39 protein-coding genes and 1 pseudogene are annotated in these 41,601 nt (G+C 65.7%); 24 read left to right on the top strand and 16 right to left on the bottom strand.

Features of this window, described 5'->3' with window-relative positions:
- Window positions 1-125 (top strand): annotated as a pseudogene (locus G3O00_RS15385) (glycine/betaine ABC transporter substrate-binding protein); the annotation flags it as partial.
- 1,615 nt (window positions 126-1,740) lie between these two features.
- Here the strand turns inward: G3O00_RS15385 and G3O00_RS15390 are convergent.
- Window positions 1,741-2,865 carry a porin gene (locus G3O00_RS15390; protein WP_011356704.1) on the bottom strand — a complete coding sequence of 375 codons (1,125 nt, stop codon included), beginning with the start codon at window positions 2,863-2,865 and terminating at the stop codon, window positions 1,741-1,743.
- A 431-nt stretch (window positions 2,866-3,296) separates the two neighbouring features.
- Between G3O00_RS15390 and G3O00_RS15395 the strand changes: the two genes are divergently transcribed.
- The 6 genes from G3O00_RS15395 to G3O00_RS15420 all read left to right on the top strand — a co-directional run bounded on the left by G3O00_RS15395 (window position 3,297) and on the right by G3O00_RS15420 (window position 7,539).
- Entirely contained in the window at window positions 3,297-3,524 is a 228-nt protein-coding gene (locus G3O00_RS15395) for a hypothetical protein (RefSeq protein ID WP_241025158.1), read from the top strand.
- A gap of 19 nt (window positions 3,525-3,543) precedes the next feature.
- Entirely contained in the window at window positions 3,544-4,161 is a 618-nt protein-coding gene (locus G3O00_RS15400; protein WP_206143481.1) for a DUF3304 domain-containing protein, read from the top strand.
- A gap of 231 nt (window positions 4,162-4,392) precedes the next feature.
- Entirely contained in the window at window positions 4,393-5,421 is a 1,029-nt protein-coding gene (locus G3O00_RS15405) for a type VI immunity family protein (protein ID WP_206143482.1), read from the top strand.
- On the top strand, window positions 5,396-6,175 hold the full coding sequence (locus G3O00_RS15410) for a hypothetical protein (RefSeq protein WP_206143483.1): 780 nt from the start codon (window positions 5,396-5,398) through the stop codon (window positions 6,173-6,175). The genes G3O00_RS15405 and G3O00_RS15410 overlap by 26 nt, the downstream gene beginning before the upstream one ends.
- Window positions 6,176-6,565: 390 nt before the next feature.
- A complete protein-coding gene (locus tag G3O00_RS15415; RefSeq protein WP_174929754.1) occupies window positions 6,566-7,180 on the top strand; it encodes a LysE family translocator in 615 nt (204 codons plus the stop codon).
- 110 nt (window positions 7,181-7,290) lie between these two features.
- Complete coding sequence (locus tag G3O00_RS15420; protein WP_011356712.1) at window positions 7,291-7,539, top strand: hypothetical protein; 249 nt, start codon at window positions 7,291-7,293, stop codon at window positions 7,537-7,539.
- Between the two features lie 60 nt (window positions 7,540-7,599).
- On the opposite strand, the gene G3O00_RS15425 is transcribed toward G3O00_RS15420, so the two are convergent.
- The 7 genes from G3O00_RS15425 to pobA form a co-directional block, all read right to left on the bottom strand.
- Window positions 7,600-8,958, bottom strand: coding sequence for an MFS transporter (locus G3O00_RS15425; RefSeq protein ID WP_206143484.1), 1,359 nt, complete (start codon window positions 8,956-8,958; stop codon window positions 7,600-7,602).
- A 275-nt stretch (window positions 8,959-9,233) separates the two neighbouring features.
- Window positions 9,234-9,623 (bottom strand): 4-carboxymuconolactone decarboxylase, encoded by a 390-nt coding sequence (gene pcaC, locus G3O00_RS15430; RefSeq protein ID WP_011356714.1) that lies wholly within the window; start codon window positions 9,621-9,623, stop codon window positions 9,234-9,236.
- A gap of 10 nt (window positions 9,624-9,633) precedes the next feature.
- Window positions 9,634-10,419: a 3-oxoadipate enol-lactonase gene (pcaD, locus tag G3O00_RS15435; RefSeq protein WP_174942175.1), complete on the bottom strand. Its 786-nt coding sequence runs from the start codon at window positions 10,417-10,419 to the stop codon at window positions 9,634-9,636.
- A complete protein-coding gene (locus G3O00_RS15440) occupies window positions 10,419-11,792 on the bottom strand; it encodes a 3-carboxy-cis,cis-muconate cycloisomerase (protein WP_206143485.1) in 1,374 nt (457 codons plus the stop codon). The genes pcaD and G3O00_RS15440 overlap by 1 nt, the downstream gene beginning before the upstream one ends.
- An 88-nt stretch (window positions 11,793-11,880) precedes the next feature.
- The gene (locus G3O00_RS15445) at window positions 11,881-12,537 is read right to left on the bottom strand and encodes a CoA transferase subunit B (RefSeq protein ID WP_006482308.1); all 657 of its coding nucleotides are present in this window, start codon (window positions 12,535-12,537) and stop codon (window positions 11,881-11,883) included.
- Between the two features lie 19 nt (window positions 12,538-12,556).
- Complete coding sequence (locus G3O00_RS15450) at window positions 12,557-13,270, bottom strand: 3-oxoacid CoA-transferase subunit A (RefSeq protein WP_011356717.1); 714 nt, start codon at window positions 13,268-13,270, stop codon at window positions 12,557-12,559.
- A 143-nt stretch (window positions 13,271-13,413) separates the two neighbouring features.
- Window positions 13,414-14,646, bottom strand: coding sequence for a 4-hydroxybenzoate 3-monooxygenase (pobA, locus tag G3O00_RS15455; protein WP_206143486.1), 1,233 nt, complete (start codon window positions 14,644-14,646; stop codon window positions 13,414-13,416).
- Window positions 14,647-14,762: 116 nt separating this feature from the next.
- Here pobA and G3O00_RS15460 point away from each other — a divergent pair, with 116 nt between their 5' ends.
- The 3 genes from G3O00_RS15460 to G3O00_RS15470 all read left to right on the top strand — a co-directional run bounded on the left by G3O00_RS15460 (window position 14,763) and on the right by G3O00_RS15470 (window position 17,242).
- The gene (locus tag G3O00_RS15460; RefSeq protein WP_039344491.1) at window positions 14,763-15,689 is read left to right on the top strand and encodes a LysR family transcriptional regulator; all 927 of its coding nucleotides are present in this window, start codon (window positions 14,763-14,765) and stop codon (window positions 15,687-15,689) included.
- Between the two features lie 117 nt (window positions 15,690-15,806).
- On the top strand, window positions 15,807-16,439 hold the full coding sequence (gene folE, locus G3O00_RS15465; protein WP_174929749.1) for a GTP cyclohydrolase I FolE: 633 nt from the start codon (window positions 15,807-15,809) through the stop codon (window positions 16,437-16,439).
- Entirely contained in the window at window positions 16,439-17,242 is an 804-nt protein-coding gene (locus G3O00_RS15470) for an SDR family oxidoreductase (protein WP_206143487.1), read from the top strand. The genes folE and G3O00_RS15470 overlap by 1 nt, the downstream gene beginning before the upstream one ends.
- A gap of 45 nt (window positions 17,243-17,287) precedes the next feature.
- Here the strand turns inward: G3O00_RS15470 and epsC are convergent, their stop codons facing one another.
- Together epsC and G3O00_RS15480 are read right to left on the bottom strand one after the other, a co-directional pair.
- Window positions 17,288-18,208: a serine O-acetyltransferase EpsC gene (gene epsC, locus G3O00_RS15475; RefSeq protein ID WP_174929747.1), complete on the bottom strand. Its 921-nt coding sequence runs from the start codon at window positions 18,206-18,208 to the stop codon at window positions 17,288-17,290.
- 137 nt (window positions 18,209-18,345) lie between these two features.
- Window positions 18,346-18,579 carry a hypothetical protein gene (locus G3O00_RS15480; protein WP_011356723.1) on the bottom strand — a complete coding sequence of 78 codons (234 nt, stop codon included), beginning with the start codon at window positions 18,577-18,579 and terminating at the stop codon, window positions 18,346-18,348.
- A 278-nt stretch (window positions 18,580-18,857) separates the two neighbouring features.
- On the opposite strand from G3O00_RS15480, the gene G3O00_RS15485 reads away from it, so the two are divergent.
- From G3O00_RS15485 to fnr, 3 genes are all read left to right on the top strand, one after another.
- Entirely contained in the window at window positions 18,858-19,268 is a 411-nt protein-coding gene (locus tag G3O00_RS15485) for a DUF3005 domain-containing protein (protein WP_011356724.1), read from the top strand.
- Between the two features lie 569 nt (window positions 19,269-19,837).
- Window positions 19,838-20,305, top strand: a complete 468-nt coding sequence (locus tag G3O00_RS15490; protein ID WP_011356725.1) for a universal stress protein — start codon at window positions 19,838-19,840, stop codon at window positions 20,303-20,305.
- Between the two features lie 103 nt (window positions 20,306-20,408).
- Window positions 20,409-21,155: a fumarate/nitrate reduction transcriptional regulator Fnr gene (gene fnr / locus G3O00_RS15495; RefSeq protein WP_011356726.1), complete on the top strand. Its 747-nt coding sequence runs from the start codon at window positions 20,409-20,411 to the stop codon at window positions 21,153-21,155.
- A 53-nt stretch (window positions 21,156-21,208) separates the two neighbouring features.
- Here the strand turns inward: fnr and G3O00_RS15500 are convergent, their stop codons facing one another.
- Window positions 21,209-22,102: a LysR family transcriptional regulator ArgP gene (locus G3O00_RS15500; protein ID WP_206143488.1), complete on the bottom strand. Its 894-nt coding sequence runs from the start codon at window positions 22,100-22,102 to the stop codon at window positions 21,209-21,211.
- A gap of 110 nt (window positions 22,103-22,212) precedes the next feature.
- Between G3O00_RS15500 and G3O00_RS15505 the strand changes: the two genes are divergently transcribed.
- The 5 genes from G3O00_RS15505 (at window position 22,213) to G3O00_RS15525 (ending at window position 28,084) form a co-directional block, all read left to right on the top strand.
- A complete protein-coding gene (locus G3O00_RS15505) occupies window positions 22,213-22,833 on the top strand; it encodes a LysE/ArgO family amino acid transporter (protein WP_060357193.1) in 621 nt (206 codons plus the stop codon).
- Between the two features lie 367 nt (window positions 22,834-23,200).
- Window positions 23,201-24,148 carry an aldo/keto reductase gene (locus tag G3O00_RS15510; protein WP_206143489.1) on the top strand — a complete coding sequence of 316 codons (948 nt, stop codon included), beginning with the start codon at window positions 23,201-23,203 and terminating at the stop codon, window positions 24,146-24,148.
- 219 nt (window positions 24,149-24,367) lie between these two features.
- Complete coding sequence (locus tag G3O00_RS15515) at window positions 24,368-25,156, top strand: hypothetical protein (RefSeq protein ID WP_206143490.1); 789 nt, start codon at window positions 24,368-24,370, stop codon at window positions 25,154-25,156.
- A gap of 235 nt (window positions 25,157-25,391) precedes the next feature.
- Window positions 25,392-26,366 carry a helix-turn-helix domain-containing protein gene (locus G3O00_RS15520; protein WP_206143491.1) on the top strand — a complete coding sequence of 325 codons (975 nt, stop codon included), beginning with the start codon at window positions 25,392-25,394 and terminating at the stop codon, window positions 26,364-26,366.
- 152 nt (window positions 26,367-26,518) lie between these two features.
- A complete protein-coding gene (locus G3O00_RS15525) occupies window positions 26,519-28,084 on the top strand; it encodes a GMC family oxidoreductase N-terminal domain-containing protein (protein WP_206143492.1) in 1,566 nt (521 codons plus the stop codon).
- 101 nt (window positions 28,085-28,185) lie between these two features.
- Here G3O00_RS15525 and G3O00_RS15530 read toward each other — a convergent pair whose 3' ends face one another.
- Window positions 28,186-29,166 (bottom strand): helix-turn-helix domain-containing protein, encoded by a 981-nt coding sequence (locus G3O00_RS15530; RefSeq protein WP_206143493.1) that lies wholly within the window; start codon window positions 29,164-29,166, stop codon window positions 28,186-28,188.
- Window positions 29,167-29,344: 178 nt separating this feature from the next.
- Here G3O00_RS15530 and G3O00_RS15535 point away from each other — a divergent pair, with 178 nt between their 5' ends.
- The 5 genes from G3O00_RS15535 to G3O00_RS15555 all read left to right on the top strand — a co-directional run bounded on the left by G3O00_RS15535 (window position 29,345) and on the right by G3O00_RS15555 (window position 34,295).
- A complete protein-coding gene (locus tag G3O00_RS15535) occupies window positions 29,345-29,878 on the top strand; it encodes a 2,4'-dihydroxyacetophenone dioxygenase family protein (RefSeq protein ID WP_011356734.1) in 534 nt (177 codons plus the stop codon).
- A gap of 18 nt (window positions 29,879-29,896) precedes the next feature.
- Window positions 29,897-31,201, top strand: coding sequence for an MFS transporter (locus G3O00_RS15540; RefSeq protein WP_206143494.1), 1,305 nt, complete (start codon window positions 29,897-29,899; stop codon window positions 31,199-31,201).
- A gap of 1 nt (window position 31,202) precedes the next feature.
- On the top strand, window positions 31,203-32,324 hold the full coding sequence (locus G3O00_RS15545; RefSeq protein WP_206143495.1) for a 2,3-butanediol dehydrogenase: 1,122 nt from the start codon (window positions 31,203-31,205) through the stop codon (window positions 32,322-32,324).
- Entirely contained in the window at window positions 32,302-33,024 is a 723-nt protein-coding gene (locus G3O00_RS15550; protein ID WP_206143496.1) for an SDR family oxidoreductase, read from the top strand. The genes G3O00_RS15545 and G3O00_RS15550 overlap by 23 nt, the downstream gene beginning before the upstream one ends.
- A gap of 179 nt (window positions 33,025-33,203) precedes the next feature.
- Window positions 33,204-34,295 carry a porin gene (locus G3O00_RS15555; protein WP_206143497.1) on the top strand — a complete coding sequence of 364 codons (1,092 nt, stop codon included), beginning with the start codon at window positions 33,204-33,206 and terminating at the stop codon, window positions 34,293-34,295.
- A 139-nt stretch (window positions 34,296-34,434) separates the two neighbouring features.
- Here G3O00_RS15555 and G3O00_RS15560 read toward each other — a convergent pair whose 3' ends face one another.
- The gene (locus tag G3O00_RS15560; RefSeq protein ID WP_241025159.1) at window positions 34,435-35,409 is read right to left on the bottom strand and encodes a helix-turn-helix domain-containing protein; all 975 of its coding nucleotides are present in this window, start codon (window positions 35,407-35,409) and stop codon (window positions 34,435-34,437) included.
- Between the two features lie 421 nt (window positions 35,410-35,830).
- Between G3O00_RS15560 and G3O00_RS15565 the strand changes: the two genes are divergently transcribed.
- Window positions 35,831-36,718, top strand: coding sequence for a transporter (locus G3O00_RS15565; protein ID WP_174929733.1), 888 nt, complete (start codon window positions 35,831-35,833; stop codon window positions 36,716-36,718).
- A 67-nt stretch (window positions 36,719-36,785) separates the two neighbouring features.
- Here G3O00_RS15565 and G3O00_RS15570 read toward each other — a convergent pair whose 3' ends face one another.
- The 3 genes from G3O00_RS15570 to G3O00_RS15580 form a co-directional block, all read right to left on the bottom strand.
- Window positions 36,786-38,399 carry a GMC family oxidoreductase N-terminal domain-containing protein gene (locus G3O00_RS15570; protein WP_206143499.1) on the bottom strand — a complete coding sequence of 538 codons (1,614 nt, stop codon included), beginning with the start codon at window positions 38,397-38,399 and terminating at the stop codon, window positions 36,786-36,788.
- Window positions 38,400-38,484: 85 nt separating this feature from the next.
- On the bottom strand, window positions 38,485-39,939 hold the full coding sequence (locus G3O00_RS15575; protein WP_206143500.1) for an aldehyde dehydrogenase family protein: 1,455 nt from the start codon (window positions 39,937-39,939) through the stop codon (window positions 38,485-38,487).
- A 116-nt stretch (window positions 39,940-40,055) separates the two neighbouring features.
- Window positions 40,056-41,601: AAA family ATPase (locus G3O00_RS15580; protein WP_241025160.1), on the bottom strand; the 1,546-nt coding region annotated here is incomplete at its 5' end.

Here is a 41,601-nt window from a genome sequence, read left to right on the forward strand (position 1 = left end):
ACCAGGCCGCGACGGAATGGCTGAAACGGAACACGTCGATGCTGGACACATGGCTGGCCGGCGTCACGACGTTCGACGGCAAGCCGGCGCTACCGGCGGTGAAAGGGTATCTCGCTGCGCACTAGCATCGCTACGACGAGGCGTACTACGACAACAACGCTTACTGAGCGATTCGTTGGCGCGTGGCGAACGCGCATGCGATGAAATGACATGCGCGTTCCGCCCGTCACGTCGCTCGGCGCAATTTCGCTGCAGTCGGCCCGATCGTCGACGGCACAACCTGTACGCCGCAAATTGGCAGTTCGGTCCCGGAAGCAGTTACGCCGCCAATGAGTGCCTTGCAGAGGGTGATGAGCGTCGTGCAGGGAACCGTCCGGTCGACGCGTCTGAACTTCACGGTAGCGGCTGACGGTGCGATATCTGTACTGTTTCCAAACGGGATATGCACATCCTGAAGCTTTAAGGCTGGTATCGCGCTCAATTATCTCTACGGCGAGTGCGGTTAGTAATCGCACATTGCGGACACCATGTTCCCGCACCTATGTTGATTGGCCGAGACTCCCAGACGTGATCTCGATGGCATTGCCAAGTCAATTTGGTCCGCCTCCCCAGATACTCCGTCGACAAACATAGTCCGCCACGAGCGGCCGCAAGCGCTCGCATGTCATCAATTGTTTGACGCAATTTGAGGCCCGCACATTGCCGACACCAGTGCCCGAGCCAAATTCGGCTCGCTATCGCCATCCATTCATGGCCCGCCGCACAACGAAACGGGTATTTTTCGGCTGAACCCACATAAGCCTCTGCCAAACAAGCTCCACCCTTTTCTCGGGCGGCCGCCTGCAGACGTGCCAATCCATTGGGGTCAACCTGCCCGGAGGAGGTCAATTTTGCGCAACGACCACACCAGGTTCCCCGGAGGATGTCGTTTGCCCTGGCCTCCCAACGATGCCCCTTTGCACATTCGAATCGATATAGACGGCTTTCGATCGTGTAGTTGGCTGAAAGACATTTTCCGTCTCTCTCTTGTGCCTTGGCGTGAAGCCGGGCCAAACCATCCGGGCAACAGCTTCGCCGCGTCGCGTCACGATGTGCGCAGCGCGGACACCAGCGCCCCTCGCTGATCTTCCTTCCCTCCACGCTCCACTCGTGCCCCGCTGCGCAACGAATTTGGTAACGCGCAAATAATCCAATGAATGGACCACTCAGAAGCGTCCCTCCTCGCTCTGCCAATTTCGCCAACCATCTATCACGGATATCCTCCTGCTGACAGGATATGCATACCGGTGCACCGCTATTTCGATAGAGCAAGGTCAACGCCACGCGCTCAAAAACGTGCCCACGAGCGCAAGCGAACTGATGACGTGAATTGACACCCCTCCACTCGCTCGCCAAACATTGCCAACCATATTGGGCAACGCACTGTCGCAACCTCTCAAGCATGCTCCCTCACTTCGCCGTCACAATCCCGCCGCATTAGCGCCTGAATCAACCGCGACACACGTCGCCCAAAACGCTGCGAGAAATTCAAGCCCCACCATCTTTTACATGAGTCACTGCGAACAGCAGAGTTCGCATCCACACGGGCGCACACTACCGACAGCGCTTACAAAAGCCGATCATCAAATTCGACAATTCGCCATCGTTTCGCAATACTTATAATCTTGCAGCCTTGAATTCACGCATCAAAAAAAAGCGCCCGAAGGCGCTTTTTCGGAACCGACTAGCCAGCCGTCACGCTTAGAAGCGGTGACGCAGACCAACCGTTGCGGCGGTTTGGCTGACCTTCGAGCTCGGGTACGCGTTGATATCGCCGTTGTAGATCGATGCGCCCAGACCGGCACCCTTCGTGCCACGCTGGTACACCGCCTGAGCGTAGACGTCCGTACGCTTCGACAGGAAGTAATCAGCTTGCACGCCGAACTGATTCCAGTGCGTGCTGTTGCCGTTCTGCTTCGCGTTCGTGTAGGTATAGGCAGCGCCCAAGCCGAGAGCCGGCGTCAGGTTGTACTTCGCGTTGATTTCGTAGTTGTCCGCGCGCAGCGTACCCAGGCCGTTCGTCTGGTTGTCGAGACGCGATTGCGTCCATGCCGCGCCGACTTGAGCCGGACCGAATGCATAGGCTGCTGCAATACCATACGTACGCGTGCGGCCCTGAATGCCGAATGCGTTGCCGTTCGTATCGACGCTCGGGTTCACCGCGCCCGACGTGGACAGGCCGGCGTTGTTCGCTTGCGAGTACGCTGCACCCAGCTTCAGGCCTTGGTACTGGTACGACAGGCCGGCGCTGTATGCACGGTTGTTGGCAAAGTTCGTGCTGTTCGAGAACGAGTACGTGCCACCGAACTGCAGGCCGGCGTAGTTCACGCTCGTGTACTTGATCGTATTGTTAAGCGCGACGTCGCCGTTCGTGCTCAGGCGGTCATTGTTCAGCGGGTGCGCGAAGTACGTGCCGCCCCACGAGCCGGTTGCCGTCAGCGGCGCCAGGTAGTCTTGCGTCGCGTCGTATTGCTTGCCCAGCGTGACCGTGCCGTACTGGCTCGACAGGCCGACGAAAGCCTGGCGGTTGAACATGCCGCCGTTGCCGTTCGCGAACTTGCCGTTACCGATGTTGAAGCCGCTTTCCAACGTGAAGATTGCCTTCAGGCCGCCACCGAGATCTTCCGAGCCACGCAGGCCGAAACGGCTCTGGTCAATGCCCGAACCCATCGAAAAGCGCGACTTGCCTTGGCCGGATGCGGTCTGGACGTTGCTTTGGTAGGTGATGCCTGCGTCCAGCACGCCGTACAGCGTGACGCTGCTTTGCGCGTGAGCGACGGTAGCGAACGATGCCGCAGCGGCTGCGACGATCAGAGTCTTGTTCATTCGTGGAGCTCCCTTCTAAAAAGAGGCAGGTCTCGCGACCTTGTTCATAAACGGTCTGCAACCGCCCGGAGGACCTTGTTCTGTTGGTCACGCCCGGATAGATGCCCGTTTGGGAATCGCGAGTGTAAGAGCGGTGAAAGCAGCCAACCCCACAACGAAATAGAAATTGTGTATTTCTCTTTTCGCAACAGAAAGCCGGAAAAGATACGCAAGTGACTGTTAGTAAATGATTTTATTGCGTTCCGCCGCGAATACTCACACGGTATCTTTGCCGCGATTTTCTTTTGAACACGTCTTGACAGTAGCCAAAAAACTACGCCACACAATCTCAACAATTCTCGAACACATCAGGTCGCTGGTTCGCGCCCAGCTTGATCGGCTTCGTCCCGACGTACTCCCTGGGCAACGGTTGATCCATAGTCTCGATAGACGTGATCCTGCTGTGCGCACACAAATTCCGCGACGAGGTCAACGACAGCTTCTTGAACATGGGCGCGAGCAGCGTGGTGAGCGACACGACTGGCAAATTTGCTGCATTTGCCGCGCCCCCCGACCTGCCGGGTCCGAAGGACCAAATGGTTGATCTGTCGCAGAAGAAGATCTGTGTCGAATGCATGCTGAAGGCGGCCCGGGGTGGAGCAGCCCTGGCGCCCCGTTAAACCGTAGACCCTATTCACGATGACAGAAAGACTTTCCCGTTACGCGCGACGTACGATCCAAACCATCGCCCTCGTGGCCGTGTTTGGCCTCGGCGCATGCGACAAGCATCCCGGCCCCGCGGCGCAACAACTCGACTTGTCGAACCTGTCGAAGCATTACGACACGCTGGCTGTTGGCGCCTCGACCCTGAACTATTCCCCTTGGTATATCCATCAGTGGGGGATCGAGGGGCCTGACGGATCTGGGGTGGCTGGCGGTGGCCCTAATGTATGGCCGGCGGGACCGGACGGAAAACCCTCTGGCGGTGGCAAAGAAACGTGTTGCAGCAACGTCCCTCGCGTCTGGCAGCCGGATCTGAGGCTAACGGTCCGTTGGCTGGTTTACAGGAAACAGGATCAGACGACGAGTTGGTACAAGGCCGAAAACATTCGGATACCAAAGTATGGGCAGGTGATGGGAGGATTGTGGGCCGTCTTCCTGCCTGATGACCGGGTTCGCATCATGGTGGCCGACGGCCAGAAAGGCGACGCTAACGATCCTGGCATACGCCCCCAAGACAACGATCCGTACATCGCGCACGGTGTGGTGGATCAGGAATGGAATCGGTTATACCGTGACGGAGGAAGCACACAATGAGCCTCAAATGGGCCAACCTGATCCGTACTCCAATGAGGACCCGAGCCTGGACCCGGAGAAATGCGGGTGTGGGAAGGGTACGAAGGTCCAACAAGAAGAGGCCGTGAAAGAGGTTCCGGCGATGGGGATGTATGGCATGCCTCTTTTGGAATTTCCCAATGGGTTGCCATCTTTTGGCTTGGGCGGGGCTGGGGGTATGGTTCCCGAATTCGTCATTCCGTGAGGAGCGTGATGCAAGACGCAATGAATCTTTGCTTCGAAAGGGCCGATGTCGCTTTGATCAGTCCGTGCCTGTTGTTCGAGTGGGCGATGGAGTTCGACGAAGGTCCTGAAATCTTCGATTTCTACAGGCGCGCGCGGGAAGCATTGGGCGATCACCTGACGCACTACAACACCGGTGATGGACGCTGGAAACCCATCAACAATCGATCGGAAGGCCTCGTAAAGACTTGGTGCGAAAACCCCGTCCCTTTTCCGAAGAAATTCTATTGCTTGATGGAAAATGGCGCTGATGCGGGGGCGACGGCCAGCAGCCTGCGAATCGACTTCGCCCATCGTCCGCATGTCGAACCGTCGGCTGACGAACTCAAGCAATGGCGTGCGACCGAGCGGCGGTCGCTCCCGATGCACACGATCCTCAATCTGACGTTGCCGCTCGACCATCCGCTGGTGACCGGCAATCGTGTCGCAGACTGGCTGTGCGAATTCGATATCGTGGCGAACAGACGCTTCATTTCGGGATCCTGTGGATTTGGACTCAACTTTCCCATCAATTTTCCATCCCCCGATCTGGATACGGAAACCCGCAATCGGGTAGCCGCGTTGATGCAGCGATATCCTGGGTTCGATGTCGCGAGCGTCATGGTCGGTGTTGGCAACAAGTTGCGGCAGCGCGACCCTGAGTTCACGGAGCGGCATCAGGCAGCCATTGCGCGTCCCTATCTGAAACGGGCGAACTGGTTGACCTTCCTGAGCGAGAATCAGGTCGACTGGATCGGCGGCATTTCCGGGATCGAGGAACACATTGCCGGAACAGCGGTGCGTATGCGCCGGCTCAAACATGGTGTGTGCCTGCAGGCCACGCCGGAGCCGCGACTCGGAGACGCCTCTCGCGACGATTACGTTGCTGCATACAGTCCTGTGGCAAAACTGGTGCGGCCGGTCAGGCTCGATTCGGTGGATGGCGGCCTGCTGCCGTGGGAGTTTCGACAGCACGGGGTGCAGGATTGGCTCGATGTCTTCGATCGATCGAATCATTGACGAGGTATGCGTGATGCGAGTCGATATTACGGGACGCGGCATGGGCGTCGCTTATCTCGAAAAAAATTCAGAAGGGACCTCGCTTGAGACTTCCGATCTGGTCATGTCTGATCCGTTGCCGTTATTTACCGGGTACATCGATCTTGGCTTTTATGTGAGCGACGCTCGCGAGAATCGCCGGGCATCGGCGACGGTCATGTCGTCGACATGGGATCCAGCGAGCGAAACGCAACGTTGGCGCATTGCCACGGATCATCTACCGGCATGGCAGTGGCGGGTCGCGACCAATCTACTGGCGGCGATGGGTATTCGCTCCAGCATCGTGCACATTGAAGAACCTGACGCGAATGCGGTCGAGCGGGAGCTTGTCGTGGATCAAGGGGAATGGCCTCGCCCCCCGGTTGATGCGCCATTTGTGTTCGTGCAGAAGCTCGACGGGCGTGATTCGATTTGCGAGTGTGAAGTACAAATCGAGTTCGATCAGCCCCTCACCAAAGACGTCGCAACCCCGATATGTGCCGCGATCGAGACATGGGCGAACGTTGTCGCCCGGAGCGGCTTCGCTCCGCCGGGCGTCGATCCCGCGAACGTGGGAACGTTCGCGAGCGGCACCTATCAGTATGATTCGCATACGATTGCTTCGAGTTTCGACTACGTATTCAGAGTCGATCCGGCGTGTTTCGACGCACTCGTCGGCCATTTGTCGAGAATTCATCGTGACGGCCGAAAAATCCGTCGACTGACGGTGACCTGATGCCATGTCGGATAGCCGTTCACGCTCCCCCGCTCCTGCCTCTGCCGATGAGCGTTCGAAGTGAAGTGGCGGTTGGGTACCCTCAGTGCGGCAACAACACGATGTTGTAGATTTAATATTGCGTCGAAATCAAATATTGAAAAATATTTACCATGATATTTTCACATAGCGAGTCATATTTCATCAAAAGCGCGTGTGACGCCATCGTTTATTCAAAGACAACATTTTGAGACCACGGACATCTTTTCTGAGAGACAACAACACAAGCCCGCAACCTCTCCCCCTCCCTCCCCGTACCGGTATTCGTCAAACCAACTGTACCGGTACTGTACAGAAAACCGTCGCTAAACTGATCTCCATCCCAGCCTAGAACTGAACGGAGAATCCGCGATGGAATTCCTCACCCTGAGCGCGTTGCCCGCCGGCATGCTGTTCGCGCTCGTCACGACGATCACGCCCGGCCCGAACAACACGATGCTGCTCGCATCCGGCGTCAACTTCGGTTTCCGCCGCACCATGCCGCACCTGTTCGGCATCAGCATCGGCGTCGCGATCCTGATGCTCTGCGTCGGCTTCGGCCTCGGCGAAGCGTTCAGGCGCATGCCGCTGCTGTACACGATCCTCGAAGCCGCGAGCGTCGCGTACCTGCTGTACCTCGCATGGCGCATCGGCACGTCGGGCGAAGTGAAGGCGCACGGCGGCAAGTCGCGGCCGATGACGTTCATCGAAGCCGCCGCGTTCCAGTGGATCAACCCGAAGGCATGGATGATGGTGCTGACCGCCGCGACGACGGTCCGCCTGTCCGCCGACTACGGGATGAACGCCGCATGGATGGCCGTCGTGTTCATCCTGATCGGCTTCCCGTGCATCAGCCTGTGGGCCGCGTTCGGGCTCGGCCTGCGCCGCTTCCTGTCGAACCCCCGCGCACTGCGCATCTTCAACGTGACGATGGCCGTGCTGCTGATCCTGTCGCTGTATCCGCTGGTCGCGCACCTGCTGGCGTAGTGAGCGCTCACCGCGCGCCCGTTGAGATTCGCCCGATGCAGGCGTACCCTTTTGCTACGGGCGCGCGCAACCGCTTGGCCGGTTGCGCCGCTGCTGCCGGGAGAGTGTCGATGAAGCCACTGCTGAGGGCGGGCGAACACATCGAAGGGATGCACTGGATCGCCGAGTATCACCCGCTCACGCACGAGATTCGCGTGCTGCGCGAAGACATCGAGATCGGTATCTACAGCGCGCCGCCGACGATGTTCGGCGAAGAGGAAGACATGGGCGCCGCGAACCTCGCCGATCATCGCAGCCGGGAGGCCGCGCTGCGCGCGTATTTGCGCAACTTCGTGAAGCAACACGACGCGGAAGAATAGCCGGCGGCCCGACGGCCGCCGTATCGGCGGGCCGGCGCATCGCACCGGCCCACGCTTCGCTCAATGCCCGAGCGATTCGATCTTGCCTGCCGGCTGCGTCACGCCATGCGGCCGCGCCATCTGCTTGATCAGCAGCGCGACACACGCGAGCAAGCCCGCGACAGCGATCGTCGCGAACACGCCCGCGAACGAGAAATGCCGGCGCGTCAGCTCGGCGACGAGGAACGATCCCGCAATCCCGCCAAAGCGGCCGACGCCGAGCATCCACGCGACACCCGTACCACGCCCCTCGGTCGGGTAGAACGCGGCGGCAAGCGCCGGCATCGACGATTGCGCGGTGTTCATCAGCACACCGGCCACGAACACGACCAGCACGAGCAGCCCGACGTTGCCGGCCGCCTGACCGATCGCATAGACGCTCACCGCCGTCAGCGCGTAGCACACGGCGATCACGCGGTTCGCGTTGAAGCGGTCCATCAGCACGCCGCACAGCACCGCGCCGACGCCGCCGAGCGGGAACAGCGCGGAGATCAGCGTCGCGCTCTTCGGCGTCAGGCCGGCATCCTTCAGCAGGATCGGCATCCAGTTGATCGACGCGTAGAAGATCACGAGCCCCATGAAGTACGCGAGCCACAACATCACCGAGCCGACGATATACGAGCGCGACAGCACGACACCGAGGCCCTTGCTGCCCGTCTGCGGCGCGGCTTCGGTCATCGCGAACGAGCCGGCGTTCAGCGCGTCGCGCGAGATGCGCGCAAGCGTCGAGCGGATCTTGTCGACAGCGTGATGGTTGGCGACCATGAAGCGCACCGATTCCGGCATCTTCACCAGCAACAGCACGCCGAGCAGCAGCGGCGTCACGCCGCCCAGGATCAGCACGCTGCGCCAGCCGAAATGCGGAATCATCCATGCCGCCAGGAAACCGCCGAACGCGGCGCCGAGCGGGAAGCCGCAGAACATCAGGTTGATCACGGTCGCGCGGCGCTTGTCCGGGCAGAATTCGCCCATCATCGTGACCGCGTTCGGCATCGCCGCACCGAGCCCGACGCCGGTGATGAAACGCAGGATCGTCAGGTGCCCGATCGTCGTCGAGAATGCCGACATCAGGCATGCGACGCCGAACAGGAATACCGAGCCGATCAGCAGCGAGCGGCGCCCGAGCTTGTCGGACAGCGGGCCCGACACGAGCGCGCCGCACGCGAGGCCGAACAGCGCGGCGCTCAGCACCGGTGCGAGATCGGGTTTGGTGAGGTTCCATTCGCCGAGCAGCGACGGCGCGATGAAGCCGATCGCAGCCGTATCGAAGCCGTCGAGCAGCACGATCACGAAACACATGAGGAATACGAGCCATTGAAAACCGCCGAACGGCTGCTCGTTGATGAAGGTCTGGACATCGACCACGGGTGTGCGATTCATCGCTAGTCTCCTGTGTCGATCCAGGTTAGCGCTTTAGCGCTTGCCTGGATCCCATGCTTCGCGGTCGATCCAGGTTGGCGCTTTTGCGCTTGCCTGGTCCCCATGCAAAGCTCATTTGTTTATCAGCGACGCGACCTCGGAACCGCGTCTTGCCTTTGTTCGCGCACCGGCCACCCGGTGCGCCGCGCGCCGATGCTCTGCCGGCGCGTTCATTCATCGTCGAGGCCCGCCAACCATCAGCAGGCCTCGAAGCAAGCTCGGACTACGCCCGGCACTTAACCGGCGGCCCCGTCCTGTTCCTTGAAGATCTTGTCTGCCAAATGGAACGCGGAATTCGCGGCCGGCACGCCGCAGTAGATCGCGGTCTGCAGCAGCACTTCCTTGATCTCGTCGCGCGTCACGCCGTTGTTACGCGCGGCACGCAGGTGCAGCGCCAGTTCCTCGCCGCGATTCAGCGCCACCATCATCGCGATGGTCAGCAGGCTGCGCGTATGGCGCGGCAGGCCGTCGCGCGTCCAGATCTCGCCCCACGCATAGCGCGTGATCAGGTTCTGGAATTCGTCGGTCACCTCGGTGCGGTTCTCGATCGAACGGTCGACGTGCGCATCGCCGAGCACCGCGCGACGCACCTTCATCCCTGCTTCATAACGTTCCTGGTCATCCATCGCCGGTGCCTCACGCGGTCAGGAAATCGAGCAGCGCACGGTTGAAGCCGTCGGTGCACTCGATGTTCGAAATATGCGCGGCGTCGAATTCGACGTGCTGCGCACCCGGAATCGCGGCGGCCAGCGCGCGGCCCTGGTCGGGCGGCGTCGACATGTCCTTCGCGCCGGTCACGACGAGCACCGGCAACGCGATGCCTTTCACCTCTTCACGCAGGTCGGCTGCGTTCAGCGCGTCGCAGTTCGCTGCATAGCCGTCCTTGTCGGTATGCACGAAGGTGTCGCGGATCGCATCGAACAGGCGCGGCTCGCGCTCGACGAACGCGTCGGTGAACCAGCGCGGCAGCACGGCGTCGGCGAGCGCGGCCATCCCTTCGGCACGCGCCTTCTGCGCCCGCGGCGCCCACACTTCCGGCGATCCGATCTTCGCGGCGGTATTCGACAGCACCGCGCGAACGATGCGCGTCGGGAAGCGTGCAGCCAGCGCAGCACCCGTCAGCCCGCCCATCGAGATTCCGCAGAAGTGTGCGCGGGCGATGCCGACGTGGTCGAGCAGGCCGATCACGTCGCCGGCGAGCTGCTCGATCGTGTACGAACCGGCCGGCGCATCGGAATGGCCGTGGCCGCGCGTGTCATAGCGCAGGATGTTGAAGTGCTGCGTGAGCGGACGGATCTGCGGTGCCCACATCTGCAGGTCGGCGCCGAGCGAGTTCGAGAAGACGAGCCACGGCGCGTCGTCGCGCGCGGCACGGTCGATCCGGTAATGCAGTTTCACGCCGTTGACAGTGGCGAAAGGCATCAATGTTCTCCTGGTGATTGCGCGCCCGCGTGCAGCGCGAGCACGGCGTCGACGTAGGCCTGCGCCTCGCCGACGTAATGAGCGGGATCCAGCAGCCGCGCGAGCGCGTCGCGCGACAGGTGCGCCGACACGGTCGCATCGGCGGCGAGCACGTCGAACAGCGTCGCGCCCGTGCGTACGGCTTCCTTCGATGCTTGTTCGACGACGTGATGCGCATCGAGCCGGCCGATCTTGTCGCCGAGCGCGAGCATCACCGCTTCGCCGAGAATCAGCCCGCGCGTCAGGTCGAGGTTCGCGGCCAGGCGTTCGGTGTTCACGTCGAGGCCCGCGACGATCTGTGCGATCTGCGCCAGCGCGCCGCCGGTCAGGCGCGCGAGATCGGGCAGTGCATCCCATTCGGCCTGCCAGCCGCCGAGTGCGCGCTCGTGCTCCTGCACCATCCCCGCGAACACCGTCGCGACGAGGTTCGGCGCACGTACGGCAGCCGTCAGCACGGCTGCGCAACCGACCGGGTTGCGCTTGTGCGGCATCGTCGACGAGCCGCCCTTGCCGGCAGCAACGGGCTCGCCGAGCTCGCCTACTTCGGTCTGCATCTGCAGCGACACGTCGCGTGCAATCTTGCCGAGCGTACCGGTCAGCATCCCGAAACAGGATGCGGCTTCCGCAATACGGTCGCGCTGCGTGTGCCACGGCACGGCCGGCGCCTTGAGCTTCAGGTCCGCTGCCAACGCTGCCGTGACGCCGGCCGCGTGCTCGCGCAGGCTCGCAAGCGTGCCGGCCGCGCCGCCGAACTGCAGCACGAGCGCACGCTCGCGCAATTCGGCGACGCGCGCGCGATGGCGCAGCAGCGCGTCGAGCCATTGCGCGAATTTCAGGCCAAGCGTGATTGGTAGTGCCTGCTGCAGCCACGTGCGGCCGATCATCGGCGTCGCACGATGCGTGCGCGCGAGCGTCGCGAGCGACGCGCACGCTTCGTCGAGCATCGGCTCGAGCACGTCGAGCGTGTCGCGCAACTGCAGCACGGTGGCGGTATCGATGATGTCCTGGCTCGTCGCGCCCCAGTGCACGAACTTCGCAGCTTCTGGATCATCCGCCTTCACCTGCGCGGTGAGCTGCTTGACGAGCGGAATCGCGAGATTGCCGCCGAGCGCCGCACCGTGCGCGAGCGCGTCGGCGTCGAGCCGGCTTGCATCGCACGCGCGTTCGATCGGCGCGACCGCGGCGGCGGGAATCACCTGCTGCGCGGCGAGCGCACGCGCGAGCGCGGCCTCGACGTCGAGCATCCGCTGGATCGTCGCGCGGGGCGACCAGATCCGGTTGAGCGACTCGGTGCCGCAGATGAGGGAGGTCAGGCGGGCGCTGTCTTCGAGCATGGCATCAGATTGGGGAAACGGCGTGCGCCTATTGTCCACCCAAGCGTGCCGGCCTGCGCGCAAGCGCACGCGCCGGCACGCTCGCGGTTCAGGCAGCAGCCTTTTGCGTCGCGTCGATCAGCGGCACGCCGGTCAGCTTCTGCAGTTCGTCGAACGACAGGTCGGTAAAGATCTCGCTCACGGCGAGGCCGTCGGCCGTCACGTCGAGCACGGCGAGATCCGTATAGATGCGGCTCACGCACTGCACGCCGGTGACCGGATACGAGCACTGCGCGACGATCTTGCTTTCGCCCTGCTTCGTCAGGTGCTCCATCATCACGAACACCTGCTTCGCACCGATCGCGAGATCCATCGCGCCGCCGACCGCCGGAATCGCATCGGGTGCGCCCGTGTGCCAGTTCGCGAGGTCGCCGTTCGCCGACACCTGGAACGCACCGAGCACGCAGTAGTCGAGGTGGCCGCCGCGCATCATCGCGAACGAATCCGAATGGTGGAAATACGCGCCGCCGGTGAGCAGCGTCACGTGCTGCTTGCCGGCGTTGATCAGTTCGTCGTCTTCCTCGCCGGGCGCGGGCGCGGGGCCCATGCCGAGCAGGCCGTTCTCGCTGTGCAGGAAGATTTCCTTGCTCGGGTCGAGGTGGTTCGCCACCAGCGTCGGCACGCCGATGCCGAGGTTCACGTACGCGCCTTCGGGGATGTCCTGGGCGACGCGCTTGGCCATTTCATCGCGGGTCAGTCGTTTCATTTGAATGCTCCTCGGGCGGTCAGGCGGCTTGCGATGCGTGTTCGGCGGCCAGCTCGGCCGCATGCGCGGCCTGCGGCACCTCGACGATGCGCTGGACGAAAATGCCCGGCGTCACGATGTGTTCCGGGTTCAGCGCGCCGAGCGGCACGACTTCCGACACCTGCACGATCGCGACCTTCGCGGCGCTGGCCATGATCGGCCCGAAGTTGCGCGCGGTCTTGCGATACACGAGGTTGCCCCAGCGATCGCCCTTGTACGCCTTCACGAGCGCGAAGTCGGCGTGGATCGGCGTCTCGAACACGTACGGCTTGCCGTCGATCACGCGCGTTTCCTTGCCTTCCGCGAGCTTGGTGCCGTAGCCGGTCGGCGTGAAGAAGCCGCCGATGCCGGCGCCCGCCGCGCGGATGCGCTCCGCGAGGTTGCCTTGCGGCACGAGCTCCAGCTCGATCTCGCCGGCGCGGTACAGCCCGTCGAAGATCTGCGAGTCGCTCTGGCGCGGGAACGAACAGATGATCTTGCGCACTTGCTTCGCCTTCAGCAGCGCCGCGAGGCCCGTCTCGCCGTTGCCTGCGTTGTTGTTGACGATCGTCAGGTCGCGCGCGCCCTGTTCGATCAGCGCGTCGATCAGCTCGGACGGCATGCCTGCCGTGCCGAAGCCGCCGATCATGATTGTCGCGCCGTCGTGGATGTCGGCCACCGCCGACTGAAGCGATTCGAAAATCTTGTTGACCATGTCTCTTCCTGATACGAACCCGCGGCTCGATGCGCGGCCTGTCGAGGGGACACGCGCGTGCCGCGTGCCGCGCCGGGGCCGATATCGACTCCGGTATTTGTTCGCTATTCGAACCTAGATTCGATTAGCGAACGATGGGCCGATCATAGAGTCGCGCACAGCGCGTTGTCAAGGCGGGTTGCCTCGGGGGCCGCTGCGTCGTCGAACGGCAAGCCGACGTAGTTTTCGGCGAGCGCCTGCGCGGCAGCCCGCGAGCGGGTCACGTATTTCAGCTCGGCAAACTTCAGGCGATTGACGAACGGCGAGTCTTCCGGCGACGAGTGCAGCATGTTCGTCATGAAGTACGAGAAGTGCTCGGCACGCCACACGCGTTCGAGGCAGGTCGCCGAATACGTGTCGAGCGGCGTCGCGTCGCCGGTGCGGTAGCGCGCACCGAGCGCGCGGGACAGCGCACGGACGTCGGCCACCGCGAGGTTCATCCCCTTCGCGCCGGTCGGCGGCACGATGTGCGCGGCGTCGCCGGCGAGGAACAGGCGACCGTGCTGCATCGTCTCGGACACGAAGCTGCGCATCGGCGTCACGCTTTTCTGCGTGATCCGGCCCTCGGTCGGCGTCCAACCCGTGTCGTTCGAGAAGCGCGTGTGCAATTCGTCCCAGATCCGCGTGTCGGACCATTCGGTGAGGTCTTCATCGGGCTTGCACTGCAGGTACAGGCGCGTGACCGTCGGCGAGCGCATCGAGAACAGCGCGAAACCGTTGTCGTGATGCGCGTAGACGAGTTCGTCGAGCGACGGCGCCGCATCGGCGAGGATGCCGAGCCACGCGAACGGATAGACGCGCTCGAACGTGTTCAGCCGCTCGGCCGGAATCGTCTGGCGCGCGATGCCGTGGAAGCCGTCGCAGCCGGCGATGTAGTCGCAGTCGATGCGGTCTGCGCGGCCGTCGGCGTGCTTGAACGTGACGAACGGGTGCTCGCCTTCGACATCGTGCAACGCAACGTCGCTCACGTCGAAGTGCATCGCGTGGCCGTGCTCGACGCCGGCCGCGATCAGGTCGCGCACGACTTCGTGCTGGCTGTAGACGGTGATCGCGCGCCCGCCGGTGAGCGCGGACAGGTCGATGCGATGGCGCTGGCCCGAGAACAGCAGCTCGATGCCGTGGTGTTCGAGCCCTTCGCGGCGCATCCGCTCGCCGAGGCCGGCGTCGTTCAGCGTGTCGACCGTGCCCTGCTCCAGCACGCCAGCGCGGATGCGGTTCTCGCAGTATTCGCGCGAACGCGCTTCGACGAGGATGGAATCGACGCCTTGCAGGCGCAGCAGATGGGAAAGCAGAAGGCCGGACGGGCCGGCGCCGATGATCGCGACTTGGGTGCGCATTGTTCGTCTCCTGAACATTAATTCGAATCGTCGAACACATTTGAGCGCTTTCCCGACTATGCGGCAACGCGATTCAGGAGATATGTTGTATACGTTTTGACGATACTGGCCTGGCGATGGATGCGCTCGATCTGAACCTCATTCCCTACCTCGTCGCACTCGACGACACGCGCAACGTGAGCCGCGCGGGCGACCTGCTCGGCGTCAGCCAGCCGCGCGTGAGCACGGCGCTCGGCCGCCTGCGCGAGTACTTCGGCGATCCGCTGTTCGTGCGCACGTCGCGCGGGATGGAGCCGACGCCGCGCGCGCTCGCGTTGCTGCCGGCCGCCCGCGACGCGCTCGCGCAGATCGAGCGCGGCCTCGTCGCGCCGCACGACTTCGACCCGGCCGCGAGCACGCATACGTTCTCGATCGCGCTGTCGGACGTCGGCGAGATCGTGTTCCTGCCGAAGCTGCTGCAGGCATTCGCAACGCGTGCGCCGCACGCGAACCTGCGCTCGGTCTCGCTCGCGCACGACGAGGTCGGTCGCGGCCTCGAAGCCGGATCGATCGATCTCGCGGTCGGCTACTTCCCCGATCTCGACGGCAACAACTTCTTCCAGCAACGGTTGTTCACGCACCGGTTCGTGTGCCTGATGCGGCGCGGCCATCCGTTCGAGCAGGCGCCGCCGTTCACGGTCGAGCAGTTCCTCGGGTGCGGGCACGCGGTGGTGCGCGCCGAAGGCCGCAGCCAGGAGGTGCTCGAGAAATATCTCGCGAAGCAGCGCATGCAGCGCCGCGCGGTGCTCGAGACGCCGCACTTCATGAGCCTGCCGTTCATCCTGAGCCGTACCGACCTGATCGCGACGGTCCCGCATGCGATCGGCTATGCGTACGCGGCCGAGCACGCGTTCATCGTGCCCGTCGAGCCGCCGCTCGCGCTGCCGCGCTTCGACCTGAAGCAGCACTGGCATCGCAAGTACCACAACGATCCGCGCACCGCGTGGCTGCGCGGCGTCGTCGCCTCACTGTTCAACGACGAGCAGGACGAATGGCCGAAGTGAGTGCCAGGCCTCTTTCCGCGAAGGACGGGCCCCAGGCCCCGCACGCGCCCCGCGAAAGCATGAAACAATGCCCGGATTCCGCGCCGCCCCGGCGGCGGCATTCGATGGAGCAGATAGATGGCAAAAAAGAAGTCCGCAAAGGCCGAACCGGCCGCATCCCGCCCGAGCCGTGAAGAAGCAGAAGACGCGGTTCGCGTGCTGTTGCGCTGGGCCGGCGACGATCCCGCGCGCGAAGGCCTGCTCGACACGCCCGCGCGTGTCGTGCGCGCCTACGAGCAGTTCTTCGCCGGCTATGCGCTGGATCCGCGCGACATCCTCGCGCGCACGTTCAGCGAAGTCGACGGCTACGACGAAATGATCGTGCTGAAGGACATCCGCTTCGAGAGCTACTGCGAGCACCACATGGTGCCGATCATCGGCCGCGCGCACGTCGCGTATCTGCCGAATCATCGCGTGGTCGGTATCTCGAAGCTGGCGCGCCTCGTCGACGCATTCGCGAAACGCCTGCAGATCCAGGAAAAGATGACCGTGCAGATCGCCGACACGCTGTTCGACGTGCTGCAGCCGAAGGGCGTCGGCGTAATCCTCGAAGCCGCGCACCAGTGCATCTCGACGCGCGGCGTGCACAAGCCGGGCGTCGAGATGGTCACGTCGCGCATGCTCGGCACGTTCCGCACCGATCCGTCGACGCGGCGCGAATTCCTGTCGATCGTCGCGAATCCTTCTTCAGTGAACCTGACGAACACGTAATGGCGCAGACGAAGCAAGCGGCGCATGCACCCGTCGTGCTCGTGACCGGCGCCGCGCGCCGGGCCGGGCGCGCGTTCGCCGAGTATTTCGCCGCGCACGGCTATCGCACTGCGGTGCATTACGACCGTTCGGCCGATGCCGCGCAGGCAGCGGCCCATGCGATCGCCGAGGGCGGACACGATTCGGTCGCGCTACAGGCTGACCTGGCGGATGCCGCGCAGATCACCGCGCTGATCGACCAGGTGTACGCGCGCTTCGGGCGCCTCGACGTGCTCGTCAACAATGCGTCGGTATTCTGGCAGGACCATTTCCCGAGCTTCGACCTCGCGGCGTTCGACCAGGCGTGGGCCGTCAACTGCCGCGCGCCGATCCTGCTCACGCGCGCGTTCTACGAACGGGCCCGCGCGGCCGGCACGCAGGGTGTCGTCGTGAATGTGGTCGACCAGAAGATCAAGGAAAACTTTCATCGCGACCATTTCAGTTACACGGTCGCGAAGGCCGCGCTCGGCAACCTCACGCAGATGCTCGCGCTGTCGTCCGCGCCGGTGCTGCGCGTGAATGCGGTATTCCCCGGGCTGATGCTGCCGAGCGACGACCAGACGCAGGCCGACTTCGAACACGCGAGCCGCGCATCGACGCCGCTCGCGCGCATCGCGGGCCCCGACGACGTCGCGAGCGCGATCCTGATGCTGACGGGCAACGCGTACAACGGCGTGGATTTCGTCGTCGATGCGGGGCAGAACCTGATCCGTGTCGACCAGGACGTGCTGTACAAGCACCGCGCGCCCGACGGCAAGCACTGACTGGCGCGCGCGGCCGCGGCCGGCAACCGACGGCCGCATGCCGCGTTACGGCTTGTCGGCGCTCCCGCCTTCGCGCACCTTGCCCTGCGCGACGCTCGTGCCGGGCGGCACGCTGTGCGTGAGCCACACGTTGCCGCCGATCACCGAGCCGCGCCCGATCGTCACGCGGCCGAGAATCGTCGCGCCCGCGTAGATCACCACGTCGTCCTCGACGATCGGGTGCCGCGCATTACCCTTGACCAGTGCACCTTCGCCATCGGCCGGGAAGCTCTTCGCGCCGAGCGTGACGGCCTGGTACACGCGCACGCGCTCGCCGATGATCGCCGTCTCGCCGATCACGACGCCCGTGCCGTGGTCGATGAAGAAGCTCGGGCCGATCTGCGCACCCGGGTGGATGTCGATGCCGGTGGCCGAGTGGGCGATTTCATTGATGAATCGCGCGAGCAGCGGCACGCCGAGCCGGTGCAGCGCATGCGCGAGCCGGTGATGCATCATTGCCAGCACGCCCGGGTAGCACAGCAGGATCTCGGTGATGTGCTGCGCGGCCGGATCGCCCGCATACGCGGCCTGGATGTCGCTGACGAGCAGCGCGCGCACCGCCGGCAACTGCCGGCCGAATTCGCGCGCGATTTCGAACGCGCGTTCGTCGAGCTCGGCGAACGGCGTATCGACATGCTCGGGCAGGAACGGCAACGCACGGCGGATCTGTTCAGACAGAATGCGCAGCGTGCTTTCGAGCGTGTGGCCGACGTAGAAGTCGACGCTTTCGTCGGTCAGGTCCGGTGCGCCGTAGTGCGTCGGAAACATCGACGCGCGCAGGCCGGTCACAATCTTGCAGATTGCATCGCGCGACGGCAGTTCGCGGATGCCGCGCGGATGGCGCGTGCGATGGAGTTCCTCGCGCGACTCGCGCAAGCCGGCAACGATTTCTTCAAGGCCCCACTGACGGGCGGGTGATGTCGACATATGCCAATGCAGGCGGCCGCGCTCGGTCGCACGGCCGCTAATAAAGTGACGGGTTCCGCAAGATTACCGCGTTTTTTGTCCGGGAGCGGCACACCGGGACTCGGCCGGACGGCCGATGGCGCCGAAGCGCGGCGGCGTCAGATCGTGATGCTGCTCGCGTCGATCCAACGCACGGCCCAATCGCGTGCGTGCGCGATTGCGTCGCCTTCGTCGTTGAACTGGAGCTCGATCGGAAAAAACCGGTTCGCAACGAGTTCCCCGTCGCTCGATCGGGAGATCACGACGTAGGGTTTGAACGAACCGTCACTGGCGCGCGCGGGCGCGCAGTTCAACAGATAACCGCGGTGCGTGAAGGCAGTAGTCGCTTGCATGAATCCGCCACCTCTAGTCCCTTGCTTTGTTGTTCACTACCCGTCTTTAAGGGTGCTGCGGCCCCCCGGCGCGGGCAGAGGCGGCGCGACTGAATCCCCTGTCGCCGCTTCGCAGGAAAAGAATCATACTCTGTAGAAAACGCGTCTTCTAGCTGAAATAAATCATGACAAATCAGTGCGCGTCGCGCGACCGCGGCGATCGCCCGCGCGCCTTTTCCCGTCACGCCCGGAACGGGATTTGCTTCGATCCGGAACGCTTCGCCGCGAGGAGAGCCGCGATGGAATCATCCGGTCAAACCGATCGTTCGCGTCCCCGCAGCATCGAGCTCGACAACGACGACACGCACGACAGCACGGTCGATACCGACGGCAAGAACCGCGAGGCGGCGCGCCTCGCCGGCGGCGGGCCGATCTCGCCCGACGAAATCACGCGCAGCAACGCGTCGCTCGTCAATGCGATGCCGGAAGCCGGCGACGGTTTCGCCGGTTTCGACAGCCGCCCCGGCGGCAATCATCCGGCGTTCGCGCTGCGTGCGGGCTACATGGTGATCGAGAAAGGCTTCGACGCGCCGCCGCCCATGAGCGACGCGCTGTTCGGCCCGGTCCACCGGATGTACGGCAGCGCGTACTGGCCCGGCCACCAGCGGCGTCCGGAGCGCGTATTCGAGCTGACGGCCGTGCCGAGATAGCCGGCGCGGCGTTTGAATCGATCGTTCGTTTGCGAACCGGTATCGGCCGACAGCCGATGGCTGGGGATCGGCGTACGCGCTCGTGTGCCGACCAGGTACCCGCATCCGCACGATGCACGAACGAATGATTCCGCGCAGCGGCACCGGCGACGCCATGCACGCCGTGAATCGCACTGACGCACATGCGTTGATCGAGGTCATGTCGAAACGGCGCGGTTGCGATTGAATGTCGATGCGGGTGACGCATCCGCGTGACTGTTGTGTCGTGTCGTGTTGCGTCGCGTCGTATCGATGCGGTCGGCATGCGCGGCGATGCGTGTGCGACACGCGACACCGATGCGCGCGCATGCCTTCCCGCCGACGATGCAGGCGACAGCGACCACCACGCCGCACGACACGCGTCGCGCGGCGCAGCATGCGCCAAGTGCATCGCTCACCGCCGCGCGGTATGACCGGCACCTCACTGCAAAGTCCCGGCCATTGGTTTACTCTGCCTCGCAGCATTGCGCATTGCCCAGCCCGATCGGCCATCCGGCCGACTTCGCTTCAACCCGCCACTCGGAGACACTATGTACAAGCGTATTCTGGTTGCCGTCGACGGCAGCGACACGTCCCGCCATGCGTTCGATGCCGCGCTGGCACTCGCGAAATCGCACGGCGCCGAGCTGCAACCGTTCTACGTCGTCGAGAACGCCGCGATCTACTACAACGTGCCCGGCTACGATCCGTCCGTGCTGCGCGACCAGCTCGTCGCGCAGGGCAACGCACTCGCGAAGGATTTCACCGCGCTGATGCAGGCAGCGGGTGTGAAGGGCGAGACGAAGCTGAGCGAAGCGACGTCGCTCAACGACGTGTCGTCGCTGATCCTCGACGGCGCGAAAGCGTTCGATGCCGATCTGCTCGTGCTCGGCACGCACGGCCGCCGCGGGTTCCGCCGTCTCGTGCTCGGCAGCATCGCCGAGCAATGCGTGCGCCACGCGACGCTGCCCGTGCTGCTGATTCCGGCGGCCGCCAACGTCGACGAACCGGCCGCGTAAGCGGCGTTCGGCATGTGCGGGCGGTCGCGACGTTTTGTCACCCGACAGCGGCAAGTTGCGGTGGGACAATGATTCCGTCGATTCAACGCCGGAGTAAACGATCATGCTGACGCCCGTCGCCACACGTCCCGCCGCCACGCCTCATGCCGGTAGCTGGGCTCCTCGCCAGGCCGCGCACTGCTCGACGTGCGCAATGCGGCACCTGTGCATGCCGCAGGGCCTGGCACCCGAAGCGCTCAGTCGCCTCGAGTCGGTCATCTGCGCAGCACGCCCCGTCAAGCGCGGCGAAGCGCTGTTCCGCGAAGGCGACGCATTCGACAACCTGTACGCAGTGCGCTCGGGTTCGCTGAAAACCGTCGCGACGCGCCACGACGGCCGCGAGCAGGTCACCGGCCTGCATCTCGCCGGCGAAGCGCTCGGCCTCGACGGCATCTGCGACGACACGCATCCGCGCACCGCGGTCGCGCTGGAAGACAGCTCCGTCTGCGTGATTCCGTATAGCGCGCTCAAGACGCTGTGCTCGGAAGCCGGTTCGATGCAGTTGCGCATGCACAAGCTGATGAGCGAACAGATCGTGCGCGAAACGTCGCAAACGATGCTGCTCGGTTCGCTGAATGCAGAAGAACGTGTCGCCGCGTTCCTGCTCGATGTGTCGTCACGTTACCTGAAGCGCGGTTACTCGCCGTCGGAATTCAACCTGCGGATGACGCGCGAAGACATCGGCAGCTACCTCGGCATGACGCTCGAAACGGTCAGCCGCACGCTGTCGAAATTCCAGAAGCGCGGCCTGATCGAAATGCAGGGCCGCCACGTCCAGATCGTCGATTTCGACGGTTTGCATCACGTCTGACGTGATGCCGTACGGCGCGCGCATCTCGCGCGCCGCGTGCGTCACGCGCTCGATCAATCGAGAAACAGCGCAGCGCGCGCCTTCAGCGCCGCGCTGAAATCGTCGAGCCAGCCGATCGACAAGCGCCAGCTCTGCCAGTAAAGGTCGATGTCGATCGTTCGCCCGCGCGACATGTCGACCAGTTCGCCCGCTGCCAGCTGGCGGTCGACCATCCGGTCCGGACACATTCCCCATCCCAATCCCGTTTCGCAAGCACGCAGGTAGCCTGCGACGTGCGGTATCCAGTGCTGCGGCGGATCGAGATCCGCGCGCGTCACGCGCCGGATGAAACGCGCCTGCAGCCCGTCCTTCGGATTGAACATCACGCACGGCGCGCGGCGCAGCGCATCGCGCGTGATGCCCGCGCCGAAGTAGCGTTCGTAAAACGCCGGCGAGCACACCGCGCGATAGCGAATACGCCCGAGCCGCTCCGACCGGCACCCCTGGATCGGTTCGGCCTGCGCGGTCACGGCCCCCTGCACGCTGCCGTCGCGAATGCGCGAGGCCGTGTAATCCTGGTCGTCGATCACGAGGTCGAGCAACGTTTCGCGCTCCGTGCAGAACGGCCCGACCGCGTCGATGAACCACGTCGCGACGCTGTCGTCGTTGACGGCCACGCGCAACGTCGGCCAGGTGCTCGCGATCTGGCCCGGCAGCGCCGGCATCCGGCCGCCCAGTTCGGCCTCGAGCAGTTGCACGCGCTCGGTATGCCGGCACAGCAGCGCACCCGACGTTGTCGCGACACACGGCTGCCCGCGCTTGACGAGCACGCTGCCGACCCGCTCCTCCAGCAGTTTCACGCGTTGCGACACGGCCGACGCGGTGACATTCAGCTCCTTGGCCGCCCGCTCGAACGAGCCGTGCCGGATCACGGCCGCGAGGGCATCGAGCAACGCGTAGTCGAGCATTAGATTTCCTTAATCTGCATTAGGTGAATTAGCTTCTCTTATTTTCATGCTGACCGCAGACTAGCGCTACCCGATTCATCCGTCTACTGCTTCCACTGCTGTCACCCACCATGAACTGGCTCGCTTTTTCCCACGGCGCCGCACTCTGCGGTTCACTTATCGTCACCATCGGCGCGCAGAACGCATTCGTGCTGCGGCAGGGCATCATGCGCTCGCACGTCGGCAAGATCGTGCTGCTGTGCGCGCTGTCCGACATGATCCTGATCGGCGCGGGCGTCGGCGGCGCATCGGTGCTCGTCGAACGCTATCCGACCTTTGTCCACGCGGTGCTGTACGTCGGCCTCGCGTATCTCGCGTGGTTCGGCATCAACGCGCTGCGCCGCGCGTTCAAGCCGGGCCACGAAACGCTCGACGTGCGCGGCGACGCGGTTGCGCCGCCGCCGCAGAGCGGCCTGGCGATCGTGCTGATGACGCTCGCATTCACGTGGCTCAATCCGCATGTGTATCTCGACACGTTCCTGCTGATCGGCACGGCCGGCGCACGCGAGCCGGAAGGCGCGCGGCTCGCGTTCGCGATCGGCGCGATGTCGGTCAGCGTCGTGTGGTTCCTCGGGCTCGGCTACGGTGCGCGACTGCTGGCGCCGTGGTTCCGCAAAGCGGTGGCGTGGCGCGTGCTCGATGGTGCGATCGGCAGCATGGTGCTGTTTCTCGCGGCCGTGCAGTTGCGCTGACCGGCTCACCGTCGCACGGGCGGCCGTTGCCGCCCGTCGTCCCGCCCGCTCCGGCGCAATGCCGGGGCATCCGCCCTCCCTCCGCACTCCGTTCCGCGCCCCGTCGCGCCAGCCGCGACAAATAATCGGTTCCCGATCGAACGCAGCCACGCGAAACACTCACGCAACGGATGGCGTGTCCGTCATCTGCGTCAAGCCGTCCGCCATCGCGACGGCGCGCTGACTGCACGAATCGAAGCGATCGGCGAGAATGTCCGGCGTCCCGCGACAACGGCGTGACCACGCCACGTACCTCGTCGTCTCGCCGTAGTCGTCTCGGCCCATCCCGCAGTTCCATTCCGTCACCCCGCAGAAATCGGAGCAGAACATGGCACTACGCACCCTCGGCACGTCGAACATCCAGGTTTCGCCGCTCACGTTCGGCGGCAACGTCTTCGGCTGGACCGTCGACGAGAACACGTCGTTTGCGCTGCTCGACGCGCTCGCCGACACCGGCATCAACTTCATCGACACGGCCGACGTCTATTCGGCCTGGGCCCCCGGCAACAGCGGCGGCGAATCGGAAACGATCATCGGCAAGTGGCTCAAGCGTTCCGGCAAGCGCGAGCAGGTCGTGATCTCGACCAAGGTCGGCCTGCTGGCCACGCGCGCAGGGCTGACCCGCGACAACATCCTGAAAGCCGCTGACGATTCGCTGCGCCGCCTGCAGACCGACTACATCGACCTGTATTTCTCGCACAGCGATCTCGCCGATACGGCCCCGCTCGAAGAAACGCTCGGCGCCTATCAAACGCTGATCGACGCGGGCAAGGTGCGAATCATCGGCGCATCGAACTACAGCGGCGCACGCCTGCGCGAAGCGGCCGACATCAGCAAGCGCGACGGCCTGCCCGCGTACCAGGTCATCCAGCCCGAATACAACCAGCTCGACCGCGCCGACTACGAACGCGATCTCGAACCGGTCGTGCGCGACCTGAAGCTCGGTGTCGTCAACTACTACGCGCTCGCGAGCGGCTTCCTGTCGGGCAAGTACCGCAGCGAGGCCGACCTGAAGAAGAGCGTGCGCGGCGATCGCGTCGCCGGGTATCTCAATGAGCGCGGGCTGCGCATCCTCGCAGCCCTCGATGCAGTGGCCGAGAAGCACGGCACGCAGCCGGCCGCGATCGCGCTCGCCTGGCAGATCGCGCGGCCGACGATCACCGCACCGATCGCCAGCGCGACGTCGCTGGCGCAGCTGGAATCGCTCGGCGAAGCGATCCGCGTTCAGCTCGATCAGGACGATATTCGCCGGATCGATGAGGTCAGCGCGGGCTGATGTCGGTGGCGGGCCTGTCGATCGGATCGCGCCATGCGCGCGGTTCCGCGACCGGCCTGCGTCATATGCGCGCCCTTGCCGCCGCATTCGCGGAGGCGGGCAATCCGTGAGTGCAGATGGATACAATGGCGTGCGCCCGGGCGGCCCGCCGCACGGCTCGACGCGGCCCCGGACCGATATCCGTGACGGCCAGGCCTACACCACGCACATACACCGCCCATGTCCCGGAACACTCGTCGCACCCGCTACGCTCCCCCGTTCGTCGCCATGCTCGCCGTGTTGTTCGCGTGCGCGCCGGCCGCATCTTACGCAGGCTGGTACGAAGTCACGAACTACACCGGCACGATCGGCAATGCACCCGTCCACGTCTCGCTGCAGACCTACGACGCCATCAACCACAACGACGCAGGCCGCTGGCGCGTCGACGGCAGCTACTACTACGACGCGCATCGCAAGCCGATCCCGCTGCAGGGCCACCGCGAGCCCGACGGCCGCGTGACGCTGTGCGAAGCATCGCCGCCCGCATCGAACGCCGACTCGCCGGTCGTGCCGGCCACATCGCCATCGCGGCCGAAGCCGTGCCCGATCGCATTGAACGTCGCCGGTAACGCGGCAACCGGCACCTGGGACGACGGTCGCAAGACACTCCCGATCACGCTGAACGAAGTCGGGCGGCTGAACGACAACGATCAGGATCACCTCCAGCTCGACGGCACCGTCGATATTCCGATGTGGTATCGCACGAAGACGCACATGCTGGTCGGCGTCTATGCGCTGTCCGACAAGTGCGGCATCGCGATGCAGTCGCTGCGGGCCGTGAACATCGCGACGAGCCGCATCGACCGCACGATCCCGCTCGACTGCGACGCGGGAATGGTGATGACGTCGATCTACGCCAACGTCGCCGACGCGCGGCGGGCCGGCTACGTCAGCGTCGAGTACCGCGGCGGCAAGATGGGTTACGAGCAGGACGTTTCGCTCGGGCTGACGTCGCCTTCGTCGAGGTAAGCCGGCGGCACCTGTTTCTCATGCGTCGCGAAATGCACGCCGCATAGCCGAAAACCGCCATCGCGTTTTGACCAGCGCGGCCGCTTGTGTTGACTCAGACGGACATTGATCGCGCTTGCAGCCACAGCGCCCCGCTGCAAGCGCGTCACACGCCCGTCCCCGGTCTTTCACGGATTGACCGCGCCGTTCGACCTGCCCGAGACTGCGCCGCTCAGACGGTCATTGGGAGAACGTCATGCCGGACACCAGCACGGAGATCGCCACGATCTCGACGCGTGCCGTACGCGGCCACGAACGTGTCGACTTCTGGGTCGACCATGTCGCGCGCACGCTCGTGCGGATCGAATGCAGCGGCAAGTCGTCCGAAGGCATCGACGCGTCGCTGCGCAAGCGCGATCTCGGGCTGTTCGGCGCCTGCGACATCGTCGCGAACCGGCACGCGGTCGTGCGCACGTCGCACAACATCCATGCGGATCAGCGCGACGCCGTGTTCATCTGCCTGATGCACGCCGGGCAAGGCTATACGTTCCAGGACGTCGACTGCATGCAGCACGGGCCCGGCGACCTCGTCCTCTATGACACGTCGATGCCGTACGGCCACGGCTTTCCCGCCGACATGGCGATGACCGTGCTCGACGTGCCGCGCGACGTGTTCGAGGCGCGCGTCGGCCCGTGGCGCTACCGCAGCCTCGTCAAGATCGACCGTGACGACGGCGTCGCGTCGTGGGCCGTGCGGCAGGTCTATGCGCTGCTCGCCGCGCCACCGGAGCCGACGCCCGATGCGCGCGAACGGCGCGCCGCCGCGATCCTCGATCTCGTGCAGTCGATGCTGCGGCTGCGCGACGGCGATGCGTCGCCGACCAAGTCGACCGTCCACACGCTGTCGCGCGCCAAGGCGTTCATCGACAGCCATCTCGCCGACGACGATCTCGACAGCCAGTCGGTGAGCCGCGCGATCAACCTGTCGCCGCGCCAGCTCGCGCGCGTCTTCGAAATCGAAGGGATGCCGCTCACGCGCTACATCCTCGCGCGGCGGCTCGAGCGCTGCCGCGCCGACCTGCGCGACCGGTCGCTGAAGCACCTGACGGTCAGCGAGATCGCATTCCGCTGGGGCTTCAACAACAGCGCGCACTTCAGCCGCAGCTACCGCGCGCGCTTCGGCGAGACGCCGAGCGATACGCGCGCGCCGGCACCGGCCGACACGCGCTAGTCCGCAATCTGCCACCCACCATCCGCCGCCGTGTCCCTGCAAGGCAAGCACGGCGTCCGTCCCGGTCAAATGGGGCCGCATAGCGGTCGCTAAGCTGGCTTCCTGCGCGGCGGCACTCGTTTCGCCGCCCGACAGCAAGGAGAAGAAGCGGGATGGAGACGTACGACCATATCGTCGTCGGTGGCGGTTCGGCCGGCTGCACGGTCGCGCACCGGCTGGTGAAGGCCGGCAGGCGCGTGCTGCTGCTCGAGGACGGCCCGAAGGACGACAGCCTGTTCATCCGGATGCCGGCGACGTTCATCCGTGTGCTCGGCACGCGGCGCACGGTCACATTCGAGAGCGAGCCGCAAGCCGGTGCGGCGGGCCGCAAGACCTACGTGCCGCAGGGCCGCACGCTGGGCGGCGGAAGTTCGGTCAATGCGATGCTGTACGTGCGCGGCACGCGCGACGACTACGACGACTGGGCCGCGCTCGGCTGCACGGGCTGGGGCTGGGACGACGTGCTGCCCGTGTTCAAGCGCGCCGAATCGCACCTGCGGCTCTCCGAGCCGTTTCACGGCACCGACGGGCCGCTGAAGGTCGGCGACACGCGCTTCCGCCATCCGCTGAGCCTCGCGTTCGTGAAAGCCGCGCAGGAAGCCGGCATCGCGTACAACGACGACTTCAACGGCGCCGCGCAACATGGCGTCGGCTTCTATCACACGACGATCTTCAACGGGCAGCGCGGCAGTACCGCGGCCACCTATCTCGCCGACGCGATCGGCCACCCGAACCTGCGCGTGCTGACCGGCTGCCGCGTCACGCGCATCCGGTTCGACGGCCAGCGCGCGAGCGGTGTCGAATGGCGGACGGAAAGCGGCGCGACCGGGTCGGCCGCCGCGCGCGCCGACGTCGTGCTCGCGGCCGGAGCGCTAAGCACGCCGAAGCTGCTGATGCTGTCGGGCATCGGGCCCGGCGCGCACCTGCACGCGCACGGCATCGACGTGCTGCACGACAGCCGCGACGTCGGCGCGAACTACCAGGATCATCTCGAAGTCTCGATCTACGGCCGCAGCCATGCGCCCGTCAGCCTGCTGGGCGAGGATCGCGGGCTGAAGGCGCTGCGGCACGGGCTGCAGTGGATGCTGTGCCGCACGGGCCTGCTGACGTCGAACGTCGTCGAATCCGGCGCGTTCGTCGACACGACCGGCAGCGGCCGCCCGGACATCCAGTTCCACGTGCTGCCGACGCTCGTCGGCGACGTCGACCGCGAGCCGCTGCCCGGCCACGGCCTGTCGATCAACCCGTGCCTGCTCCGGCCGCGCTCGCGCGGCTCGGTGCAACTGCGCGGCAACGATCCGGCCGCACCGATCCTGTTCGACAGCGGTGCGCTGTCCGACCCGGCCGATGTCGACGGCCTCGTGCGCGGCGTCGCGCTCGCGCGGCAGATCATCCGTGCGCCGTCGCTCGCACGCATCGTGCGCGAAGCCGAAACATTGACCGACACGGCACTCGCCGACTATGTGCGGCATCGCGCGAAAACCGTCTATCACCCGGCCGGCACCTGTCGCATGGGCAACGACGCGCATGCGGTCGTCACGCCGCGCCTCGCGGTGCAAGGTGTCGACGGATTGCGGATCTGCGATGCGTCGGTGATGCCACGCATCGTGTCCGGCAACACGAACGCGCCGACGATCATGATCGCGGAGCGCTGCGCCGAATTCATGCTCGCGGAGTAACGCAACACGGCGCGGCGCGTGCACGGCTGTTCACTGACCACTGAAAAGCAAAACGGCGCGTGAAACACGCGCCGCCGCTCCATCCGCATCACCTGCCGCAATCAGCCCCCGTCCGCCCGCGCCGCCTCGCGCAGCGCCATCGGCGACGCACCATAGCGCTCACGAATCGCACGACTGAAGTGCGCCTGGCTCGAAAAGCCCCAGCGGAACGCGATTTCGCCGACGCTCGTCTTGCGCAGCCGCGCATCGGTCAGCTCGCGATGCGCATGCGACAGCCGCTCCGACCAGATGTGCTGCGTGATCGACTCGCCTTCGGCCGCGAAGAGCCGGCCCAGATGCCGCAGCGACAGCCCGACAGCGTCCGCGACGGCCTGTGGCCCGAGTTCCGGATCGCCGAGATGCGTCGCGATGTACTGCTTCGCGGTCAGCAGATACGACAGCGACGCGCGCGAGGCACCCGCACCGTTCACCTCCGCGTCGATGAGTTCCGCGATCAGCGTGCGCGTGTGTTCGGCGAACCGCGTGGCGTCATGCTCGACCGGATCCTTCATGAAGCGCACGACGCTCGCGCGCAACGTCGCACCGAGCATCGCGCCCGCGCCCGGCTTCGGCGCGATCCGCAGCGGCAGCGCGGCCAGCTCCGCATCGAGCCGGTCGTCGAACGTCGTGATCGGAATATCGATCAGCAGCTGCCGCATCGGCGTCAGGAATCCGAACAGATAGGGCACGCGCGTGTCGTAGACGACGACATCGCCGGCGTCCGCGAGCAGGCAGCGGTCCCGCTGGATGAAATACGCGCGCCCGCTCAGGATCTGGCACGCAAACAGCGACTCCTTCGGCAACTGGCGCACCAGCGCGGGGCTGCGCTCGATCACGTGATCCTGACCACTGATGTCCGCGATGCCGAGGCCCGGCAGCGCGATATCGGTCTTCTCGACCTCGAGCCCGGCCGGCGACAACGACGAGCAGCGCAGCCCGACCAGCGTCGCCGCATTGAACGCGTCCCAGTACGCCATCCTGTCGCGCACCGGCACGTCGGCCGTCGAGCCTCGCGTGCGGGAAAAAACGGTCGAATTCGTCACGTCGCCTCCTGCGGGCGCCTGTCGTGCGGAGCAGCACGGATTGGGGAATGGTTCGTCTGGATTCTGGTGCGATGCAATGTCCGGCGCGGTCAAGCAATTCGTCCAGCCCAGTCAAGAGCGGCGCGCACCGGCTGGCTAAAGTCGAGCCCACGACAACTCATACACCAGGAGACAAACCGTGGTCGACAAAGCCGTAGCCGAATTCTGGCAAAACATCCCGCCGATTGCCAATCCGTTCAAGCCCGATGCGCTGCCCGAAGCGTACATCGCGAACGCGGCCACCGACGACGATCGCTACTACGTTCCGTTCACCGAAACGGTTTCGTCGCGGCCGCTGTGGATTTCGCCGTCGCAGAACAAATGGTGCGACATCCTGATGGCCAAGGAAGCCGGGCTCGTGAACCGGCACTATCACCCGCACGAGGTGTTCGCTTACACGCTGTCAGGCAAGTGGGGTTATCTGGAGCACGAATGGACCGCGACGCGCGGCGATTTCGTGTACGAGACGCCGGGCGAAGGCCACACGCTCGTCGCGTTCGATCACCCGGAGCCGATGCGTGCGTTCTTCATCGTCAAGGGGCCGCTGATCTGGCTCGACGAAGCCGGCAACCCCGACGGCTACTTCGATGTGCACTCGTACATCGCGATGTGCAAAGCACATTACGAGAAGGTCGGCCTCGGCGCGCAAGCGATCGAGAAGCTGTTCCGCTGACGCGCGCCGAGGCTCACCATGACATCTCCTTCCTCCCCCCGGTCCGCCTGGACGTACGAGAACAGGCTGCTGCTGATCCTGTTCATGACGTTCGGCTTCGTGTTCTTCGACCGCCTCGCGCTGTCGTTCCTGTTCCCGTTCATGTCGGCCGAGCTGCACCTGACGAACACGCAGCTCGGCATGGTGTCGTCCGCGCTCGCGCTCACTTGGGCATTGTCCGGTGCCGCGACGGGTGCGTGGTCCGACGCGCGCGGCACGCGCAAGCCGCTGCTGATCGCGGCCGTGCTCGGCTTTTCCGTGTGTTCGGCGCTGTCGGGGCTCGTCGGCGGCTTCGCGAGCCTGATCGCGTTCCGCGCGCTGATGGGCATCGCCGAAGGTCCCGTGCTGCCGCTGTCGCAATCGCTGATGGTCGAAAGCTCGACGCCGAGCCGCCGCGGGCTGAACATGGGCCTGCTGCAAGGCTCCGCCGCCGGCCTGCTCGGCGCGATGATCGGCCCGCCGGTGGTCATCGGCATCGCGACCGCGTACGGCTGGCGCGAGGCGTTCTACGTGTCGTGCGTTCCGGGCTTCCTGATCGCGTTCTGCATCTGGCGCTGGGTGCGCGAAGTGCCGCCCGGCGGCGTGCGGCACGCGCAGGCCGATACCGCCGGCACGCCGGCCGCGAGCGGCGCGGCAGTCAGCCGCTGGGCGTTGCTGAAGGAACGCAACATCCTGCTGTGCATGCTGATCAGCTGCTTCTTTCTCACGTGGTTCATCGTGATCATCTCGTTCGCGCCGGTGTTCCTCGTGGAAAGCCGCCACCTGTCGCCGTCCGACATGGGCGTCGTGATGACCTGCCTCGGTGCCGCGTGGGTGTTCTGGGGCTTCGCGGTGCCGGCGATCTCCGACCGGATCGGCCGCAAGCCGACGATGATCGCGTTCGCGCTGATCGCGGCCGTGTGCCCGGTCGTGCTGATCCATGCCGGCTCGCTGTGGGTGCTCTGTGCGCTCGTGTTCGCCACCTACACGGGCCTCGGCTGCTTCACGCTGTTCATGGCGACGATCCCTGCCGAAACGGTGCCGCCGCGCGCGATCGCCAGCGCGCTCGGCCTGATCATGGGCGCGGGCGAGCTGATCGGCGGCTTCGTTGCACCGACCGTCGCCGGCTTCGCGGCGGACAAGTACGGCCTGCAGTTCGCGATGTGGACGTCGGCGGCCGGCGCGATCCTCGCGTGCGTGCTGTCGTTCGGCCTCGTCGAAACCGCGCCTGCCGTGCTGCGCAAGCGCGCACTCGCCGGCTCGGCCGCGAGCCGTCTCGATGCGCAAAACCTCGGAGGTCGCTGACATGCGCGCACTTCAATGGCATGGCCCGCGCGACGTCCGTCTCGTGGAAATCGACACGCCGCGCGTCGGCCCCGGCGACGTGCGCATCGCGGTCGCGTATTGCGGGATCTGCGGCAGCGACCTGCACGAATATGCGGACGGCCCGCACGCGATCCCGGTCGACACGCCGCATCCGCTGTCTCGCCGTACCGCGCCGCTGACGCTCGGCCACGAGTTCTGCGGCACCGTCGTCGAAGTCGGCGAAGGCGTGACGGCGCTGCGCGCGGGCGATCGCGTCGCGGTCGAGCCCGAGTATCGCTGCAGCCAGTGCGCGTACTGCCGCTCGGGGTCGTACAACCTGTGCGTGTCGATGGGCTTCGCCGGGCTGATGGGCGACGGCGGCATGGCCGACTTCGCGGTCGTGCCGGCATACATGCTGCATCGCCTGCCCGACGGCGTGAGTCTCGAACAGGCCGCGGTGATGGAGCCGGCGGCCGTCGCGCTGCACGCGTTGCGGCGTGGCGAGCTGCGGCTCGGCGAAACCTGTGCGGTGTTCGGCCTCGGGCCGATCGGCCTGCTGCTGATCATGCTCGCGAAACTGCAGGGCGCGACCACGATCGTGGCCGTCGATGTCTCGCCCGAACGGCTCGCGGCGGCCACGCGCTTCGGCGCAACGCATACGTTCGATGCACGCGCACTCGCTGCATCCGCGCTGCAGGACGCGATCCGCGCGGCCACGGGCGGGCTCGGCGTCGATGCGAGTTTCGAAGCGGCCGGGCTGCAGACAACGTTCGAATTGGCGATGCACGCGCTACGCAAGGGTGGACGCATCGTGATGGTCGGCCTGATGCCGCATGCAGGCTTCGACGCGTTCCGCGCGGTCAACGACGAGCTGACCTTCACGGCGAGCGTCGGCTACCGGCATGCGTACGAAGACCTGCTGCGCATCGTCGCGTCGGGCGCGCTCGACCTCACGTCGATCGTCACGCGCACCGTGTCGCTCGAAGACGCCGTCGCCGACGGCTTCGACGCGCTGCTCGCCGACCGCGCGCAGATCAAGATCCTCGTTTCACCCGCGCAACGGCCGACCCGTCGCGCACTCACCATCGGGAGCATTGAGCATGAGTCGTCAGTGGGCGTTTGAGGGCCAGTCCGTCGTCGTGACGGGCGGCACGTCGGGCATCGGTGCGAGCACGGCGATGCGGTTCGCGCAAGCCGGCGCGTCGGTCGTCGCGCTCGGGCTCGATGCGACCGGCCCGCATGCGCCCGTGCATGCGGGCATCCGCTGCGTGGAACTCGACGTGACCGACAGCGATGCGCTGACGCGCACGATCGCGGCGCTGCCGCGGCTCGACGTGCTCGTCAACGGCGTCGGCATCAGCCGGCACGCGGACGAATACCGGATGGACCAGTTCGAGCTCGTGCTGAACGTGAACCTCACGTCGGTGATGCGGGCCTCCGACGCCGCACGGCCGGCACTGTCGGCGCACGGCGGCAGCATCGTCAATGTCGCGTCGATGTACACGTACTTCGGCAGCAAGGACCGCCCCGCGTACAGCGCGAGCAAGGGCGGCATTGCGCAGCTCACGCGCTCGCTCGCGCAGGCGTGGGCCGATCGCGGCATCCGCGTGAACGCGGTAGCGCCCGGCTGGATCGACACGCCGCTCAGCAGCGGCCTGAAGGCCGACATGCAGGCATCGCGACGCATTCTCGAACGCACGCCGCTCGGGCGCTGGGGCACGGCCGACGAAGTCGCGGACGTGATCCTGTTCCTGTGCTCACCTGGCGCATCGTTCGTGACCGGCGCGGTCGTGCCGGTCGATGGCGGGTATTCGACGTTCTAGCGCGCAGCTGAACGGGCATCGGCAGGCTCGATCGTGATTTCTGCCGATGCCCGTCGCGCACGGGTTTCCTCAGGTTGCCGCTGAACCACGATTCATCAGGTTCGGCTTTGTTCATATCAATCAGTAGTCCAATCAAAAATATCCGATCCGATCGGAAACATGTGAGGAGCACATTGGAGATGACGAAAAAGACCCTTCTGGCGCTCGCGGCATGCGCCATTCCCGCCGCATCGTTCGCGCAGAGCAGCGTGACGATGTTCGGGCTGATGGATGCCGGCATCAGCTATGTCAGCAATCAGGGCGGCCACGGTGCCGCGAAGTTCGACGACAACATCTTCTTCCCGAACCTGCTCGGTTTCGAAGGCAAGGAGGATCTCGGCGCGGGCACGCGCGCGATCTTCCGGCTCGTCAACCAGTATTCGCTCGGCAACGGCTCGATCATCGGCGGCGGGCTGTTTGCGCGCCAGGCCTATGTCGGCGTGGAAAACGACCGCTACGGCAAGCTGACGCTCGGCAACCAGTACGAGTTCATGGTCGATTCGCTGGCCGCGAGCGGCAACGAGATCGCGCAGGATCTCGTCGGCCTGTACGGCTTTCGCAACGGCCCGTTCGACAAGCTCGCGTTGCCGAACAACCCGACCGGCGCCTTCGACTGGGATCGCGTCGCGGGCAGCAATCGTGTCGCGAATTCGGTCAAGTACACGAGCCCGTCGCTGTCGGGCCTGACCTTCGGTGCGTTGTACGGTTTCGGAAACGTCGCGGGGTCGGTCGGCGCGAACAACACGGTCAGCGTCGGCGCGAGCTACGACAACGGCCCGTTCGGCGCGGGCGCGGCCTATACGAACCAGAAGTACGGCGCGACGGACGGGCTGCCGCCCACCAGCGTGCGCAACTGGGGCGCGGGCGTGCACTACACGGTCGGCACGGTCACGGGGAAAGCGCTCTTCACGACCGTACACAACGCGCAGAACGGCGCGGGCGCATGGTCGGCCGAAGCCGGCGCCGCGTGGCGACCGTCACCGGCATGGGTGATCGGCGCGAGCTACACGTACATGAAGGGCAACGACACGCTCGACAACGCGCACGCGCACCAGTTCCTGGCCGCCGTCCAGTACTGGCTGTCGAAACGCACGATGGTGTATGTGGCGGGCGTGCATCAGCGCGCGAACCACGGCAGCAGCGCGCAGATCAATGGCGTGATGGATGCGAACGGTGCGTCGAGCGGCGCGCTGCAGTCGATCGCGCGGGTCGGGTTCAGCACGCGGTTCTAGGCTGCCGCCCCGGCGAATCCTGTCGGCGATCCTGGGCCCGGATCGCCTGACGACACGGGCGCAGAGCCAGTCGCTCTGCGGCCTTCGTCGTCACACGCTGCTCCACCGATCGGATCGCGAAAAATGCACGCACCCGCGACTAACCCGACGAATCCGCCCCACCCCCATCCTGCATCCCCGCATCCCGACACTGCGACGGCGTGACCCCGAAGCGCCGGCGAAACAGGCGCGCAAAATACGCCGGATCGGAAAACCCCGACTGCAGCGCCAGGCGCGTAATGCTCGCCCCGTCGGCGCCGGTCTGCGACAGCACTTCATGGCACTTCTCGAGCCGCAGGCGCTGGATCATCGCCTGCGGCCGCTCGCCGATCGATTCGAACGCCTGGTAGAGCGTGCGGCGACACACCTTCAATGCCGCGGCAATGCGATCGGGCGACAGTTCGCCGTCGTCCAGATGCCGATGGATGTATTGCTGCGCGTCGCGCAGCAACGTCTCGCGGATCTTGCGCCGCGAAGCGGGCGCCGTGCCGTCCGTGAAATCGATCGTCTCGGCAAGCAACGTCGCCACCAGTTCCAGCACGCCGAAGCGGCTGCGCGGATTCATGCGCCGGCCCTCCGCGATCATCGCCTGCAGGCTGGCGAGCGCCACGGCCGCGCCGCCCGTCGTCGGCATCGCACGGCCGATCGCGTGCCGGGCCAACGCCAGCAGTGCGTCATGGTCGGCCACTTCGCACAGCATCGTCACGAATTCACCGTGTGCGTCGCTTTGAATCCAGTACGGGCTGCTCGCCTCATACAACGTGAAGTGCCCTGGTGGCACGATCACTTCGCACGCGCCCTGCTCGAGTCTCGCCACACCGCTCAGTTGCCAGATCACCTTGACGTAGCGGTGCTTCAGCGTCTTGCACGCGTCGCGCCCGATGGAGGCGCTATGCGCGCTTGCCGAAATGCGCGCCACGCGGCAGCGCGCATGATCGAACACGTCGACGTTTGCGTCGAATTCGCCGGACGTGCCGGCATTGAGCTCCAGCGGAAAGAACCGATGCCGGATCTGCTCCGACCAGCACGACACGCCGCCCTCCCGCAGCGGCGGATGCGCTCCCGAATCGATCATGACGTTCGCCTCCAGAAATATCCGGGCTTCAAGTACGTCCATTGCCTGGCCGCCAGCATAAGCACGCAGCGGGCGCGACGATCGACTCGCCCGACTTCCGGTCGCGTGCGGCGACACGCGCCCGGCCAGCATCGATGAGAGGGGATCGGCTCGTAGCGTACGGCGCGTCGATGCAAAAGAACATTCGCACAACTCCCATGTACGGCCGGAACGCTACCTGACGCAGTAAAGATTTCACCTAGATGCACCGCACTCCTGATGGCTCTGCACGCAAACACATGCGATCGAGAAACTGGCGCGGCACCCTGCTGACGGGCGGAAACCGGCCTCCGGCCGGGCTTCACGTGCGTGGCCGATGCCGTCCCGCACGCCGCCCGAAGACAAACGGCGGCCGCTCGCGCGCCGCAGGAGGAGACAAACGATGAAACGACTTTCCATTTCCGTGATGCTGTCCGCGCTCGCGGTCGCACACGGCGCTCACGCAACCGAAGGCGGCGGCTCCGTCTACCCGACCGGGGCGGAAGGCTACCTGTGCTGCGCACTGCCGCCGCCGGGGCTCTATGCACTGATCTACGCGGAGCGCTACCACGCCGGGGAGCTGCGCGACAACGACGGCCGCAACGTCGCGCCGCCGGACTTCAGCATCACCGCGTATTCGGTGACGCCGCGGATCGTGTGGGTCACGCCTTACACATTTGCAGGCGCATCGCTGGCCATGCACGCGCTGCTTCCGCTCGTCACGCTCGACGTGCACGCGGGCGGGCAAGCGCAGCGGCGAACCGGTGTCGGCGACATGACGTTCGGCCCAGCGCTCGGCTGGCACGTCACGCCGACGCTCCACACGCTGCTCGCCGTCGATGTCTTCGCGCCGACGGGCCGGTACGACAAAAGCGACCTGGCCAATATCGGCCGACACTACTGGGCGATCCAGCCGATCGCGGGCATCTCGTACGGCGGCCGTACCGGGCCGGTGTTCGACGCGAAGCTCATGTGGACCTTCAACCAGCGCAACCACGCGACGGACTACCAGTCCGGACAGGAATTCATCGTCGACTATTCGGCGGGCTGGGGTTTCGGCAACGGCCTGACGATCGGCGCGGGCGGCTATGTCTACCGGCAGATGACAGACGATTCACAGGCCGGGCAAACCATCGCCGGCAATCGCGGCCGTTCGTTCGCGATCGGCCCGTCGATCAAGTACGACAGCGGGAAAGGCTGGTTCGTGACCGCCAAATACCAGATGGAAACCGATGTGCGAAACCGCCCGGAAGGCGCGGCGTTCTGGCTCAAGGCCGTGTTTCCGCTCTGATGCGAACGGATCCGCGTCGGCGTGGCCCGACGCGAAGGCGGCGCAGGTCATCCCTGCGCCGCCCCTTTCATCGACCGAGCAGCAGATCGGCGCCGCGTTCGCCGATCATGATCGCCGGCGCATTGGTATTCCCGCTCGGCACCTGCGGACAGATCGAGCAGTCGATCACGCGCAGATTGGAGAAGCCGTGCACGCGCAGCGTCCTCTGGTCCACCACCGACGTGCGCGGGTCCGTGCCCATCCTGCAAGTGCCGGCCGGGTGATAGACGGTCTTGATGTCCTGCCGCACGAATCGCTCGATCGCCGGCAGATCGTCCGGATCGATCCGGGCCGGCGCGACGATTTCCTTCACGTGCGCCTGCAGCGCCTTCGCCGACAGAATCCTGAGCCCGGCCTGAACGGCCCGGATCTGACCGTCGAGGTCGGCCGGGTCGCTCAGGAAGTTCGCGTCGATCCTCGGCAGGTCCGCCGGATCCTTGCTGCGCAACCCCACCTGCCCGCGCGATTTCGGTTGCAGATGGCCGACCTTGACCGACATGCCGTGCTCGCTCGCGGGCGGCTTCTCTCCCGGCGTATTGTCGAAATTGTCGAGCAGCGGCAGGAAATGGAACTGAACGTCCGGCCGCCCCGTGCCCAGCGTGTCGATGAATGCGCCGCCTTCGAGGATGTTGCTGGTCAGCAGCCCGCTCCTGAAGCACTTCCATTGCAGGAAATGGCGCATCGCCCGGAACCCCGTGTTCTCGCCATAGAGGCTCGCCGGCGTGCGAATCGACGCCTGCACCGACATGTGCAGATGATCATGGAAGTTCTGGCCGACCGGCAACGCGGCAACCGGATCGATCCCGAGCGCAGCGAGATGCTCCGCCGGCCCGATGCCGGACAGCATCAATACCTTCGGACTCCCGATTGCCCCCGCGCTCACGACGACTTCGTTGCGCACACGCACCGACACGGGCGCATGTCCGCCTTCGCTGAATTCGACCGCGACCGCGCGCCCCGCATCGGTCCGGATCCGGTGCACGAGTGCGCCGGTCACCACCTTCAGCTTCGCGTCGTTGCGCACCGACGCCAGATAGGTCTGCGCAGTGCTCGCGCGTTCGCCGTTGCGCGTCGTCGTCTGGTAATAGCCGATGCCCTGCTGCACTTCGCCGTTGAAGTCGTTGACGTAGCGCAGCCCCATTTCCTGCCCGGCCCGGATGAACGCGGCCGTCAATGGATGGCGATAGCGGTTCTCGCTGACGGGCAGCGGGCCGGTCTGGCCGTGATACGCGGGCCCCAGGCTTTCGTTCGCTTCCGCCTTCATGAAATACGGCAGCACGTCGTCGTAGCGCCAGTCCGTGCATCCCCACTGCGTCGCCCAGTCGTCGTAGTCCTCGCGCTGCCCGCGGATATAGATCATCCCGTTGACCGAACTGCCGCCGCCCAGCACCTTGCCCTGCGCGATGATCATGCTGCGGCCGTTCGCGTTCGGCTGCGGTTCGGTCATGTAGGGCCACGATTTCTTCTGGAACACCTGCATCACGCCGCCCGGAATCCGGTGAAACGGATTGTCGTCGCGTGTGCCGGCTTCCAGCAGCAGCACCGAACCGGCGTTCTGCTGGATCAGCCGCGCGGCCACGACGCAACCGGCGGAACCCGCGCCGATGACGACGTAATCGAAGGTCAGGTCTTGAGTAGTCATGTGTCTGTCGAGTGGGATAGGCGGGCGAGCCACGCAACGCCCGCGATCTTGTTGTTGTGGTGTCTCCGTGCCGAAACGTGCGCGGCTACATCGCGATCGTGACGACCTTCTCCTCCAGGTACGCATCGAGCCCGCTTTGCGACAGGTCGCGCCCGACGCCGCTCTCCTTGAAGCCGCCCCACGGCAGCCGCGCGTCGAGCGGGCTCCACGCGTTCACCGCGACCGCGCCGACCCGCAGCCGGGCCGCGGTGCGGTGCGCGGTCGCGAGATCGCGGGTCCACAGCGATGCTGACAGTGCATAGACGGTGTCGTTCGCCAGCGCGACGGCCTCGTCTTCCGTATCGAACGGAATGATCGTGCCGACCGGCCCGAACACTTCGTCGCGCGCGATGCGCATCGCCGGATCGACGTTCGCAAACACGGTCGGCCGCACGAAGAAGCCCTGCGACGGCACCGGCTCGTCGCCCGCAACCATCGTCGCGCCGTCGCGCAGCGCCGCTGCGATGTGCGTCTTCACACGATCGGCATGGCGGGCGCTGATCAGCGCGCCCATCTGCGTATCGGGGTCGAACGGCGTGCCTACCTTGACCGACCGCGCCGCATGCGCGAGCGCGCCGACGACGTCGTCGTAGTGACGGCGCTGCACCAGCACACGCGTGCCGGCCGCGCACGTCTGCCCCTGGTTGACGAACAGCCCCATCGCGACGCCGGCGATCGCCTGCTCGAGATTCGCGTCGTCGAAGATGATCTGCGGCGCCTTGCCGCCGAGTTCCAGCGTCAGCCGCTTGAACTGGGCGCCAGCTTCGCGCGCGATCGTGCGGCCGACCTCGGTGCTGCCCGTGAAGCTGATCTTGTCGACGCCCGGGTGATTGACCAGCGCGGCGCCGACCGACGCGCCGATGCCGTGCACGAGATTCACGACGCCTGGCGGAAAACCCGCCTGCGCCGCCAGGTCCGCCAGCGCGCCGACTGCGAGCGGCGCATCCTCCGACGGCTTGATCACGACCGTGCAGCCGGCCGCGAGCGCGGGCGCGAGCTTCCAGCACGCGATCATCAGCGGCGCATTCCACGGCACGATCAGGCCGGCGACGCCAACCGCTTCGCGCACCGTGTAGTTGACGGTCGGGCGCCCCATGAAGCCGCCGGTCGGAATCTGGCGGCCTTCGAGCTTGTCCGCCCATCCGGCGAAGTAGCGCAGCGTGTCGATCGACATCGGCAGGTCCATCATGCGCACTTCCATGGCCGGGCGCCCCTGTTCGCGCGCGAGCAGCTCGACGAAGCGCTCAGCGTCGTGCTCGAGCAGGTCGGCCAGCCGATGCAGCAGCTTCGCCCGCGCCGCGCCGGGCAACCGGCTCCAGTGTCCGCCGTCGAATTCCGCGCGGGCCGCGCGCACGGCCCGGTCGACGTCGGCACCGGTGCCGGCCGCCACGCGTGCAAGCAGGTGTCCGGTGCACGGTTCGAATTTCTCGAACCACTCGCCCTGTGCGGCGTCGCATGCCTCGCCCGCGATCCGGTGTTGAAGGGTGTATTCGGCTGTCATGTGGCTGTCTCCAGATTAAAGGCCGATCCGGCGCTGGAAGGCGGATCGGCATTTCTGGCCCACTGTAGGACGCGGGTTGCGGCGCCGCTGGGACATCCGTGCATCGAATGCAGGATTCACATGCACGCGCGCACGCAGTGTCCGTCGACGCCGTTCGCATGCGCGCCGGCGCCGCGATCGGTTTGCGCGGCCAGCGCGCGGCTGACTCGCGCATGGTTGGCGCGTCGCACGGCCGGCGGCATCGACGCGTATGCCGCGTCGCGAATCAACGCATGGCGAAACGAATAGAACACGCGATCGCGCCGATGCTGCGCGTACATGATCCGTTCTTCGAGCAGCAGCTGCAGGTGCGCGTCGAGCGTCGCGCGATCATGCGGCGATGCCGCGGCCAGCAAGTGCGCATCCACCTCGAGCCCGATCGTCGCGGCGAGCTGCGCGGTGTCGCGCGCGTCGTCGATCCGGTCGAACGCGCGCCCGAGCATTCCGCCGAGACTGAGCGGAAGCGGGCACGGGTCGGTCGTCCGCAGCCCGGCGAGCGAGCCGTCCGACCCACGCATCGTCAGCTCGCGCGCGACGGCCTCGATGAACAGCGGAATGCCTGCCGTCCGATGGACGAGCGGGTCGAGCCGGGCCGGATCAAGCGCGCCCTGACCCAGGCATGCCGACATCAGGCGCCGCGCATCGTCGCGCGACAGGCGGCGCAGCACCAGGCGTTCGGTCGCGCCACGCCAGCGCGCGAGTCGGGCGGGTCGTGACGTGAGCACGACGCAGAGCGCCGCCGCGCGCGGCGAGCGCTGCAGGTACGCAAGAAAGGCCTCGGTCGAGCGGTCGATCCACTGCACATCCTCGACGACGAGCAACACCGGCGCGCCCTTGCCGAGCGACACGATCAATTGCTCGAGCACGTCGAACAGCGCGTGCGGTTCGCGTGCGCCCGACCACCGTGCCTCCTTCGCATCGCAAGGCAGCCCCAGCCAGGTCGACAGCGCGACACGGGCCGCCACACGATCGCATTCGAGCGGCGCGAGCATCGCGTCGATCGCCGCGTGCGTGGTACCGGGCGGGCTGTCGGCATCGAGTTGCCAATGCGCACTGATGAACCGCAGGATCGGAAACAGCGCATGATTCTCCCGCTCGGGCAGGCACCCGCAATACGCGGACGCGTGGCCCTGCGTCCGCACGGCCTCGCACAGCGCGTGCACGACGCGCGACTTGCCGATTCCCGCATCGCCGACGACGAGCCGCGGCACGCCGCGCATCGCACGACGATGGCGTGCGCACGCCTCCTGCCACGCGCGCAGCAGTGCGTCGAGTTCGCGCGTGCGGCCGATCATCGGCGCCCTCATGCCGCCGTCGAGCGAATCGAACGGCGTATCGGCCCGACACTCGCCGAGCAGTTCGTGCACCGGCTGCGGCGCGAGGCCCGCCCGCGCCAGCCGCAACCCGGTCGGCCGGAAGTCGGCATGCCGTTCGAGCGCGAGCCGCGCATCGTCGCTGATCAGGATCTGCCCGGGCCCGGCAAGCCGCAACAGCCGCGACGCGGCGGCCGGCGTCGATCCGCCCGACATTTGCGACGCATGCGCGAGAACCTGCCCGACGTGAATCGCGGCGGCCACTTCGACGTGCCAGCCTTCACCGCCGACGGCATCGCGGGCGTCGGCC

Source organism: Burkholderia sp. Ac-20384 (assembly GCF_017104605.1).
Taxonomy (GTDB): Bacteria; Pseudomonadota; Gammaproteobacteria; order Burkholderiales; family Burkholderiaceae; genus Burkholderia; species Burkholderia lata.

What these genes read in the sequence shown, in the direction of transcription:
- G3O00_RS15525 (WP_206143492.1), top strand. Translation starts at nt 26,519, where the DNA reads ATGGAGACGTACGACCATATCGTCGTCGGTGGCGGTTCGGCCGGCTGC.
- G3O00_RS15520 (WP_206143491.1), top strand. Translation starts at nt 25,392, where the DNA reads ATGCCGGACACCAGCACGGAGATCGCCACGATCTCGACGCGTGCCGTA.
- G3O00_RS15390 (WP_011356704.1), bottom strand. Translation starts at nt 2,865, where the DNA reads ATGAACAAGACTCTGATCGTCGCAGCCGCTGCGGCATCGTTCGCTACC.
- G3O00_RS15570 (WP_206143499.1), bottom strand. Translation starts at nt 38,399, where the DNA reads ATGACTACTCAAGACCTGACCTTCGATTACGTCGTCATCGGCGCGGGT.
- G3O00_RS15545 (WP_206143495.1), top strand. Translation starts at nt 31,203, where the DNA reads ATGCGCGCACTTCAATGGCATGGCCCGCGCGACGTCCGTCTCGTGGAA.
- G3O00_RS15510 (WP_206143489.1), top strand. Translation starts at nt 23,201, where the DNA reads ATGGCACTACGCACCCTCGGCACGTCGAACATCCAGGTTTCGCCGCTC.
- pcaC (WP_011356714.1), bottom strand. Translation starts at nt 9,623, where the DNA reads ATGGATGACCAGGAACGTTATGAAGCAGGGATGAAGGTGCGTCGCGCG.
- G3O00_RS15450 (WP_011356717.1), bottom strand. Translation starts at nt 13,270, where the DNA reads ATGGTCAACAAGATTTTCGAATCGCTTCAGTCGGCGGTGGCCGACATC.
- G3O00_RS15425 (WP_206143484.1), bottom strand. Translation starts at nt 8,958, where the DNA reads ATGAATCGCACACCCGTGGTCGATGTCCAGACCTTCATCAACGAGCAG.
- G3O00_RS15550 (WP_206143496.1), top strand. Translation starts at nt 32,302, where the DNA reads ATGAGTCGTCAGTGGGCGTTTGAGGGCCAGTCCGTCGTCGTGACGGGC.
- fnr (WP_011356726.1), top strand. Translation starts at nt 20,409, where the DNA reads ATGCTGACGCCCGTCGCCACACGTCCCGCCGCCACGCCTCATGCCGGT.
- G3O00_RS15490 (WP_011356725.1), top strand. Translation starts at nt 19,838, where the DNA reads ATGTACAAGCGTATTCTGGTTGCCGTCGACGGCAGCGACACGTCCCGC.
- G3O00_RS15575 (WP_206143500.1), bottom strand. Translation starts at nt 39,939, where the DNA reads ATGACAGCCGAATACACCCTTCAACACCGGATCGCGGGCGAGGCATGC.
- G3O00_RS15485 (WP_011356724.1), top strand. Translation starts at nt 18,858, where the DNA reads ATGGAATCATCCGGTCAAACCGATCGTTCGCGTCCCCGCAGCATCGAG.
- folE (WP_174929749.1), top strand. Translation starts at nt 15,807, where the DNA reads ATGGCAAAAAAGAAGTCCGCAAAGGCCGAACCGGCCGCATCCCGCCCG.
- G3O00_RS15515 (WP_206143490.1), top strand. Translation starts at nt 24,368, where the DNA reads ATGTCCCGGAACACTCGTCGCACCCGCTACGCTCCCCCGTTCGTCGCC.
- G3O00_RS15470 (WP_206143487.1), top strand. Translation starts at nt 16,439, where the DNA reads ATGGCGCAGACGAAGCAAGCGGCGCATGCACCCGTCGTGCTCGTGACC.
- G3O00_RS15445 (WP_006482308.1), bottom strand. Translation starts at nt 12,537, where the DNA reads ATGAAACGACTGACCCGCGATGAAATGGCCAAGCGCGTCGCCCAGGAC.
- epsC (WP_174929747.1), bottom strand. Translation starts at nt 18,208, where the DNA reads ATGTCGACATCACCCGCCCGTCAGTGGGGCCTTGAAGAAATCGTTGCC.
- G3O00_RS15460 (WP_039344491.1), top strand. Translation starts at nt 14,763, where the DNA reads ATGGATGCGCTCGATCTGAACCTCATTCCCTACCTCGTCGCACTCGAC.
- pcaD (WP_174942175.1), bottom strand. Translation starts at nt 10,419, where the DNA reads ATGCCTTTCGCCACTGTCAACGGCGTGAAACTGCATTACCGGATCGAC.
- G3O00_RS15440 (WP_206143485.1), bottom strand. Translation starts at nt 11,792, where the DNA reads ATGCTCGAAGACAGCGCCCGCCTGACCTCCCTCATCTGCGGCACCGAG.
- G3O00_RS15565 (WP_174929733.1), top strand. Translation starts at nt 35,831, where the DNA reads ATGAAACGACTTTCCATTTCCGTGATGCTGTCCGCGCTCGCGGTCGCA.
- G3O00_RS15420 (WP_011356712.1), top strand. Translation starts at nt 7,291, where the DNA reads ATGAAGCCACTGCTGAGGGCGGGCGAACACATCGAAGGGATGCACTGG.
- G3O00_RS15480 (WP_011356723.1), bottom strand. Translation starts at nt 18,579, where the DNA reads ATGCAAGCGACTACTGCCTTCACGCACCGCGGTTATCTGTTGAACTGC.
- G3O00_RS15500 (WP_206143488.1), bottom strand. Translation starts at nt 22,102, where the DNA reads ATGCTCGACTACGCGTTGCTCGATGCCCTCGCGGCCGTGATCCGGCAC.
- G3O00_RS15555 (WP_206143497.1), top strand. Translation starts at nt 33,204, where the DNA reads ATGACGAAAAAGACCCTTCTGGCGCTCGCGGCATGCGCCATTCCCGCC.
- G3O00_RS15540 (WP_206143494.1), top strand. Translation starts at nt 29,897, where the DNA reads ATGACATCTCCTTCCTCCCCCCGGTCCGCCTGGACGTACGAGAACAGG.
- pobA (WP_206143486.1), bottom strand. Translation starts at nt 14,646, where the DNA reads ATGCGCACCCAAGTCGCGATCATCGGCGCCGGCCCGTCCGGCCTTCTG.
- G3O00_RS15405 (WP_206143482.1), top strand. Translation starts at nt 4,393, where the DNA reads ATGCAAGACGCAATGAATCTTTGCTTCGAAAGGGCCGATGTCGCTTTG.
- G3O00_RS15410 (WP_206143483.1), top strand. Translation starts at nt 5,396, where the DNA reads ATGTCTTCGATCGATCGAATCATTGACGAGGTATGCGTGATGCGAGTC.
- G3O00_RS15415 (WP_174929754.1), top strand. Translation starts at nt 6,566, where the DNA reads ATGGAATTCCTCACCCTGAGCGCGTTGCCCGCCGGCATGCTGTTCGCG.
- G3O00_RS15505 (WP_060357193.1), top strand. Translation starts at nt 22,213, where the DNA reads ATGAACTGGCTCGCTTTTTCCCACGGCGCCGCACTCTGCGGTTCACTT.
- G3O00_RS15400 (WP_206143481.1), top strand. Translation starts at nt 3,544, where the DNA reads ATGACAGAAAGACTTTCCCGTTACGCGCGACGTACGATCCAAACCATC.
- G3O00_RS15560 (WP_241025159.1), bottom strand. Translation starts at nt 35,409, where the DNA reads ATGATCGATTCGGGAGCGCATCCGCCGCTGCGGGAGGGCGGCGTGTCG.